The sequence below is a fragment of the Bradyrhizobium manausense genome, assembly GCF_018129685.1.
Taxonomy (GTDB): domain Bacteria; phylum Pseudomonadota; class Alphaproteobacteria; order Rhizobiales; family Xanthobacteraceae; genus Bradyrhizobium; species Bradyrhizobium manausense_D.
Window position 1 is genome coordinate 54,855 of the sequence record NZ_JAFCLG010000007.1, and the last position, 56,142, is coordinate 110,996.

The window sequence follows — 56,142 nt, forward strand, 5'->3', positions numbered from 1 at the left end:
CTTTGAAGATTCCCGCCGGAGTGTGAAAGTCGCTATTCAATCTGTATAGCCGATGGCAAGCGAGGGGATTATCGGAGCACAGTCGTAGCAAATCTGATCGCAAGTCGTGGTGTTGGGGCAGGAGCATGACGGATGCGAAGCGCGAATGGATATCAATCCCATCAATCGCTGTTTCTCGGAAAACGATATCCTTGAACTTACGTTTATACGACACCAAAAGCTCATCGCTTACTGCGGCAAACTGCAGGCGAATATGCCTAAGGCAGATGCAGGGCACCAGCAGCTTTGAGTAATGAACAATTCGAGGAACGCCAACCTCTGGCTCGCTTAGAAGCACCTCAACGGCGGACCAGAGAGATATGAGCTTATTCTCTACGCTCGGAGTCGTCCTAGCTTGCGCACTCGTGCTTATAGAGGCAAGCAATCGTTCGTTAGAGCGCCTATCGAAATTCTGAAGAATGCGCAGAGAATAGTTTTTGATACCCCTGATCTGCCTTGCAGAAGATCGGCCTCCGCTTGATGGACGCTCGAACGCTATATCAGCCTGTTCTTCCACCAAACCATGCGCATTACGGGCTCGTCGAACAAAGATTTTTGGACTCCATGTGCATGACAGTCCTTGCGGTGCGAGGAAGGTGAGAGCGCGTACATTGGTAAGAATCTGATTTTGCTTCACGGCGGCGCTGTAACTATCAAACGCCTCAAATTCGTCAGACACAATCGACGGAAATTCGTCACCAACAGGAAGATGCTGAACTATTGCTGCGGGAAATCCGACCTTCGAACGTACTTCAAAACCTAGACTCTTGAGAAACTCACCAAACTCTTTCGAAACAGCCGTGTGCACTTTGAACTTTGATGGCCGCTCTTTGAACGAACCGAAAAATTTCCTTAGCGAGGCGCGGCCGACCCGCCTCTGTTGGCTCGATAAAAATTGAGATTCAACCAGTTTGGCGATGTGACGCTTGGAATACCCTCTGTTCACTAGATGGCTACAGTAAAATCCGGCCAACACTCTCAGCTCATTCCGAGCCTTTGGCTTGGAAAACGCCTCCAACAGCGCCGCTTCCAGTGCGTCTTTGTATTTTTCGCCGATTAGTTTTTGCAGCAGAATTAGGTGAGCTAACAATCCAGGAAGCGAATATTGTCCGGAGTCGATGAGGCGATGAAATGAATCGATCTCGGAACTGGCGAGACTATTCGCGACTGGGTCCTTCTCTAACGACCACTTTAATTCATGCAGCACCGGCTCAAGCGCAAGCTTGTTGACACGATTGCGCTGCACGTCATCAACTACGGTACCGGCCTCATGCAACCTCGAGACCGTGCAAAGCGTGTATACGCGATAGCTTTCAAAGCTCTGAGGGCTCAACATCTCAGCCACCTGCTGGGCCAGCATGAGGACGCCTCGCGCCGCGTCGCTGGTGGGCCATGAGTATCGCGGGTGCCGCATTCTGCAGTGCCTCCTTGCAGTGGATCCCGGGGTGCGACCGCATCGGGAACACACAGCGAATCACGCGGCAATATGTTTAGCAATTCATGCGAAGTTTCGCGGCCGACAATCTGAGGTAAAGCGCTCTACCGTCCCGGCGTTCTAGGCTTGCCCGTCCGCCTCGCTCTCCTCAAGAGCGATCTTCATGAACTTATCGTGGTTGAACGCAACGTCTCCGACTGTCTTGGCCTCGAATAGCGGTGCGCGTGCTGCGGCCCGGAAAAGCGCTTCGTTGACCATATGGCCGCCTTCTTCCGTCATTGCCAAGGTCCAGGGCTTCCCTTGGCCCTCGCTGATGAGCTTGGCGAGCGCGCGGAGACGGTAATCGATAGCGAGAATAACGTCTGGCTTTTGCTCCTTATGGAGGGCCCGTATCAGCGACACGGTCGGGTCTCCGGGCCCCAACTTCTCCCTGTCCGCGATAATGCCCTCGTGGCCCTTAATGAGGGCATCGAAAGGGACGGCCGGGATCGGCTCGATCTTTTTCGGCATGGCAATCGGTGCTGGTAATGGGAGGAGCGGAGGCTCGTTTCCGGCCTCCGTTCCTATTTTGCTACGTCATCGCCTTAATGATCGCCGCGATGCCGAAGAGGCAGGCCGCAACGTTGACGCGAATGATGATGGTCGTAGTCCGAGTTAGCTTCATAGACCGCTTTCATGAAGCCCCGCGGTTTGTGAGTAGCGCTATTTTCGACTGAGTCGCTCTACGGACACAACCCGTGGTATCACGGGGATGGGATATCAGCGCTTCCAGGTCCAGTCGGTGCTCAGGCGGTACCGCTCCTGCTTGGGCAGCGCCAGCCTCGCTTCAAGCTCCTCGGGCTCGACTTTGCGCTTGGCCCAGTTGGCAAAGTTCTTGCGCTCGCAATCGCCCTTCTCCTGCGCGAGCCAGAAGTAGTTCAAGGTCTCCGGATCGGCGTCGCGCCACGTAACGGACCAGTCGCTCGCCGCAGTCACCTCTCGGATGCGCTGCGACTTCCCTCCGATGTAGAAGCCGCCCTTCACGATATTAGCCTGTCTCAAGCCTCAAGTTCCATTTGTGGGTCGTTCATGTGGCGGCCTTAGCACACCCCGTTCTGCTGAAGAAAGGCATGGGCCACAGCGAACGCGCGTAAGCATCTTCGGCCCCAATTCCCCGCTTCGCCGGTTCCTCAGCGATGCTCGACTGGAAACTGGAAGCCTGTGCTGTTGGCGCGACGACGTAAGCTGCTATGCGTTGTACGGGCTGCGCTGGCAAATCTCGGTCCGCGTAACCCTGCATGGCAGTGGTGATGCAGCCTGACAGCAGCATCGCGGCCAAGCAAAGCAATACGCACCCAAACCGCGCCATGTGATTTCCCCCTCGCGATCACGCTAGTACAGCGTTCAGAAGGGCGCCACCGAAAGTTGCGGCCTCAGGAAGGCGTGACCATTCATCCCCTCTGCGGCGAATGCCGTCAGTGGTCTGTTGATCTTGCAGGGGGAAGGTAGAAGCGCTTTCGCCCGCCCCGGAATGCCGGGGAGTCCGCCCCCATCCCCCTTGAGCCCCACCCCGATTCATGCGACCTCCGCCCCATCCAAACCCCTCATTTCTGAGCCTCTAATGCACATTCTCCTCCTCGGTTCCGGCGGCCGCGAACATGCCCTGGCGTGGAAAATCGCGGCCTCCCCCCTGGTGACCAAACTCTGGTGCGCGCCCGGCAATGCCGGCATTGCGCGGGAGGCGGAGTGCGTGGCGCTCGATGTGGCCGACCATGGCGCCGTGATCGACTTCTGCAAGACCAATGCGGTCGAGCTGGTGGTGGTCGGGCCGGAGACGCCGCTGGCGGCCGGCATCGTCGATGATCTCACCGCATCAGGCATCAAGGCGTTCGGGCCGAGCAAGATCCCGGCCCAGCTCGAAAGCTCCAAGGGTTTTACCAAGGCGCTCTGCACCGAGTTCGGCATCCCCACCGGCGCCTACAGGCGCTTCACCAACGCCGATGAGGCGCGCGCCTATGTGCAGAGCACGGGCGCGCCGATCGTGGTGAAGGCCGATGGCCTTGCCGCCGGCAAGGGCGTCGTCGTCGCAAAGACCGTGCGCGAGGCGGAGGACGCCATCGCCATGATGTTCGAGGGCGCCTTCGGCGAAGCCGGCACGGAAGTGGTGATCGAGGAGTTTCTGGCGGGCCGCGAGATCAGCTTCTTTGCGCTCTGCGACGGCGAAACCGCCATTCCGCTCGCCTCCGCGCAGGACCACAAGCGCGCGTTCGACCATGACATCGGCCCGAACACCGGCGGCATGGGCGCCTATTCGCCGACGCCGCTGGTGACGCCCGCGGTCCACGACGCGATCATGGCCAAAATCATCCTGCCGACGGTCGCGGGCATGAAGCAGCGCGGCACGCCGTTCCGCGGCATTCTTTACGCCGGGATCATGCTGACGACGCAGGGCCCAAAGCTGTTCGAGTTCAACGTCCGCTTCGGCGACCCTGAATGCCAGGTGCTGATGCTGCGCATGATGAGCGACATCGTGCCGGCGTTCCTGGCGTCGGTTGATGGCCAGCTGAAGAACTTTGACCTGCGCTGGTATCCGGAGTCCGCGCTCACAGTGGTGATGGCGGCGAAGGGCTATCCCGGCGACTACCAGAAGGGCACGCGGATCGAGGGGCTTGATGACGCCGCGAAGGTCGATACCGTCGAGATCTTCCACGCCGGCACCGTCGCCAAGGACGGCGCCATCCTCGCCAATGGCGGCCGCGTGCTCAATGTCTGCGCGCTGGGCGCTGATGTGACCGAGGCGCAGGCGCGCGCCTACCAGGCCGTCGACCGCATCCACTGGCCGGAGGGTTTCTGCCGCCGCGACATCGGCTGGCAGGCGGTGGAAGCCGAGAAAGCCAGGGGCTAGCGCGCGCCATCGCGCCGCTACATCGACATTTCAAGAATGCGCGATCGGTTTTGGGTGTAGCGAGCTCAGCCGAAATCGGCGTGACAACGGAGGTGCGCTCCCTCCCCCGCTTGCGGGGGAGGGTCGGGGAGAGGGTTTCGCCGCAACGGGACGCACCCCCAGAGGAGAGAGCCCTCACCCGGCGCGCGGGACGATGCTTCGCATCGCCCGGGACGCGCCGACCTCTCCCGCAGGCGGGAGAGGTGCACTGAGCGCGGCTGCCTGATCTAGTCCAAGTCCATTTCGTCTTACTGTGTATGATGTCGTTTTCGACGTCTGAGGATAAATCCATGTCCGATCTCGCCGACCTCTATCCCGGTTTCGCCTCCGAATGGATCAACACCTCCTTAGGCCGCATCTTCGCCCGCGTCGGCGGCAAGGGGCCGCCGCTGCTGCTGCTGCACGGCTTCTCCGAGACGCATGTGATGTGGCACCGCGTGGCGCCGCAGCTGGCCGACGCCTTCACGCTGATCATCGCCGACCTGCCGGGCTATGGCTGGTCCGACATGCCGGGCAGCGATGCGCAGCATAGGCCTTACAGCAAGCGCGCGATGGCCAAAGCCATGGTGGAGGCGATGGAGCAGCTCGGCCACGTCCACTTCGCGCTCGCCGGCCACGACCGCGGCGGCCGCGTGTCGTATCGGCTCGCGCTCGACCATCCCGGCCGGCTGTCGAAGCTGGCCGTGCTCGATATCCTGCCGACCTATGATTACTGGGAGCGGATGAACCGCGCCTATGCGCTGAAGATCTGGCACTGGACGTTCCTGGCCCAGCCCGCGCCGCTGCCGGAGACGCTGATCTCGAGCAATGGCGAATTCTTCCTGCGCTTCAAGATGGCGAGCCAGACCAAGTCGAAGACTCTGGACGCGATCGATCCGCGCGCGCTCGCGCACTACCTCGCCCCGTTCCGCGATCCCGCCCGCATCCACGCGATGTGCGAGGATTACCGCGCGGGTGCGACCATCGACTACGATCTGGACAAGGCCGATTTCGAGGCGGCCAGGAAGATCACCATTCCCATGCTGGCGCTGTGGGGCGGCGTCGGCATCGCCCAGGCCGCCGCGACGCCGCTCGATACCTGGAAGCAATGGGCGACCAACGTCGATGGCATGGCCGTGGACTCCGGCCACTTCCTCACCGAGGAGAACCCCGACGTCACCGCCAGGGCGCTGCGCGCGTTCTTTGCGGCAGTTTGAGTCGCGACGCTCGACGCCACACACGCAACTGTCATCGCCCGGCCAGTGCGCAATTGCGCACTAGGACCGGGCGATCCAGTACTCCGAGGCGGCCGTGATTGATCCGAGAAGCCGCGGCGTACTGGATGCCCCGGTCAAGCCGGGGCATGACAGCGCAGTGCGGCGCCGTCAGCGCCGCTCCCGAAAGAACGCCTTCAGCAGCCGCGATGCCTCGCTCTCGCCGACGCCGGAATAGACGTCCGGCGCGTGGTGGCAGGTGGGGGATGCAAAGAACCGCACGCCGGATTCGACCGCGCCGCCCTTAGGGTCGGCCGCGCCGTAATAGAGCCGGCGGACCCTTGCAAAGGAGATCGCGCCCGCACACATGGTGCAGGGCTCCAGCGTCACGTAGAGGTCGCAGTCGACCAGGCGCTCGCTGCCGATCCTCCTGGCCGCCTCGCGCAGCGCAATGATCTCGGCGTGCCCGGTGGGGTCGTAATCGGTCAGCGTCCGGTTACCGGCGGTGGCGATGACCTCGTCATCTCTGACGATGACGCAGCCGATCGGAACTTCGCCCGCCTTTCCGGCATTTTCGGCCGTTTTGAGCGCCAAATCCATGAAAGAGGGGGCTTTCAAGCCTCGTATCATCCGAAGAAACCTGCTAGTAGCTGCGCCTTCAGCAGAAGTGCTTATCGATTTTGCCCGAGCATGCGGTTCGCAATGAGCGCCCGCAATGTTTTCCGGCCATCCCCTGAGTGAGATCATTCATGCCTCGCGACAGCGACAAAGACAACGATTCCCGCGGCCGGCGAGGCCCCTCCAAGGGACCATCAAGGGGACCATCGAAGGGCCCGGCAAAGGGCGGCCGCAGCGGCAAGCCGCGCGGTCCCGACAAGAAATTCGCCAAGCGCGGCTTCGAGGGCAAGAGCGAGGGCGACAAGCGAGCCCCTCGCGGCGATCGCGATAGCCGCCCGCCGCGCGGCGACCGCGACAGCCGTCCGGCGTTCCGCCGCCGCGAAGAGGGCGATGCGCCGCGCCGCGATTTTTCCGATCGCCCCCGCTTCAAGCGCGATGATCGCGGCAGCGAGGGCCGCGGCGAGCGCAGCTTCAAGCCGCGCGGCGACCGCCCCTTCTCCGATCGCGGATCGCGCGATGGCGAGAAGCGCGCTTTCAAGCCGCGTGGCGAGCGTCCGTCCCATGGCCGCGACGACCGCCCGCCGCGCAGCCGGGATCGCGACGATGCGCGTCCGGCCGGTCGGACCAGTGACAGAAAGTTTGGCGACAAGAAGCCCTACGCGCCGCGTGGCGATCGCCCGGAGCGCAAGTTCGACGGCGAACGGAAATTTTCGCGGGGCGCGCCTGATCGCGAACGCGACCGGGGGGACCGTGGGCCGCGCGAGGATCGTGGCGAGCGCAGCTTCAAGCCGCGTGGAGATCGCCCGAATTTCGATCGCGGGGATCGCGCGCCGCGCGGCGACCGTCCGGAGCGCAAATTCGACGGCGAGCGCAAATTTTCGCGTGGCGCACCGGATCGCGAACGCGACCGGGGGGATCGCGGGCCACGCAAGGAATTTGGCAAGGATTTCGGCGGCCGCGATCGCGGCCAGGACAAGCCCTGGCAGAAGCGTGAAGGCAGCGGCGACGACCGTCCGCGCTTCTCGCGTTCGCGCGACGATCGTCCATCCGGCGATCGCCCGTTCCGCGATCGCCCTAAGTTCGATCGGCCGCGCGATGATCGCGCATCGGGCGACCGTCCGTTCCGTGAGCGTCCGAAATTCGATCGTCCGCGCGAGCGGCCCGAAGGCCGCACGGACTGGCAGGAACATCCGCGCAGCGAGAGCCGCTTCGGCGACCGCCCGCGCCGTGAAAACGAAGACGAGAGCCGGATCTTCGAGAAGCGTCCGGCCTTCGGCGGCCGTGGCGCCTATCGCGCGCGCGAGCGCGATGTCGAAGGACGTCCGCGACGGGAAGAGGCTCCGAAGCCGAAGAAGGAAGGCGAGCGCATCGCCAAGGCGCTGGCGCGCGCGGGGCTCGCCTCGCGCCGCGATGCCGAGGAGATGGTCACGCAGGGCCGCGTCACCGTCAACGGCCGCGTCATCAACTCACCGGCGCTCGACATCACCAAAAACGACGTCGTTCTGGTCGACGGCAAGCCGTTGCCGGAGCGTGAGCGGACGCGGCTGTTCCTCTATCACAAGCCGCGCGGGCTGATGACGACGCATGACGATCCCGAGGGGCGTCCGACCGTGTTCGACAATCTGCCCGAAGGCCTGCCGCGGCTGATCAGCGTCGGCCGGCTCGACTTCAACACCGAAGGCCTGCTGCTGCTCACCAATGATGGTGGCCTCGCCCGCACGCTCGAACTGCCGGACACCGGCTGGCTGCGGCGCTATCGCGTGCGCGCCCATGGCGACATCACGCAGGCGCAGCTCGATCAGCTCAAGGACGGCATCGAGGTCGACGGCGTGAAATACGGTCCGATCGAGGCGACGCTGGAGCGGGACCAGGGCGCCAATGTCTGGCTGGTTTTCGCGATCCGCGAAGGCAAGAACCGCGAGGTGCGCAACGTCTGCGCCCATCTCGGGCTCGAGGTGAACCGGCTGATCCGCGTGTCCTATGGACCGTTCCAGCTCGGCGAAGTCCCCGAGGGCGAGGTCGAAGAGGTCCGCGCGCGTGTGCTGCGCGATCAGCTCGGCGACAAGGTGATCGAGAAGTCGGGCGCGCAGTTCGACGTGCCGAAGAAATCCTCCGAGGGCGATGCATCTGGCGCCAAGACGTCCAAGCGCGAGGTCATCGCCGACCGCAAGGGCCGCCGCGTGGTGGTGCAACGCACCGGCAGCGAGGAGGCGCGCGAGCGCAACGAGGAAGAGGCGAGCGGCTACGGTCCGCCGCGCCGCCCCAAGCGCGGCTATCATGGCAAGCGCGATCTGACGCCGCGGGAGGACTAGCTTGCGTGTCGTCGGCGGTCGCTTGAAGGGGCGCAATCTCGCCTCGCCGTCCTCGCGCGACATCCGTCCCACGGCGGATCGTCTGCGCGAATCCGTGTTCAACATCCTCGTGCATGCCTATGACGATCCGATTTCGGATGCGCGCGTGCTCGATCTCTTTGCCGGCACCGGCGCGCTCGGCATCGAGGCGTCCTCGCGCGGCGCCAGGTTCACGCTCTTCGTCGACAATGGCGCCGAGGCCCGCGCGCTGCTGCGCAACAACGTCGAGTCGCTTGGCCTCGGCGGCGTCACGAAAGTCTATCGCCGCGATGCGACCGATCTCGGCCCCGCGCATCCGGTCGAGCCTTTCTCGCTGGTGTTCCTCGATCCGCCCTATGGCAAGGGCTTTGCGGAGAAGGCACTGGCGAGCTTGCGCGACGGCGGCTGGTTGTCGCCCGGTGCCCTGCTGGTGGTGGAAGAGGCGAAGGCCGCGCAGTTCGCGACGCCGGAAGGCTTCGAGGAATTGGAGCGGCGGGCGTACGACGACACGGAGTTCGTGTTTCTCAAGAGGCCGTAGCCCCGGTATCGTAGGGTGGGCAAAGCGAAAGCGTGCCCACCACCTGTCGCGATCATCGGCAGATGGTGGGCACGGCGCGTTGCGCCTTTGCCCACCCTACGGCACCGTCACCGCCGCCCGAACAGCTTCTCGACATCCGCGAGCTTCAGCTCGACATAGGTCGGCCGGCCGTGATTGCACTGGCCGGAGTTTGGCGTCTCCTCCATCTCGCGCAGCAGGGCGTTCATCTCCTCGGGCCGCAGCCGGCGGCCCGCGCGCACCGAGCCATGGCAGGCCATGGTGGCGGCGACATGCATCAGGCGTCGTTCCAGCGGCAGCGCCTCGTCCCATTCGGCCATGTGCTCGGAGAGATCGCGCAAGAGGCCGCCCGCATTGGTCTTGCCGAGCAGCGACGGCGTCTCGCGCACTGCGACCGCACCGGGGCCGAAGGACTCGATCGCAAGTCCGAATGAAGCGAGCTCCTCGCTGCGTTCGAGCAGGCGCTCCACCGTCGCCTCATCCATCTCGACGATCTCGGGGATCAGCAGGATCTGCCGCTGGACGCCGTTCTCGGCGAGCGAGGCCTTGAGCCGCTCATAGACGATGCGCTCATGCGCGGCGTGCTGATCGACGATGATCAGGCCGTCGCGGGTCTGCGACACGATGTAGGTCTCGTGCAGCTGCGTGCGTGCCGCACCGAGCGGGCGGTCGACGAGATCGGCCACGGGCTGCGTCTCGAACCTGATGTCGGCGCTCGGCGCGCCGACGTCGAACGCGGCCTGCGAACGCTCGGCGAAGGCAGGCGCCGCGGAGCCGTCAAATGACGGCATCGGCGCGACCGGCGCCGATGGCGAGGCCCGCCAGTCCCAGCCTGCCGGTCGTGGCGGCGTGAAAGCGGGCCGGAACGCGGACAATGCGCTCTCGCCGCTGTTGGCGGCGGTGCGGCGGCCCTCGCGCGCGAGGCCTTCCTTCAGCCCGTGCACGATCAGCGCGCGCACGAGGCCGGCGTTGCGGAAGCGCACCTCGGTCTTGGCCGGATGCACATTGGCATCGACCTCGCGTGGATCGAGCGTGACGAACAGCGCCAGCACCGGGTGCCGGTCGCGTGGCAGGTAATCGGCATAGGCGCCGCGCACCGCGCCCAGGATCAGCTTGTCGCGGACAGGGCGGCCGTTGACGAACAGATATTGTCCAAGCGCGTTGGCCTTGGTCAGCGCAGGTGCCGCCGCATAGCCGGCGACGACAACGCCGTCGCGCTCGGCATGGACTTCGAAGGCATGGCTGCGGAACTCCGCGCCGAGGATGTCGCCAAGCCGCGTCAGGCGCCCGGCCGCGCCGGGCAGCGCCGCCGCCCAGGTCACCGGCGCGCGCTCTTCGCCTGCGAGCGTGAAGGCCACATCGGGCCGCGCCATCGCGAGCCGCCTGACCACTTCGCGGATCGCTTCCGCCTCGGTGCGGTCGGTCTTGAGGAATTTCAGTCGTGCCGGCGTCGCGTAGAAGAGGTCATTGACCTCGACGCGGGTGCCGTGCGCGAGCGCGGCCGGCATGATCTCGGACTTTTCGCCGCCCTCGACATTGAGGGCCCAGGCGTGAGGCTCGCTTGCGTGCCGCGTGGTGATCGACAGACGTGCCACCGAGCCGATCGAAGGCAATGCCTCGCCGCGGAATCCGAGCGTGCGGATCTGCAGCAAATCCTCGTCGTCGAGCTTGGACGTGGCATGGCGCTCGACCGCGAGCGCGAGATCCGTCGCGGTCATGCCGCTGCCGTCATCGGTGATGCCGATCCGCCGCCGGCCGCCGCCATCGGTGAAGACGTCGATCCGGCTTGCGCCGGCATCGATTGCGTTCTCGACCAGTTCCTTGACCACGCTCGCCGGACGCTCGACCACCTCGCCGGCAGCGATGCGGTTGACGACCTGTTCTGGCAACTGGCGGACGGGCATGGCGCGACTCTTGAGGGGCGTTCAGGCGGCCAATTTAGTCCCGCTCGCGTCCAATTGCATGGGGCAAGTCCCGGATGCCCACATGCCTGACGTTCCGCAACGGGGCTCTCAATCGTCGAAGCGTCCGCCGCGTCCGGCCTTGACGTCGCTGCGACGCTTCTTGCCCTCGAGCCTGCGCTGCTTCGAGCCGAACGTCGGCTTTGTCGCGCGCCGCGGGACGGGACGTACCATGGCCTGGGTCAGAATCTCGACGAGCCGGTCGATGGCGTCCTGGCGGTTGCGCTCCTGGGTGCGGAAGCGCTGGGCGTGGATCACGATCACGCCGTCCTTGGTCATGCGCTGGCCGGCGATGCGGGCGAGCCGGATCGCCGCATCCTCCGGGATGGTCAGCTTGCGCGTGTCGAAGCGCAATTGCGCGGCGGTCGAGAGCTTGTTGACGTTCTGCCCGCCCGGGCCCGAGGCGCGGACAAAGCCGATCTCGATGTCGTCCTCGTCGATGACGAGATCGCGGGATATCCGCAGCATGATGGCACCGTCCGTGACATCAGGACATATCGCGGACATCTCATTTCGGCAATGGTGGATGGTGGAAAAGCAATGGCCTGGACCCGGCTTCGCTAAAGCTTTGCCGGGCCCTGAGTGCTGGGCCGGCGAAGCCTATAGGCGAAGACGGCGAGCCCGGCCATTGCAGGACGTGACAGGCGTCAGTTCGACTTGCTCGCCGGTGCCGCCGCCGGTTGCGCGGCAGCCTGCGGGGCACGGCCGACGACCACGGTCAGAAGTCCCTGGCCCCACAGCCGCTTGGCGGCGGCCTTGACGTCGTCCAGCGTCACCGCGTCGACAATGGCGTTGCGCTTCTCGATATAGTCGATCGGCAATTTGTCCTGCTGATATTGCAGCAGCGCCTGCGCGAGTTTGGACGAGGTGTCGAGCACCAGCATCTGCGAGCCCTTGAGGTAGGATTTCGCCTCGTCGAGCTCCTTCTGCGTCGGGCCTTCCTCGGCGATGCGGCTCACTTCCCGCTCGACGGCATCAAGCGTCTCGCCGGCACGGTCGGCGCGGGTGGCCGTGTTGCCGATGAAGACGGCCGAGTGCTCCAGCCACAACAGTCCTTCAGACACGGAATAGGCGAGCCCGCGCTTCTCACGAACCTCGTGATAGAGCCGCGAGGACAGCCCGCCGCCCCCGAGGATATGATTGACGACATAGGCCGCCATGAAGTTCGGATCGCCGCGCTTCACGCCGGGTCCGCCGAAGGCGATCACGGTCTGCGGCACATCGAGTGCCACGAAGGCACGCTCCGGCGGCTTTGCGGCCTCGACGTCGGGGACCGGATTGAGGGTAGCCTTGGCCGGCAGGCTGCCGAACGTGTGGTCGAGCAGCTTGCCGAGTGTCGTCGGATCGACATCGCCGACGACTGCGACCTTCAGCGTGTCCCTGGCGAGGATGCGCCCGACATAATCCTTCATGTCGGCGACCGTGATGGTCGGCACGCTCTCCAGCGTACCGGTGGTCTGCCGCCCGTAGGGATGATCGCCGAACGCCATTTCCAGGAATTTGCGGCTCGCAAGCGACGTCGGGTTGGTGCTCTCGCGGCGCAGGCCCGAGATGACCTGCGCGCGGATGCGCTCGACGTCAGCGGCTTCGAAATGCGGCGAGGTCAATGCGGACCTGAGCAGGTCGAAGGCCTCGTCCTTGTTGTCGCGCAGCATGCGCAGGCTGCCGCGGAAGGTATCGCGGGCGGCACTGAAGGAGAGCTCGATGGCGCGGCGGTCGAGCCGCTCATGGAACGTCTTCGAGTCGAGGTCGCCGGAGCCCTCATCGAGCAGGTCGCCGACCAGATTGGCGACGCCGGGCTTGTCCTTGGGGTCCTGCGCCGAGCCGCCGGCAAAGGAATACTCCATCGCGATCAAGGGCACAGTTGCGTCCTGGACGAACCAGGCCTCGATGCCACCAGGCGAAACCAGGTGCTGGATCTTTGCCGCCGCCTGCGACGGCGAGACCGAGGCCAGTGCAAGCGCGGCGCCAGTGACGAACGCGCGCGCGAGGTGGCGGGCGTGAAGGAAAGGATGGGTCACGAACGCTTCTCCTCGCGCTTGGCGGCGGTGCTGGTGTCCTTGATCAGGTAGCCGGTCACCGAGCGCTTCTTCTGGAGCCATTTCTGCGCAGCTTCACGGACCTGCTGGGCGGTCACGGCGCGGATGCGGTCGGGCCAGCTCCTGATGTCCTCGATCGACAGGCCCGTGGTCAGCGCGCTGCCATACCAGCGTGCCAGCACCGCCTGATTGTCCTGGGCGTAGATCGCTTCCGCAATGAGCTGGGTCTTGACCCGCTCGAGATCCTCGGCGCGGATCGGGTTCTGCGCGACGTCGGCGATCACGTCGTCGATCACCTGCTCGACCTCGGCAAAGCCGACGCCGGACTTCGGCGAGGCCGAGATCGCGAACTGGGTCGGATCAAGCGAGATACTGGAATAGCTGGCGCTGGCGGAGACCGCGAGCGGCTTGTCGACGACGAGCGCGCGGTAAAGATAGGAGTTGCTGCCGCTGCCCATCAACTGCGCAAGCACGTCGAGCGCGGCGCTCTCGCCGGCCGCGGCCGTCGTCGCCGAGGGCACCAGATAGTAGCGGCGCAGGCTCGGCTGCTCGACGCGCGGGTCGGACAGCGTGACGGTGCGCGGTGCCGCCGGTTCCGGCTCCTGCGGTCGGATGCGCTGCGCCGGGATCGCGGGCTGGGCCGGGATCGGGCCGAAATTGCGTTCGACCAGCGGGCGCACATCTGCGGCTTCGACGTCGCCGGCGATCACCAGGATCGCGTTGTTCGGCGCGTAGAAGCGGCGATAGAAGGCGAGGGCATCCTCGCGATTGAGCTTCTCGATCTCCTGGTGCCAGCCGATCACCGGTCGGCCGTAGGGATGGTTGAGATAGAGCGCGGCCATCACTTGTTCGTAGAGCCGCGCGTCGGGACTGTTGGCGACGCGCATGTTGTACTCTTCGAGCACGACGTCGCGTTCGGGCAGCACGTTCTCGTCCTTGAGGATGAGACCGGTCATGCGATCGGCCTCGAACTCCATCATGGTCGGCAGCTGCTCTTTCGGCACGCGTTGGTAGTAGTCGGTGTAGTCGACCGAGGTCGAGGCGTTCTCGTTGCCGCCGACGCGGAGCACGGTCTGGGAGAATTCGCCGACGGGATGGTTCGACGTGCCCTTGAACATCAGATGTTCGAGGAAGTGGGCAAGACCCGATTTGCCCGGCGTCTCGTCAGCCGAACCGACCTTGTACCAGATCATTTCCGTCACCACGGGCGTACGGTGATCGGGGATCACCACGACCTGGAGGCCGTTGCTGAGCGTGAAGCTCGCCGGCGGAGCGGACGTGACCGTTGTCTGGGCGAATGCGCTGCCGACGTCGAGGGCAGATGTCGAGAGCAGCGCGGCGAAGAGGCAGGCAATCGATCGGTGTGAGGACATCTCGATCCTTGTGAGAGCCCGGACCCTGATGTCCGGGCATGAACGCACGGCATGCTACACCGCGCGGCTTTGAGCTTCGGGTCACGAAGCAGAGAACGCCGTCGAGTTGTACTTAAGAATAGGTCATCTGCCGCATCCGGCCTACCCCGGAGGATTGCGGCGGGCGCACGCCTGGGTGCAACGGACAGGAGCTTATTGCTGCTTTTCCTTGCCTTCCCGGATGTCGAAATAGGTCCGGGTCGTCTTATCTTCCCCGGTGCCGTAGGCATAATTCGACGAAGGCGTTTGATATCCGGGCGGTGGCTCGACCAGCGACTGGCGCGGCGGCTCGCTCGTGAACGGCTTGGACTCGTTTTTGTTGTTCGAGAGCAGGTTCCACAGGCCGCCGGTGTAGCCCAGCTCAGCCGGGCTCATCGTCGGGTTGGTGGTGCTTCTGCCCGGCTGGGGCGGCTCGTTGGGATTTCCGGCGGCTGCCGTCTTGTGGTCCAACTCGGCGGGCGACAGCGGCCGGGCATTTTTCAAATACTCAGCCTGCTTGTTGCCGGCCTTCTTCCGCTCGGCGATGGCCTTCTGGCGGCGCTTTTCGTCGGGGTCCTTCGGCCAGTTCGGAGCGGTCTTGGCGTCGGCACTGGCGGGCGGCGGCAGGTCGAGGGTCGGCGGCACCACCAGCGGCGAACGCTCGCGGTACTCGATGCCCTTCTTCTCCATGCCCTTGGCGCCGAGGCCGGTCATCAGATTGTCGATGAGCTTCTCTTCGAAGGTCATGTCGTCGTCATCGTCGTCGTCACCGGCGCGAACCGGACCTGCCGACATGACGAGACCGATGCCGAGCGCGACGGCTGACAATTTCAGCGCCAGCCAAAATCCCCGCCGGGAGTCTCGACCCATCGAACCGCTGGTCTTCGAGCTGCGCATGCCTGTACCTGTTCCAATTTGTGGCAGTCTTGATTCTGCTAGCAGATTTGCCGCGTCTCGCGCGTCCACGCCTCGCCAAGCAAGGTTCCGCCTCCGTTCCGTATCGGCCGGGATCAGGGCGCTTTTGCGGCGGGTACCCCCAGGAAGGAGTCATACAACAGCGCTGCCACCCCAGCAACGATGGCCACGTCAGCCAGGTTGAAGATGTACCAATTATAGGTATTTCCGCCGATTTCGATGTGGAACAGGGCGAAATCGACCACGGCGCCGTAGGCAAGGCGATCGATGCCATTGCCGATGGCGCCGCCGATGATCAGCCCCAGCGCCAGGGTGGCCAGCCGGGTCTGTGATCGCGCCATCCAGATCGCCAGCGCAATCACCGCGAGGACCTTCACCGCCATCAGCGCGAACTGCGCGGCCTGACCGTCGTTCTGCAGCCAGCCGAAGCTGATCCCGATGTTCCAGGCCAGCACCAGATCGAAGAACGGCGTGACCTTGACCACGCCCTTGCGGGCGAGGTCGAATCCCTTCAGCAGCCAGAGCTTGGAGGCCTGGTCGGCCACGAGCGTGAGCAATGCCGAAAGGATGCCGGCGCGGAGCGGGGTCATGGCCGAGCCGCCACCACCGTCGTCGTCCTGGCGAAAGCCAGGACCCATACTCCGCGGCGGTCGTTGGTTGAAAGACTCGTGGTCATCTGCCTTCGCTGCAACTGGCGATGGTGGTAATGGGTCCTGGCTTTCGCCAGGACGACGGTGAGACTTAGATGCTGACCCCCAACGCCTTCCATTCGCGCAGTGCCTTGGCGTCGCGCGGGGTGACGTCGGGATATTCAGGATCCTCGCCGACATCAGGCGAGATCTTCCAGGAGCGGGCACATTTGGTGCCGACGGCCTTCTCGACGACGACCGCGACGCCGGGCACGGCATCGAGGCGGAATGCCGAGGCCGGCGCCTCGCCCTCGCGCACCTCGTAGTTCGAGGTGATGCAGACCTCGGCGAGATCCGTGTCGAACAATGTCGCCAGCATGTCGCGGTCGGCGACGTAGATCACCGGCGAGGCCTCCAGCGAGGAGCCGATGTTCTTGGCGGCGCGTTCGAGCTCGAGCGCGCCGGTGACGACGCGGCGGACGTTGCGGATGGTTTCCCATTTCGCAGCGAGCTTCTCGTCGCGAAACTTTTCGAGGCCCTCCGGGAACAGCGTCAAATGCACCGACGGCTCGGCATCCGGCTTGTACATCCGCCAGGCCTCTTCCGCGGTAAAGCTCAGGATCGGTGCCAGCCATTTCAGGATCGAATTGCACAGCAGGTCGATCGTGGTCAGCGCCGCCTTGCGCGTCAGCGAGGACGGCGGATCGCAATACAGCGTATCCTTGCGGATGTCGAAATAGAACGCCGAGAGCTCGCTGTTCAGGAAGGCGGAGAGGGTCGCGACCACGCTCTTGTAGTCGAACGTCTCATAGGCCTTGCGGACCAGCTCGGCGCGGAGCGCGAGCTCGTGCAGCATCAGCCGCTCCAGCTCGGGCATGTCGGCAGGCGCGACGGCGTCGGCCGGCTTGTAGTGATGCAGCGTGCCGAGCATCCAGCGCACGGTGTTGCGCAGCTTGCGATAGGTCTCGACCGTGTTCTTCAGGATTTCGGGGCCGATGCGCTGGTCGTCGGTGTAGTCGCAGGAGGCGACCCAGAGTCTCAGGATGTCGGCGCCGGATTCCTTGATGACGGCCTGCGGCTCGATGGTGTTGCCGAGCGACTTCGACATCTTGCGGCCGTCCTCGGCCTGGGTGAAGCCGTGGGTCAGCACGATGTCGTAAGGAGCCCGGCCGCGCGTGCCGCAGCTCTCCAGCAGCGAGGAGTGGAACCAGCCGCGATGCTGGTCCGAGCCTTCAAGATACATCACGGTGTCGGTGCCGCCGTCGACCTTGCGCTTGATGCCTGATAGCCCGGGGAATTGGACGGGGTCTTCGAGCACGAAGGCGTGCGTCGAGCCGGAATCGAACCAGACGTCGAGAATGTCGTCGACCTTCTGCCAATCCTCGCTCGCGCGCGCCCCCAGGAAGCGCTCGCGCGCGCCGGTTGCGTACCAGGCGTCAGCGCCTTCCTTTTCGAAGGCGTCGCCGATCCTGGTGTTGACGGCCTCGTCCTGCAGGATCTCGGCCGAGCCGTCGCCTTTCTCGCGGACGAACACGGCGATCGGCACGCCCCAGGCGCGCTGGCGCGAGATCACCCAGTCGGGGCGGGCCTCGATCATGCCATTGATGCGGTTCTCGCCCGAGGGCGGCACCCATTGCGTCACCGAGATCGCGTGCAGCGCGCGGGCGCGCAGCGTGTCGCCGGACTTGGTCTTGCCGTTTGCAGCAATATCCTTGTCCATCGCGATGAACCATTGCGGCGTGTTGCGGAAGATCACCGGCTTCTTCGAGCGCCAGGAATGCGGATATTGGTGCTTGAGGCGGCCGCGCGCGAGCAGCTTGCCGCCCTCGATCAACGCCTTGATCACGGCCTCGTTGGCGTCGCCCTTCTCGCCCTTGTCGTTGATCACACGCTTGCCGGTGAAGCCCGGCGCCTGTTCGGTATAGGCGCCATTCTCGTCGACCGTGTAGGGGATCGCGCTGTTGATGCCGCGGCCATCGAGCTCGCGGGTATTCGCCATCCAGACGTCGAAGTCCTCGCGGCCGTGGCTCGGGGCGGTGTGCACGAAGCCGGTACCGGTGTCGTCGGTGACGTGGTCCCCCGACAGCAGCGGCACGGTGAATTCATAGCCGCCTGCGAGGCCTTTCAGCGGATGGGCGCATTCGATCGCGTCCATCGTGTCGCCGGGAATGTCGCGCACCTTCTCGTAGGCCGTCACGCGCGCCTGCTTGAAGACGTCTTCAGCGAGTGCGTCCGCCAGGATCAGGAGATCGCCGGTCTTGGCCCAATTGTCCGCGGGCGCGTCCGTCACCTCAAAGAGGCCATAAGCGATCTTCGGCGAGAACGAGATGGCGCGATTGCCGGGCAGCGTCCAGGGCGTCGTGGTCCAGATCACGACACTGGCCGACGCCAGCGCGCCATGCGCGGGCGAGGTCACCGGGAATTTCACCCAGACCATGTCGGACGTATAATCCTCGTACTCGACCTCGGCCTCGGCGAGCGCGGTCTTCTCGACCACGCTCCACATCACCGGCTTGGAGCCGCGATAGAGCGTGCCGTTGGCGGCGAACTTCATCAGCTCGCGCGCGATCTGGGCTTCGGCCGGATAATTCATGGTGGCGTAGGGATGCGCCCAGTCGCCGATCACGCCCAGCCGCTTGAATTCCTCGCGCTGCACGTTGAGCCAGTGCGTGGCGTAGGCGCGGCACTCTTTGCGGAAATCGATCATCGCGGCGCTGTCGCGGAAGTCGGGCTTCTGCTTGCCCTTCTTGCGATAGTTCTCCTCCTCGACCTTCCATTCGATCGGCAGGCCGTGGCAGTCCCAGCCGGGCACGTAGTTGGAATCGAAGCCGAGCATCTGCTGGCTCTTGGTGACGAGATCCTTGAGGATCTTGTTCAGCGCCGTGCCGATATGGATGTTGCCGTTGGCATAGGGCGGCCCGTCATGCAGCACGAACTTGTCGCGGCCGCGGGCCGCCTCGCGCAGCTTCTCGTAGAGGCCGATCTCGTACCAGCGCTTGAGGATCTCCGGCTCGCGCTGCGGCAGGCCGGCGCGCATCGGGAATTCGGTCTGCGGCAGGAACAGGGTTTTCGAATAGTCTTTGGCTTTTTCGGACATGAGGCTGACTGGCTCGGAAATGGCGCGGGGGATGGCGATGCGGAATCGCGGGGTGAAACGATGAAATCCCGGTCTTGCGCCGAGCCTTGAGGCTCAGGCGGAAGCCGGGCCGCTAATCCCTATGATGCGCCGCGCAAACATGGGCTCTCCATAGCAGGGGGCCGGAGGAAGCGCAAAAGGTAGAAGCACAAAAGGTATTGGCGCAAAAGCTGGTCAGGCGGACTTTGCGGCCTCAATCGACGGTCCCGAGCCGCGGAAATGCGTCCGGGGCGGCGGCCAGCATGGCGCGGGCGCGGGCGGAATCATCGTCCATCTGGCGGATCAGGGCGTCGATCCCCTCGAATTTCAGCTCCTGGCGGATGAAGCCGACGAAGGCGCAGTCCAGCGTCTGCCCGTAAAGGTCGCCCTTGAAGTCGAACAGGAAGATCTCGAGCAGTGGGGCGCCATTGTCAAAGGTCGGGCGGCGGCCGAAGCTCGCCACCCCGTTCAGCCGCTCAGGTCCGCGGCCGACCCGCACCGCGTAGATGCCGTGCTTGAGGCCGCAATTGGCGTCGAGCCGGATGTTGGCGGTGGGATAGCCGAGGTCGCGGCCACGCTTCTCGCCGTGGATCACCTCGCCGGAAATGAACCAGGGCGCGCCAAGCATGGTGGTGGCCTCGTCGATGAGTCCCTCGGCCAGCGCGATCCGGATCGCGCTGGAGGAAACCGGCCGCTCGTCGATATCGATATGCGGCTGCACGTCCACTTCGATGCCGAGCCGGGGCGCCTCGTTGACCAGCAGGCTCGGCGAGCCGACGCGACCTTTGCCGAAATGGAAGTCGTAACCGACCGCGATCCCGCTGACGCCGAGGCGATCGATCAGCTCATGGTGAATGAAATCTTGTGCGCTGGTGCCGGCTCTCGCCTTGTCGAAGGTCATGACCACGGCGCCGGCAAGCCCGGTCCCGGCCAGAAGACGCAGCTTGGCCCGCTCGTCCGTCAGGCGGAATTGCGGGGTATTGGGGCTGAAAAACCGGCGCGGATGCGGCTCGAAGGTCAGCGCCAGCGCGGGGCGGTCATGCGCCCGGGCCATTTCCAGGGCTGCGGCAATGACGGCGCGGTGGCCGAGATGCACCCCGTCGAAATTGCCCATGGCGACCACCGCGCCCTTTGGGATCGCAGACTGCGGCGTGGTGTCGCGGATAACGGTAAATTGCGGGGCCATCAGGGGAATTCTCGAGCCGGCGGGACCGGCCGGGACCGTGGCGTGACCCGGCCGATGAAGTCAAGCGGGCGGATATGGCCGCAAGGGCCATGATTTCGGTCTCTCGCGGGCCGGGCCAATTAACGCGCTGTTTAACGCCTTGGTGCTAGTGCTTGGGAGATGGAACTGAGGGTCCCGGCCTGTCAGGTCCGATTTTGAATATTCCTGGGTATGCGTTGGGGGAGTCGAGATGGCGGTTGATTTGTCGATGCCGGTTCTGGTGGTGGATGACTACAGCACCATGATCCGTATCATCCGGAATCTGCTGAAGCAGCTTGGCTTCGAGAATATCGATGATGCCAGCGACGGTTCGGCGGCACTGAACAAGATGCGCGGCAAGAAGTACGGGCTCGTGATCTCCGATTGGAACATGGAGCCGATGACGGGTTACGACCTGCTGCGCGAAGTGCGCGCGGATCCCAACCTCGCCACCACGCCCTTCATCATGATCACGGCCGAATCCAAGACCGAGAACGTGATCGCGGCCAAGAAGGCCGGCGTGAACAACTACATCGTCAAGCCGTTCAACGCGGCGACGCTGAAGACCAAGATCGAGGCGGTCTTCCCGGACATGGCGAGCGCGTAAGCGCGTCGAGGCCATCGGCTGAATTTGGAAAGCCCGGGCTTGTCCCGGGCTTTCTGCGTTTGCTTCGTCATTCCGGGGCGGTGCGCTAGCACTGAACCCGGAATCTCGAGATCCCCCGATGCGCAATTGCGCATCTGAGGTCTGGTCCTTCGGACCATCCCGGGATGACGGCATAGCCGTCACCACTTCAATTCGCGCATCAGCGCGTAGGGCGGATTAGCGCCAGCGTAATCCGCCATTCACTCCGCGAGCATCACCTGCGTGATGGAAGGTCACCGCTTCCTTCTTTGCCGGCGGCCAGGTCGAACCAGCCGCCGCCGGGAACGAACGCGCGACGATGGTTGGGCATGTTGGGTACGATGGGGCAGGAGCCGGCGATGTCGTAGTTGTCATGGCGGATTACGCTGACGCTAATCCGCCCTACGGGCTAGATCCTATAGAATAAGCGAGTGGTCCCAACCTGACGGTTTTGAGAGGCAAAGATGGACGCTACTGCTAAACGGAAGTGGCTAGAGGCCCGCGGGCGAATGCGTCGGCGCGTGGATGCTGTCTTTTGGCAAGAGCTTGGCATATCGTCACCCGAACGAGACCGATACGTTGACTGGGTATTGGATCAGATATTCCGGCAAGAGTATTTGGCGGCGCTTGGTGATGACTGGACGGTTTGGCGTGAAGATGAAAATGGAGGATATGTTCCGGTAGAGGAGAATCTCTCCTATGTTAGAGCGCAATCTCTATTGGAAGAACTAAATAGCAGCGGAGCCAGCGCGCGATACTGGTACGCTCCTCCGCACAAGCCTAAGGCGGCAGATTAGTGGGGCTTAGCCAGTGGAGCATCTCGCTGTCAGAAACCATCTGGAATTACTAGTTACGAATTACGGTGACAGTGCTGGACTGAATTACGGTGACAGTGCTGGACTGCACCCCTGAAGTGAGACACGATAATTGCAGTGACGGTGCCAGACTGGTTCGTCGTGATCTGAGGATCGCGAAGACCAAGACGTCATGCGCCGCATATGGCGCCCAGCTCGTGCCCTACCCCATAAGAGCCAGCGTGGCATAGTACCCCTGTTTTGCCCGACGGGTCAAACGATATTCGCAAAAAGCGAAATTACCTCCATCGGATCGCCGCCGACTGGCGCTGCCGCTGGTTGCGAAAACGAACGCGCGGCGCGTTCAGGACGATCCCTGCCGGTTCGCTGCGGATTTGCTCGGCGCTGCAATGACTTGCCGGTTACATTGCCGATTAGACGCCGTGCCGGCGAGCAACCGCGCGTCTACTGTGCATGGGGTTGTTTTTCACGTTTGGCCGGCGTGCGAAGGGGCGAGGGGCGGTTCTTCCCCGCCTCGAGCCGAACAAAACAAAAGCCCGGTCACCATCGGCGATCGGGCCCTTCTGGATTTCCGCGTCGTTCCTCTGGATCGGCGGAGACCTACCACTTCAATTCGCGCATCAGCGCTTTCGGCGGGTGGCCGAACAATTCCATCACCGACTTCGGATCGAGCTGGTCGAGGCCCTCGAACTCCTCGGCATGGATGCCGCGGGTGACGAACAGGCAGTCGATGCCGAATTCGCGCGCGCCGGTCAGGTCGGTGCGGACGGAATCGCCGATCGCGAGCACTTTTTTCCGGTCGATGGGATGGCCCTGGCGCTCGCCGGCGAGCGCCATTGCGCGCTCGTAGATCGGCCGGTGCGGCTTGCCGTAGAAGATCACCTCGCCGCCGAGCTCGCGGTACAGCTCTGCGATCGCGCCGGCGCAATAGATCAGCCGGTCGCCGCGCTCGACCACGATATCGGGGTTGGCGCAGACCAGCGTCAGCTTGCGCTCGCGCGCCTTCAGCATCATGCCGCGATAGTCTTCGGCGGTTTCGGTCTCGTCGTCATAGAGGCCGGTGCAGACGATGTAATCGGCCTCTTCGAGCGGCGCGGTCGTCGCATCGAGGCCGCGATAGATCGAGTTGTCGCGCTCGGGGCCGAGCCAGAACATCTTGCGGCCGGGGTGCGCGGCGACATAGTGCCGCGTCAGATCGCCGGAGGAGACGATCGCGTCATAGGTCTCGTCGGCGACGCCAAGCTTGCGCAATTGCCGCTGCACGGAGTCGGCAGGGCGCGGCGCGTTGGTGATCAGGATCACCGTCCCGCCGTGGCTGCGATAGGTATGCAGCGCCTCGCAGGCCTCGGGGAACGATTCCAGTCCGTTATGGACCACGCCCCAGATGTCGCTGAGCACGACATCGACGCCGCCCACGAGCTCGCGCAGGCTTTGGGCAAAATGCAGCGTGGTCATGACCCAGGCGGCCGATCAGATGCGGCGCGCAAGGGCCGCGTTGCCGGTGATGCGCGATGACGGTGCGGCAGGCGTCGCAGCTGACGTCGCGCTCGGGCTTGGTGTACCGGAACCATTGGATCCCTGTATGTCTTGCGGCTGGTTTGGCGCGGTCCCGCCGGTAGCAGATGGCCCCTCGGGCCGCAATGGCCGGGGCGGGGCGAACAAAAAGCCCTGGCCGAACCGCACGTCATAGTCGAGCAGATCGACCACCGCGCGCTCGCCCTCGATCCGCTCGGCGATCAAATCGATGCCGAAACGGCCGAGCAGGTCGGACAGGTCGGAGGGGTGGATGTCCGAGGTCGAGGCCTGCCGCGGGTCGAGCAGCAGCGACGCCGGCACCTTGATGAAGCGCACGCCGCGGTCGGCGAGCTCGCGGGGCTCGATCCTGAGGTCGGTGACATGGTCGATCGAGAAGCGGAAGCCGCGCTGGGCAAGCGCGGCGAGATTCTCGGTCTCGGCGGGGCCGAGGCCGCGGAAGGTCGCCTGCTTGAACTCCAGCACCAGCGACGGCGCGAGCGCCCGGTTGGCCTCGAGGAAATCGAGGCATTGCGCGAAGGTCGTGGAATTGCCGAGCGTCGAGGCCGCGACGTTGCAGAACACGCCGACGTCCTTGTTGCGCACCATCAGCCGGCGCAGCACCTGCACACAGCGCAGCAGCACCATGTTGTCGATGCGGCCGATCAGGCCGGACGCCTCGGCGATGCTGATGAATTCCTCGGCGGCAATCAGCTGGTCACGCTCGTCGCGCACCCGGGTCACGGCTTCGTAGAACCGGACCTTGCGCTGCGGCAGCGTCACCATCGGCTGCAGGAAGATGTCGATGCGGTTCTCGTCGATCGCGTTGCGCAGCATCGCCAGCATCTGGGTCTGGTTGCGGCCGTTGACCGTCTGGACGGCGTTGGCGATCGGGGTCTTGACTGCGGGCGCCGCCTGCCGTGGCGGCGGCGCAGGAATCGGGGGAGGCGTGGCCGGCCGTTCCTCGAACGGCGTCATCAGATCGACCGGCGCGTCCGGCTCGAGCTTGGCGAGCGGAGCGGTGGCCGGCGCCGGTGCATTGCCGGCCAGCAAGTCCTCATGGGTCGACACCGTGGCGGCGAGCTGCCGGACCAGTCCGCCAAGCTCGTTGATCTCGCCGACCACGGACTGGACGCGGTCCGAATTGGCCGAATTGGACGAGGCGATGCGGCCCTCGATCGCAGCCAGCCGGCGGCCGAACTCAGCCACCTGGCGGGCGAGGTCGGCGGTGCCGCGCGAGAGGTCGGCGATCTGGCCGCCGACGTCGCTGCGGTCGCGTAGCCGCATCGAGACCGCGTTGTAGAGGATCAGGAAAGTCAGCGCGGTCAGCGCCACGATCGCGGATTCGGTTCCGCTGATGCCGGCGACCGAGTAGAGCACAAGCCCGAGCGAGGCCGCGACCAGAACCATGCAGAAGGCGATGAAGATCGTCGAAATGCGAATCATGCCGCGCGTTACGCCTCAAGAGCTGACTGCCTCACCCGGGAAAACACGGGCCGCTCTTCGCACCCGTCGCGCCTCATGCCCCCTGAGCGGGGCGAGCTTAACATCATTGTTGATTCGGAGGGATAGCGGGTGCGGCGGTCACGACGGCGCGGCGGCGCCCACCGTGTCGGCCGAGACGGCCTCGCGGCTGCCGAGCGGCCTGGGGCGTCCGGTGGTCGTGTCGCGCAGGGTCTGCCTTTCGATCTCGGAATTCAGCTCGGCGCCGAACATGATCACGATGGCGGACATCCACATCCACATCATCAAGCCGATCGCGGCGCCGAGCGAGCCGTAGGTCGCATTGTAGTTGGCAAAGGACGAGAGATACCAGGAGAGCAGCGCCGAGCCCGCGATCCAGAGGATGGAGGCCGTCACCGCGCCGAGGCTCAGCCACTGCCAGCGCGGCGCATCGCGGCTCGGGGCGAAACGGTAGAGGATGGCGAGCGCCACCAGCAGGATGAGGAACAGCAGGGGCCATCGTGCCAGCGCGACGATCAGCTTGCTCTCGGGCGCCATGCCGAGATGATCGAGTGCGAGCGGGAAAGCGACGACGGCGCCCACCATCAGCAGGAGCGCCGCGATGCCGCCGACCGTGAAGGCAAGTGACACCATGTTCAGCTTGATGAAGCTGCGTTTCTCGCGCTCCTCGTAGGCGACATTGAGGGCGTCGAAGATCGCCTTGACGCCCGCATTGGCGCTCCAGATTGCGAGCACGAGACCGAACAGGAAGGTGGCGCCGAGTGCCGTATTGCCCTTCGACACCACGCGTCCGACCTGCTCCTGGACGATCTGGAAGGTGCCTTCGGGAAGCATCATCGCCAGCTTCTGGAGGTTGTCGCTGATCGTCGCAGGATTGGCGAACAATCCGTAGGACGAGACAAGTGCGGTGACGGCGGGAAAGATCGCAAGCAGCCCGAAGAACACGACGCCGCCGGCGGTCGCGAGCAGGCGATCGTCGTCGATGCGTTGATAGGTACGCCAGAAAATATCCTTCCAGCCAGCCCAGGGAATCGTGAAGGGGCTTTTCGCGCGACGGCCGTGGTCCGGCTGCGTCGCCGCATGTGCCGGGTTTGTTTCAGGCGAATTTGCCTCGCCTTTGCGGTGGTCTTGCGGAGGCCCCGATGCGATCAAGCCGGACTCTTGGAAATAGCGCTCGGCGCTCAGCACGAAGACAGCCGTGGCTGCGACCAGCAGCCAGGAGTCGATTTGGCCGGAGCGCCGTACCGGCATTCAAGCGTCCAATCCCTGGTTGTGACGCCTTCGCCGCGCCGCTGTGAGCCCCGCCAGCCCAATTGCCGCGAGCATCAGGCCAAGCTGCACGGGCCGGTTGGCACGGGCCGGCCAGGCCTTGCGGCGATGGCCGCGTTCGCCCGGCGCAATCGGCACCAGGGGAATTGTCGCCGCGACCTCTTTCACAGCCTGTTTGACCGTTCCACGCGGGATCCGCGGCGTCGCGACCGCCACGCGCAAACGGCTGGCAAGCGGAACGACCGGCTTTGCCTTGCGCTTCATCTGCGCCATCGCCATCCCGGCGCAGGCTCCGGCGAGCACCAGCAGCACGGCCGCGGCGGCACCAAAACCCCAGAATTGTCCGTAAGTGATGGCCACCCAGCGGTAAAGGGCGATCAGTCCAACGAAAAATGCGCCGGTCAGGAACAGGCCGGCGACTGCGAATAGCGCGCCGGCTACCGCGTAAGATGTCACCTTTCCGGTGGCCAGGCTGGTCTGGTCGCGCAAATAGGATTGAGCGGCGCGTTTGAGATGGTTGAGCTTCAGCGCCATGCCGGCGCGCAGCAATTCGCCCGATGGCGCGAGCATGCGGACATCCTCCGAGAGCAGAGACATTGGTCGGGGGATGAACGTGGCGAAATCTGACTTGTTCCGCCGATAGGCTGCCGTGGCGGATCAGCCGAGATCGGCAGCGGCGATCCAGAACACCTCGCCCTCGGAGTCCTCGGTGTCGAGCCAAAGCAGCGGCAGTTCCGGAAAGGCCTCGTCGACCAGCTCGCGGCCGCGGCCGATCTCGCAGAGCAGGCCGCCGTCGGGCGTGAGATGGTTGGGCGCCTCGTGCAGGATGCGGCGCACCACGTCGAGACCATCGGGGCCGCCATCGAAGGCAAGCTTCGGTTCGGCCCGGCATTCCGGCGGCAGCGCAGCCATGCCTTCGGCGTCGACGTAAGGCGGATTGGTGATGATCAGATCATATCTGGCATCGCCGAGCGGCGCGAACAGATCGCCGCGATGGAGCGTGATCCGCTCCTCCAGCCCATGCTCCGCAACATTGCGCTTCGCGACTTCAAGCGCGCCCTTGGACAATTCGACGGCGTCGATCGTGGCGTTCGGGAAATGATGCGCGGCGAGAATGGCCAGGCATCCGGATCCCGTACAGAGATCAAGCACCCGCTCCACCGCCGTGGGGTCATCGATCAGCGAGCCCACCTCGCCGTCGCCGCCGAAATGGGAGTCCAGCAGCTCGCCGATGAAGGAGCGCGGAACGATGACGCGCTCGTCGACATAGAAGGGCAGGCCGCGCATGTAGATCTTGTTGACCAGATAGGCGGTCGGTTTGCGCGTGGTGATGCGCTTGTGGATGAGATCGAGCAGGGTCTTGCCTTCCGCCGCGGTGACGCACGCATGGCCAAAAATCTCGAACTGGTCGGGATGCAGATGCAGCGCCTCGCAGACCAGGAAGACGGCGTCCGCGACCGGATCGGTCGTGCCATGGGCGAATGCGAGCTTGGCCTCAGCGAAGCGGCTCACCGCATAGCGAACGAAATCGATCAGCGTGAGCAACTCGCCCCGGCCGACCTTCGCGAGTTTCGGTGCGGCGCGGCTGTGCGCAATCTTCTTGGATGCTTTGGCCATCAGGATCGGGTCCAGCGTGCGGCAGCCTCGTCGTCACGGGCGTGGGCTTCGACCCAGCCGGTGCCGGTGGCGCTTTCTTCCTTCTTCCAGAACGGGGCGCTGGTCTTGAGGTAGTCCATCAGGAACTCGGCCGCCTCGAACGCCGCCCGGCGGTGTTGCGAGGCCGTGAGCACCAGGACGATGTTCTGGCCGGGCCTGAATCGCCCGACGCGATGGATGACCGTGACGCCGTTGAGCGGCCAGCGCGACATGGCCTCGTCGACATGGCGCTTGATCTCTTCCTCGGCCATTCCGGGATAATGCTCGAGCGTCAGCGCTGCGATCTTGGAGCTGTCCTCGTCGGCGCGGCAGAGGCCGGAGAAGCTCACGACCGCGCCGATATCGGTGCGGCTCCTGGTCAGGACCGCGATCTCGCGCGCGATATCGAAATCGTCTTCCTGGATGCGGATGGCGACCGGACAGTTGGCGGCGGAAGAGGTCATGGCCTAACCGCCGGTCATTGGCGGGAAGAACGCGATCTCGCGGGCGCCCGCGATCGTGGCATCCGCCTTGACGTGAGCGTGATCGATCGCGGTGCGGATGATCTTCGGCTTCTCGAACGCGTAGGCATAGGCTTCGTTCTGGCCGGACAGCCAAGCGATCAGCTCCTCGACGGTACGTACCGTCGCGGGCGGCTCGATCATCTCTTCGGCCTTGCCGATGCGCTCGCGCACCCAGGCGAAGTACTTCACCTTCATCCCTCATCCTCCTTGATGAGGTGATGGATGCCGGCGCGGAAATAATCGTAGCCGGTGTACATGGTCAGGATCGCCGAGGCCCACAACAGGACGAGGCCGATCAGCGAGACCACGGAGACGACTTCGTCACCGGCGGGACCTGCGAGCAGGAAGCCGATGGCGACCAGCTGCACGGTGGTCTTCCACTTGGCGAGCTTGGTCACGGGAACGCTGACGCGCAGCGCGGCGAGATATTCGCGCAGGCCCGAGACCAGGATCTCGCGGCACAGGATCACGATGGCGGCCCACAGCGACCAGCCATGGATGATGCCGTCGGCGGCCAGCATGAGGAGGCAGGAGGCAACCAGCAGCTTGTCGGCGATCGGGTCGAGCATCCGGCCGAACGCCGATTGCTGATTCCAGATCCGGGCGTAATAGCCGTCGAGATAGTCGGTTACCGCAGCGCCAATGAAGATCGCGACAGCGACCCAGCGCAGCCAGAGCGGGTAGTCCATGATCGATTGCGCATAGATGCATCCGACCACGACCGGGATCGCGGCGATCCGGCCATAGGTCAGGATGTTCGGGAGGGACATCGCGCGGCTGGTCGTCCCTCGTGTCGTGGCGATGTTCATCGATCCTACCAATACCGCTCAAGCCTGAACGTCAACCGTCCCTCCCCAAATGTGGCACGGGATGCGACGACCATATGACTACAGCCCCTTTAGTTCACCCCGGCTGGGGATGGAAATAGTCGAATATCCTGCGGGCGCTCTCGGCGCTTACCCCGGGAACCTTGCCGAGATCGGCGATCGAGGCCCGTTCGATCTCCTTCAGGGTTCCGAAATGGTGCAGCAAGGCACGTTTGCGTGACGGGCCGATGCCGGGAATTTCCTGCAGACCGGCCTCGCGGATGTCCTTCTTGCGCAGCTTGCGGTGCGAGCCGATGACGAAACGGTGGGCCTCGTCCCGCAGGCGCTGAATGAAATAGAGCACGGGGTCGCGCGGCTCCAGCTTGATGGCCTCGCGCTCCGGCATGAAAAGGGTCTCGCGGCCGGCATCCCGGTCCGGGCCCTTGGCGACCGACATCAGCGACACCTGGGTCAGGCCGAGATTGGCAAAGATCTCGCGGACGGCGTTGAGCTGGCCGCGACCGCCGTCGATGATCACGAGATCGGGCCATTGCGGGAAATCGTCGTCCTTGGCTTTGGCCGCGCCCTCTTCGGGCGGGTTGATCAGGCGCTTGAAGCGGCGCTCCAGCACCTCGCGCATCATCGCGAAGTCGTCGCCCGGCGTGATCCCCTCCGACTTGATGTTGAACTTGCGGTACTGGTTTTTCACAAAGCCGTCGGGGCCGGCGACGATCATGGCGCCGACCGCATTGGTGCCCTGGATGTGGCTGTTGTCGTAGACCTCGATGCGCTTGGGCGGATGCGGCAGGCTGAGCGTCGTGGCGATGGCATCGAGCAGGCGGCTTTGGGTCGCGGTGTCCGCGAGCTTGCGGCCGAGCGCCTCGCGCGCATTGGTCAGCGCGTGGGTGACGAGTTCCTTCTTCTCGCCGCGCTTGGGCGCGATGACCTCGACCTTGCGGCCTGCCTTGATCGAGAGCGCGTTGGCAAGCAGCTCGCTCTCCTCGATCTCGTGCGAGAGCAGGATGGTCTTCGGCGGTGGCTTGTCGTCGTAGAACTGTGCGAGGAATGACCCGAGCACTTCCTCCGGCGTATAGGTCTTCTCCGCGCGGGGAAAATAAGCACGATTGCCCCAGTTCTGGCCGGTGCGGAAGAAGAACACCTCGACGCATGAGAAGCCGCCCTCCTGATGGATGGCAAACACGTCGGCCTCTTCCACGGTGCGCGGATTGATGCCCTGCTGCGACTGGATCGCCGACAGCGCGGCGAGACGGTCGCGGTAGAGGGCCGCGCTTTCGAATTCGAGCTCGCCGGCCGCCTTCTCCATTTCGCCCGCGAGCTCCTGCTTCACCGCCTGGCTTTTGCCGGAGAGGAAGTCGGTCGCTTCGCGCACCAGCGTCCCATAGCCCCCGAAGTCGATCTCGCGGGTGCAGGGGCCGGCGCAGCGGCGGATCTGGTAGAGCAGGCACGGCCTGGTACGGCTCTCGAAGAACGAGTCCGTGCAGGAGCGGATCAGGAACGCGCGCTGAAGCGCGGTGATGGTGCGGTTGACGGCGCCCGCCGAGGCGAACGGGCCGAAATAGCGTCCCGGCCGCGTCTGCGCCCCGCGATGCTTCAGGATCTGCGGCGCCCAATGGTCGCCGGTGATCAGGATATAGGGAAACGACTTGTCGTCGCGCAGCTGCACGTTGAAGCGCGGCCGCAGCTGCTTGATCAGGTTCGCTTCCAGCAGCAGCGCCTCGGTCTCGGTCGTGGTCGAGATGATCTCCACGGACACCGTGGCAGCGATCATGCGCAGGATGCGCGCCGGCAGCGGCGCGCTCTGGCGCGCATAATTGGAAAGGCGCTTTTTGACGTTCTTGGCCTTGCCGACATAGAGCACGTCGGCGTTCGCACTGAGCATGCGATAGACGCCGGGCGAGGTCGGCGCGAGCCGGACGGCGTGCTCGATGGCTTCGTGACCCGACGCCAGCGGCTCTTCGCCGATCGCGCCGCTTTCTTCCAGAATATCAGGCAGTCGCGCATCGTCCTCGTCGTCGCCACCGTTGGTGGCGGGATCGAGGTCGGGCGGTGTCAGCCCCTCGGGCCGGGCGTCGGCCTTCGCGGCCTGCGGCGATTTGCGCGCGCGTGCGTCGTCCGGGTTGTCGGAGGAATCGTGAACCATGGTGCGAATTTAGGCGCTGGGGAGACCGATTTGAAGTTCCGGCCGTGGCGCACGCACAGAATGGCGCGCGCAGTTCCCGGTAACGTTTCCTTAAGTCTGTTAACAGCGCGGTAACGGGTCTTAACAGCCCTTTAACTTAAAACTCTCGATAAATCTTACGCGAAAAAGTGGTGGTTCCGTAACCATGCGGTCTGGCCAGGCGCGGCGGCGCGGGCATCGCAGCAGGTCACGGCAGTTGCGTTGGAGTGTGGAATGAAGAGGCTCTTTGTGGGCGCAGCCGCGTTGGTTGCAGCCGGCTGGACAGCTTCGGCAGAGGCCGCCGATCTCAACTACGGGCAGCGTGCGCCCTATACGGTCAATCAGCCGCTCAATGCCTATAGCTGGGCCGGCCCGTATCTCGGCGCCAATCTCGGCTATGAGTGGGGCTCGGTGAGCAACACGGCCGTGAAGCCCTCCGGCTTTGTCGGCGGCGTGCAGGCCGGCTACAATTTCCAGAACGGCCCGTGGGTGTTCGGTGTCGAGGGCGATATCCAGGCCGCAGGTGCCGATGACACCTTCGCGCCGTGGAAGTTTTCCAATCCCTGGTTCGGCACGCTTCGCGGCCGCGCCGGCTATTCCTTCAGCAACGTGCTGGTCTATGGCACCGCCGGCCTCGCCTTCGGCGAGTTGCGCGCGCAGACCTTCGGTTGGACAGAGTCGCACACGACCGCTGGCTGGACCGCCGGTGTCGGCGCAGAAGTCGGCCTTGCGCCGAACTGGAGCGCAAAACTCGAATATCTCTACATCGATCTGTCGTCGAGCCAGTTCGCAATTACAGGCGTGTCAAACGGCTATAGCGCCAGCATTGTCCGTGCAGGCGTGAACTATCACTTCTGATAGCCAAATAAGAAAATACCGGACAACAGCCTCCCGGCCGCTCGCGGCCGGGACTTTTTTTGCGCCAGCTTTTTTGGGGTCAGGTCCGCTACGAAAGGATCACGAGATTGACCGCCTTCGGCCCCTTCCCCTTCTTGTCCGGTTCGACTTCGAATGTGATACGCTGTCCTTCGGCAAGGTCCTTCAGTCCCGCCCGCTCAACAGCGGTGATGTGAACGAAGACATCGCGACCGCCGTCATCCGGCTTGATAAAGCCGTAGCCGCGCTCGCCATTGAAGAACTTGACCGTTCCCGTATTGGCCATCGGGAAACTCCCCCTCATTGCTCCTCCGTCGCAGCGCAGACGCGCGCGGCGACATGACCGGGCGTTACGAAGCCCGGGAGAGCTGGCCATCCTTGGGCAGACCCTTCGGTCCGACCGGATCTTTCTTAGGCCTTCACTCCGCCGCAACCATTCGCGGAAGCGGAACGTAAAGCCAGTCACAGAAACAGCATAATACGGTTCTTTGCAGATTGACTACCGGTCCTGCATATTTTTCCCAAGAATGCCGGAGTGTTACGGTCGCGGTATCTCCAATCGGAATCTGGCAGCTCCACCTTGTCCGAGCGGCATTTCCAGCTCGGGAAGGATCGTCTTGAGCTCGCCTTGCAGCGTGTAGGGCGGATTGACGATCAGGAGCCCGGCCGAGGTGAGGGCACCGTCGGCTTGCGGAGCCACGCTGAATTCGAGGCGGAGACATTTTCCCGGAGTCTTGGCCGCGGCTGCGGCGCGTGCCACGTGCTGCGCCAGCGCGTCGGTCGCGCGCCTGGACTTGGCGGGGTACCAGATTACATAGATACCGGTCGGCCATTTCGCGAAGGCGGTGGAGAAGGCTTCGCCCAGTCTTTCGAACTCGTCTTTTGCCTCGAAGGGCGGGTCGATCAGCACGACGCCGCGCCGCTCCTTCGGCGGTACGAAAGCCGGCAGCGCCATCCAGCCGTCGAGATCGACCACGCGGGCCTGTTCGTCGCGCCGCAGCACGTCGATCAGTGCCTTGCGCGCCTTCGGCTCGAGCTCGCAGGCGACGAGCCGGTCCTGCGGCCGCATCAGGCCGCGCGCGATCAAGGGCGAGCCCGGATAGGCCTTGAGCTCGCCCTTCGGATTGAAGGCGCGAACGATGTCCATGTAGGGCTTGGTCAGCGCGACTGTCTCGTTCGAAAGGCGCGCCTGCATCAGCCGCGCGATTCCGGTCAGCCACTCGCCGCTGCGGCGTGCCTCGTCGCTGTCGAGATCATAGAGGCCAGCACCCGCATGGGTGTCGATCACGCGGAAAGCGGCCGGCTTGTCCTGCAAATAGGTGAGGATGCGTGCCAGCACGATGTGCTTGATGACATCGGCGAAGTTGCCGGCGTGAAAGGCGTGGCGGTAGTTCATGGCGGAGAGTTACGACATCGCGCGACGAAAGTAACTGATGTCATTCCGGGGCGGTGCGCCAGCACCGAACTCCGCAGCATCGGTGGCGAAATGGATTCCGGGTTCGCGCTCCCGCGCGCCCAGGAATGACGAGCTCTGGTTTCGGTCTAACCACCTCTGATCGGCGGCATCGTCACCTGGTCGCGGCGGCAGGAGCGCCGTTCGAGTTCCTCGCAGGCGCGGAATTGCAGGTCTTTGCTGAGACAGATGCGAACCTCGGAGAGCCGGGTCCGGTTGCAGGTGACCGAGACGGCTGCGTTGCTCAGGCCCGGATTGGCCTTGATGAAGGCTTCTTCCACCTCGCCGGGCGCCACGGTCTTGGCCTCAGAGAGATCGAGGTATTCGGCCGGGATTTTGATCGCGGCGCGCGCCTTGCGGATGGTCTCGAAATAATTGCGGCCGTCGAGGCCCGAGCAGGTGCCGTGCTTGTCCCACTCGTTGAAGATCAGGCCGGGTGCCGGCATCAGATCGAGCATCGAGGAGACGATGTTGCGATTCAGCCGCGGCGACGGCCGCTGGCAGTATTCCGGAAAGCCGTTCTCATATTGCGGCCACAGCCCGTGCACCACGAAGGAATAGGGTCGTCCCTCGCACTGGATATTGGAACGTCCGCCGCCGCGGCCGCGTTCGGCCGCTTCCTCGCAGAACGACGGCGACCAGGACAGCGACAGCACATAGAAGTCGAATTCGCCGGGCGCGTTCTGCCGCTTGTCCTGCGCCTTCGCGCCGCCGGCCAGCCCGGCGGCAAGAATAAGCGGCAGGGTCAGCGAGATGACGAGACGGGAGAATGACTGCAATCTTAAATGAAACATGGCAACGCCCCTCAACTAGAATGTGCAGTGAGCCTAGCAGCCAATAAGAACATTTCAAGAACAAAATTCACGCGGCCGACGTGCGGCCGCTTGATACGCCCGAATCGGGGCTTTGCAGTTTAAGGCTTGGCGGCGCGACAGGCTGGATTGTAGGCCCAGTTGCGGTCGAGCCCGACCACGCACCATTCGACACCCTGGCCGTAACCGGCGAACCCGCCATCCTCGACGATCGAGAAGTGCACCCGGCGCACTTTGCCGTCAGTGAGCATGGCCTCGCCGGTGCAGTAGCGCCGCGGAATGTTGTCGGACGCCCAGGGCCGGAAGGCGGTCTCGTGAACGTTCGCGAAGCCTGTGATTCGTAACGGCGAATTCCAGAACGAGCTTTCCTTCTCCCAGAACTGGGTCGAGATCGTCGGCAGCGCCTTGTCGCAGTCGGCGAGATTGCCATCATAACGTGGTCCGCTCAGCCAGAAGTTCAGCTCAAGGGGATTGGCCGCCTTGGCCTCACCGAGTGAGAGTGCTCCGAGCATGAGGCCGAGAACGGCGGCAAAACGGAGCGATTTCGGGGAGGTCGACGCGCGCATGGGCAATCCAGACAGCATGATCTGCGAAGCTCGGACGGTGCCGCGAAGGGCGGGAGAGGTCAAGTGCAGCGCGGCAACACTCGGCCAGGAGTTGATCAAAACATCGCAGCCAGCAGGCCTTCCGTTCTTTTCACCGTCGCGCCGGCACCGTAGACTGCCGCCAACCAATCGGAGTGACGGGAATGCGAATCATTGCGGCCGCGGGCCTTCTTGCCGGCCTGGTTGTTGTCTTGGGTATGATGGCGGGCCAGTCGGCGCGTGCCGATATCCTTCCGGTGCCGCCCTTCAAGGGCAACGACACCGGCGGCATCATCGCCTATTCCATGGCAACCCAGACCGATGCGCGCCAGGTCGCGGTCGATCACTGCGCGCGCTACGGCAAGGTGGTCAAATTCCTCGCGGTGCAGGCCTATGAGGGCGGCTACATCTCGTTCGCCTGCCGCTGGGTGCCCTATGGCGCCGCCGATCGGCCGATCCGCACGCTCTACTGAGGCGCTTTCGGAACGCTAGACACGACATCTCAGCCGGGAGTCTCTCCTATGACGCGCAAGCTTGCTTTGCTCGGTTCGGCCGTTTGTCTATTGGTGTCGGCCGGAAGCGCCATCGCCGACGATCTGCCGGTGCGCAAGGCCGGTCTCTGGGAAATGAAGATGGTCAGATCAGGCTCGGCGATGCCTGAGATGACGATGCAGCATTGCACCGACGAGACCGTCGACAAGGAGATGGCCAACAACGTCTCCCCGATGGCCAAGCAGATCTGCTCCAAGCAGGACATCAAGAAGACGGCGACCGGCTATGTCAGCGACTCCGAGTGCAGCGTCGCCGGCATGTCCACGACCTCACATGCCGAGATTACCGGCGATTTCAATTCGGCTTATACGGTGAAGACCTCGTCGCACGCACAAGGCGGCATGGCCGGCACCGCCGGCCGCGACACGACCATGACGCTGGAGGCGAAATGGCTCGGCGCCTGCAAGCCCGACCAGAAGCCCGGCGACATCGTGATGCCCGGCGGCTTCAAGATGAACGTGCGCGACGTCGACAAGCTGAAGGCGCTGCTGCCGAAATAGGTGGGTAGTAGCCCGGAAACCGCTGCGCCCCCTCGCCCCGTTCTTCCGGGGAGAGGGTTGGGGTGAGGGGCTCTATCCGCAACGGTGGTGAGAGTTACGCTCGTGGAGAGTCCCCCTCACCCGAATTCGATCTGCGGTCGAATTCGACCTCTCCCCGCAAGCGGGGCGAGGTGAAGAACGGCTATACCGGAATCCGCACGCTCGCCCTTAATCCACCCATCGGGCTGTCGCCGAGCGTGATGTCGCCGCCATGGGAGCGGGCGATGTCGCGGGCGATCGCGAGCCCGAGGCCCGTGCCGCCTTCGTCCTGGTTGCGGGCATTGTCCAGCCGCAGGAACGGCTTGAACACCTCTTCGCGCAAATGCGCTGGAATGCCGGGGCCGTCATCGTCGACCGTCACGGTCAGATAGCGGTGATCGCGCTGGCCGGAGATGGCGATGGCCTTGCCGTAGCGCGCCGCATTGGTGACGAGGTTGGCGAGGCAGCGCTTGAACGAGGCCGGCTTGACCGTCACCACCGGCAGGCCGCTGAATGTCACGGTCGCGGTGTGGCCGTGGCGCTCGGCGTCGCTGCGCAATTCCTCGAGCGCCTGCGCCATGTCGGTCGGCTGCGACTGCTCGCCGGAATCGCCGCGCGCAAAGGCGAGGTAGTCCTCCAGCATCATCGACATCTCGTCGACATCCTTGCGCATGCCTTCGAGCTCGGGACTGTCGCCGATCAGCTCCAGCTCGAGCTTGAAGCGGGTGAGGATCGTGCGCAGGTCGTGGCTGACGCCCGCCAGCATCGCGGTGCGTTGCTCCATCGTGCGCTCGATGCGCGATTTCATCTCGAGGAAGGCGACCGCGGCCCGCCGGACCTCGCGCGCGCCTCTGGGGCGGAAGTTCGGCGCCTCGCGGCCCTTGCCGAAGCTTTCGGCGGCGTCCGCGAGACGCAGGATCGGCTTGATCTGGTTGCGCAGGAACAGCACCGCGACGATCAGCAGGATCGAGGACGTGCCGACCATCCAGAACAGGAAGATCTCCGAGTTCGAGGCGTAGGCCGCGCTGCGCTGCGCGAACACCCGCATCACGGCATCGTCGAGCTGGATGCGGATCTCGACGAGATTGGAGCGGCCGACCGTGTCGATCCAGAACGAGCGTCCGATCTGGCGGCCGAGCTGCACCGACAATGTCTGGTCGAGCAGCGAGAAAAACGGCTTGGGGCCGGGCGGCGGCATGTCGCCGGGGGGCAGGAAATCGACCACCAGCTGCAAGCGCTGCCCGATGCTCTTGAGCTGGGCGCGGTCCTTGTCCTGCGGATAGTTCTTGTAGACGTCGATCAGCGCGGCGATGTCCTGCACCACGGCGGCCGACAGTCGTCGTGTCACCGTGTTCCAGTGCCGCTCCATGAACACGAAGGCGACCACGGTCTGCAGGATCACCATCGGCACGATCATGATCAGCAATGCGCGGGCATAGAGGCCGGTCGGCATCCAGCCCTTGAACGCGTTGCCCATCCAGCCATTGGCGGCAGAGACGCGGCCGGCGGCGCTTTTGAGTAGCGTCAGGCCGGTATCGATCGTGCTCATCGCGTGCGCTTCACTTCTTTATGGCGAGGCAACCAGCCGGTAGCCGATGCCGCGCACCGCCTGCAGGAACAGCGGATTGGCAGGATCGGTCTCGATCTTGCGCCTGAGGCGGTTGATCTGCACGTCGACGGCGCGCTCGTTGACGCTGCCGTTGCCGGTCAGCGCGCTGCGCGGCACGGTCTCGCCCGGCGTCTCCGAGAGAATGCGCAGCATCTCGCGCTCGCGGTCGGTAAGGTGGATGACATCTTCGCCCTGGCGCAGCTCGCCACGCTCCAGATGATAGACGTAGGGACCGAACGCGATCTTCTCCACCGCCGCGGCCTGGACCGGCGGCGCGGCGCGCTTGAGGATGTTGTTGATGCGCAGCGCCAGCTCGCGCGGCTCGAACGGCTTTGCCACGTAATCGTCGGCGCCGATCTGCAGGCCCTCGATGCGGGCCTCCGCCTCATGCCGCGCCGTCAGCATCACGATCGGCACCGAGGATGAGGTGCGGATGAAGCGGGCGAGATCGAAGCCGGATTCGCCGGGCATCATGACGTCGAGGATCAGCAGGTCGAAATGCAGGCCCATGAGCTTCGACCGCGCATCGCCGGCGCTCGCGGCGGTGGTGACGCGATAGCCTTCGGCCGCCAGAAAGCGGGAGAGCAGGTCGCGGATGCGGCGGTCATCGTCGACCAGCAGCAGATGCGGGGCGTCGTCGGCCGGTTGCGCCGGCGGGCGGGCGAGCGTGGCAGCGAACGGCACGGTCACTCCTTCGAGTCTTGATTGGTGGCGAAGATCGTCTCCAGCACCTTGTCCGGATCCTCGCGATCGATCATCGCGCGCAGGAAGCGCTTGACGGTCTCGGCATCATCAGGCGCCATCTCGGCAAGCGCCCTGGTGATCCGCGTCGTCTGCAGCCCGGCGAGCTTCTGCACCAATGCTTCGCCCTTCGGCGTTGCATAGAGCAGGCGCTGGCGACGATCATTGTCGCCGGTCTTCTGGACGATATACCCCTCGTCCAGCAGCTGCTTGAGCACCCGGCCGAGCGATTGTTTGGTGATGCGCAGGACGTCGAGCAAATCGGCGACCTTCAAGCCTGGATAGCGGTATACGAAGTGCATGACCCGGTGATGAGCCCGGCCGAAGCCGAAAGCCTCCAGCTCCTGGTCGGGATCGCCGACGAAATCGCGATAGGCGAAGAACAACAGCTCGATGATATCCCAGCGCAAATTGCCTCCATCGCCTGCCGCCGGCCGTGGCGCGGCAGCGTCTTGAGGGGGAGTCGCGAAATTTATGTCAGGCATATTGACGTATCTTGGGTTCAATGTTACAAAACCATCAGCCCGCACGAAATTTTAGATCGTTTCGCGTCGGGTGTCAGTTGTCAGAGCGGCCGGAGAGAGCCGGACAGGCGGCGACGGCCGGATCAGATCTACCGTGCGATTGTCGAGCGGCATTTCGGCAAAACATACTGGACTTCCGCCTTCCGCAAAAGCATGTCCTCGACGGACATGCTGGCCACGGAAACCGGCCGTAACAAGGCTGGCGGTGGTTCGGCCAGCAACCACATCAAGCCAGCCGGGCCCGGAAGCGGGCAGGCGGGCGCCAGAACGGCGCCGCCATCGGCAGCGGGAGGCAAGGACATGAGCATGAAATTCGACATCCAGCCCGCATCTCATCCAACGTCCGAAAAGGACCGGGTCGCCAAGCTGGTCGACCCCGGCTTCGGACGCGTCTTCACCGATCACATGGCTGTGGTCCGCTACAACCAGGCCAAGGGCGGCTGGTACGAGGCCAAGGTCGAGGCGCGCGCCAATTTCCAGATCGATCCGGCCGGCGCAGTCCTGCACTACGCCCAGGAAATCTTCGAAGGCCTCAAGGCCTACAAGCGTGACGACGGCGGCGTGAACCTGTTCCGCCCCGATGCGAACGCGCGGCGCTTCAAGGACTCGGCCGATCGCATGGCGATGGCGCAGTTGCCTGAAGACGTCTTCATCGAGGCGGTCGAGCAGGTCGTGCGCATCGATCGCGCCTGGATGCCGGGCGGCGAGGGCAGCCTTTATCTGCGGCCCTTCATGATCGCGAGCGAGACCTTCCTCGGCGTCAAGCCGTCGTCCGAATACATCTTCGCGGTGATCGCCTCGCCGGTCGGCTCCTACTTCAAGGGCGGTCCGGCGCCGGTCTCGATCTGGGTGTCGGAGAACTACACGCGCGCGGCCGTCGGCGGCACCGGCGCCGTCAAATGCGGCGGCAATTACGCGGCGAGCCTGCGCGCGCAGGCCGAAGCGATCCAGCATGGCTGCGATCAGGTCGTGTTCCTCGACGCACTCGAGCGCCGCTACATCGAGGAGCTCGGCGGCATGAACGTGTTCTTCGTGTTCGACGACGGCTCGCTCTCGACGCCGCCGCTTGGCACCATCCTGCCCGGCATCACCCGCGACTCCATCATCACGCTGGCCCGCGATGCCGGAAAGACCGTGCGTGAAGAGCCGTACTCGCTCGACCAGTGGCGCAAGGATGCGGCCTCCGGCCGGCTGAAGGAAGCCTTCGCCTGCGGCACTGCCGCCGTGATCTCGCCGATCGGCAAGGTGCGTTCGGTCAGCGGCGATTTCGAGATCAGCGGCGGCGCCGCCGGCCCCGTCGCCATGGGCCTGCGCAAGCAGCTCGTCGACATCCAGTACGGCCGCACCAACGATCCGCACAACTGGATCAAGAAGGTGTTTTGAGCTCGTCTTCCTCTCCCCGCTCGCGGGGAGAGGGCAAGAACGGTTGCCGCATCGCGCGTCGGCTGGTAAACGCCCGCATGGCCGAAAAACCCAAAAAACCCCAGAAACTGAAGGCGCGCCTGCCGCGCGGGCTCGAGGATCGCGATCCCGCCGCGATCCGGGCGACGCGCGAGATGGTCGAGAAGATCCGCGCCGTCTACGAGCTCTACGGGTTCGAGCCGGTGGAGACGCCGGCAATGGAATACACCGACGCGCTCGGCAAGTTCCTGCCTGACCAGGACCGTCCGAACGAGGGCGTGTTCTCGTTCCAGGACGACGACGAGCAGTGGATCAGCTTGCGCTACGACCTGACCGCGCCGCTGGCGCGCTATGTCGGCGAGCGCTACGGCACCGATGGTCTGGTCTTGCCTTACCGCAGCTACCGCGTCGGTTATGTCTTCCGTAACGAGAAGCCCGGCCCGGGCCGCTTCCGCCAGTTCATGCAGTTCGATGCCGATACCGTCGGCTCGGCGACGCCGGCGGCGGATGCCGAGATCTGCATGATGGCGGCGGACACGATGGAAGCGTTGGGCGTTGCGCGCGGCCAGTATGTCGTGAAGGTCAACAACCGCAAGGTGCTCGACGGCGTTCTCGAGGCCATCGGGCTCGCGGGTGAGGAGAACGCAAGCCGCCGACTGACTGTGCTGCGCGCAATCGACAAGCTCGACAAGTTTTCCGCCGACGAAGTCCGCAAGCTGCTCGGGCCAGGACGATGGGACGGCGGCGAAGAAGGCAAGGGAGACTTTACCAAGGGCGCCAACCTCAGCGCCGCGGAAGCTGACGTCGTTCTCGCCATCACCAAGCCGCGCGAGGATTGGAAAGAAGCCATTGCCGCTGCAGAGACTTATCTCGCCAAGAGCGAAGTCGGTCAGGCCGGCGTGAGCGAGCTGGAAGAGATTGCCAAGCTGGTCGCAGCGTCGGGTTATGGTGCTGACCGCATCAAGATCGACCCCTCCGTCGTGCGCGGCCTCGAATATTACACCGGTCCCGTCTACGAGGTCGAACTGTTGCTCGACACCAAGGACGAGAAGGGCCGCCCGATCCGCTTCGGCTCGGTCGGCGGCGGCGGACGTTACGACGGCCTCGTCTCGCGCTTCCGCGGCGAGCCGGTGCCGGCGACTGGTTTTTCGATTGGTGTGTCTCGCTTGCAAGCGGCGCTGACGCTGCTCGGCAAGCTGGACACGCGGCCGGAGGTCGGTCCCGTCGTCGTCACCGTGTTCGACCGCGACCGCGTCGCCGACTATCAGAAGATGGTGGCCAGCTTGCGCACCGCCGGCATCCGCGCCGAGCTCTATCTCGGCAATCCCAAGAATATGGGCAACCAGCTCAAATATGCCGACCGTCGCAACTCGCCTTGCGTGATCATCCAGGGGTCGGATGAAAAGGCGCGCGGCGAGGTGCAGGTCAAGGATCTGATCGAGGGTGCGAAGGCCGCGGCCGCGATCGCCTCCAACCAGGAATGGCGCGAGACACGGCCTGCGCAGTTCTCGTGCAGCGAAGCCGACCTCGTCACGAAGGTGCGCGAGGTCCTGGCGCGCCATGACGTGAGCTGGGGCTAGCCATTCGTTTCGATCGTCGTGCCCGGGCTTGTCCCGGGCACCCACGTCTTGTTTGATAGCGATGTCCGTGGATGGCCGGGACAAGCCCGGCCATGACGGAGAGGCGAGAGGGAGAAACAATATGCCTGAGATCACCGTCAGCATGGCCGAAGGCCGCACCGACGAGCAGAAGGCCGGCATGATGCGCGACATCACGCAGGCACTGGTGAAGAATCTCGGCGTCGACGCCGATGCCGTCGTCATCCAGATCAACGAGGCCCCGCTTCGCCACAAGATGAAGGGCGGCAAGACCTTCGTGGAGCGCGCGGCGGCTGCGAAGAAGTAAGCCGCGCTGGTTCGGCATCCACCGCCGTCGTCCCGGCGAAGGCCGTGACCATAGCCACAGGGAGTGGTTGCGGGTGCGAGCTGGTAACTCCGAATCTTCGCCAAACTTGATCCTGTGGTGATGGGTCCCGGATCTGCGCTTCGCTTGTCCGGGACGACACTGAGCAAGCCCCATGGACGCACGCGATTTCATCAAGGTCGGTATGAGCGCCGAGCGCATGCTTGTGGTGCCCACCGAGCGCACGGTCGGGCATTTCGTGCCCGGCATGCCGATGGTCTATGCGACGCCGATGATGATCCTGGAAATGGAGATGACGTCGGGAGACGCGATCCGCGCCGCGCTTCAACCGGGCTGGGTCACCGTCGGCACCGAAGTCGACATCCGTCATCTCGCCGCAGCCCTTGTTGGCGCGACGGTGCGGACCACGGCGAAAGTGGTCGCCGTCGAGCGCCGTGTCATCCGCTTCGAGGTCGAGGCATTCGAAGGCACGCGCAAACTCGGCGAGGGCCGCCATGCGCGCGGGCTTGTGAACGTCGAGATGTTCAACAAGCGCCTGGGCGCATAGCCGCTACTTCGCCAATTCCTTCGACCGCTTCGTCGCCGCCGCGATCGCGCGGACCATCAGGTCGCGCAGGCCCGGCTCGCCCATCAACACGCCGAGCGCCGCGGCGGTGGTGCCGCCGGGCGAGGTGACGTTCTGGCGTAGCGTGGCGGAAGGCTGATCCGACTGGTGCAGCAGTTCGCCGGAGCCGGCGACCGTTTCACGCGCGAGCTTCGTCGCCAGCGCTTCAGGCAAGCCGGCTTCGACGCCGGCGCGGGCGAGTTCTTCGGCGAGCAGGAACACATAGGCCGGCCCCGAACCGGAGACGGCGGTCACCGCGTCCATCAGGCCTTCGTCCTCGACCCACTCCACCGAACCGGTGGCGCGCAGCAAGGCATCGGCCACCGCGCGCTGTTGCGCACTGACATTCTTCGCCGCGACCGCGACCGTGATGCCGCGGCCGATCGCAGCCGGTGTGTTTGGCATGGCGCGCACCACGGCGCCGCCACAGACCTCCTCGAGCGAGAGAATCGTGGTTCCCGCCATGATCGACACCACGGAGGTCTTGTCCGAAACAAACGACTTCAGCTTCGCGCCAGCCTCGCGGAACATCTGCGGCTTCACCGCGACGACCATCGTCTCGACAGGGCCTGCCGCGTTCGCATCGGGATTGAGCGCGACGCCCTTGGCGGAGAGCGCGGCGATCTCAGGTGAAATGAAGGGGTCGACCACGGCGAGCCGGCGTGGATCGAGCCCGCCGGCCAGCCACCCCGTCAGCATCGCGCCGCCCATCTTGCCGGCCCCGGCGAGAAGGATGGTGCCGGAGATGTTTTGGAGAGTGTTGTTTGCCATCGCTGTCGCCACAAAATCCGCCGTCGTCCTGGCGAAAGCCAGGACCCATTACCCCGGCTGGTTCTAGTGGATGCGCAGCAGAGCAACAAGCATCGCGAGAGACGGAGAGACCTCGCGGTATGGGTCCTGGCCTTCGCCAGGACGACGTTGGGGTGGAAGTTGCGACTTCCTAACCTATCAAGAGGCGCTTACGCCTCGCCCACAGTATCGAACATCGCGGCGTCCATCGCCTGCGCCGTCGTCTTTCCCGCCCACACCACGAACTGGAATGCCGGGAAGTAGCGTTCGCAGGCGTGGATGGCGCCGGCGAGCATGGCTTCGCATTGCGCGGTCGAGGCGGTGAGCCCACCCGGCAGAACCAGCGCCTGACGGTGCATGATCAGGCCGGTGCTGATCCACAGATCGAAATGGCCGATCCACAACTGCTCGTTGACCGCGGCGACGAGCTTCTGCACCTCGCCCCGGCGCGCGACCGGAATCTTCATGTCGAATGCGCAGGCAAGATGCAGCGCCTCGATCTCACCCATCCAGGTGAACGAGATCTGGTAGTCGGTCCATTGTCCCTTCGAGACAATGGTGAGCTCGTCTTCGCCGGAGCGTTCGAACGGCCAGTTGTTGCTGGCAGCGATGTCCTCGACCACCGCGAGCGGGTGGCTTCGGGAATCGATATTGCCTTCGAGCAGGGACATGCCGTCTCGACCTCTTGCCTTCTTGTTGTCTTTAGATACGCACGCGGTTGGTCCGGCGCGCGCTTCCTTAACGTCGTTAAGGGCAATCTCTTCGGAGTCGCTTGCAGCGATCCTCGGACCAGCGCGGGCTTGTCGCGGATCAACTGATGTGATTTGCGGAATCTGCGCAACTGGGTCGCGAGTCCGTCCACAAGACAGGACTCCTTCGTCCACAGCTGATCTCGGACACAATTATTAATTTGAGAACAAATCGGAGTCGGATGGAACGGCCGGCGGCCCAATCGTTAATTCCGTCTCCCGAGCGCCGCACCCCCGTGGCGGCATGGGACCATGCGGTTTTTGGCGATGGAACAGGCTTGCTGCGGCCGCCGGCCGGCGTCATATTTCCGCCCAGGCCGTTCATTCCGGACGGCCGATGTTCTCAGGGCGGGGTGAAAGTCCCCACCGGCGGTAAGGGCCGAAAGGCCTAAGCCCGCGAGCGCCTTCCTCAAGGTCTTTGCCGAGGGGAAGGGTCAGCAGATTCGGTGCAACTCCGAGGCCGACGGTTAAAGTCCGGATGAAAGAGAACGGTCGGTGGCGGACGCATCGCAAGGTGCGGCTGCCTGTCGTTCCGTGTGCCCTGATTCTGGTCCTTTGAAGGAAAGCCATGAATCAGATGTTGCAAGATCCCCAAGTCCAAACTTCCCAAGCTGAAACTTCCGAAGTCGCCCAACCGCCGGTTCCCCCGGCGACTGAGCATCCGCGTTTCGCCAAGCCGCAGCGGGTGGCCTTCGTGCAGGCCTGCTGGCATCGCGACGTGGTCGAGGAAGCCCGCATCGCCTTCCTGAAGGAGGCCGAGGCGCGTCATCTCACCCATGTCGACGTGTTCGAGGTGCCGGGCTCGTTCGAGATCCCGCTGCATGCGCAGGTCCTCGCCAAGACGCGGCGCTACACGGCGATTGTCGCCGCCGGCCTGGTCGTCGATGGCGGCATCTATCGCCACGAGTTCGTCGCCGACACCGTGATCAAGGCGCTGATGGAGGTGCAGCTGCGCACCGAGGTGCCGGTGTTCTCCGCCGTGCTGACGCCGCAGCAATTCCACGAGACCGAGGTGCACTACGATTTCTTCCGCAGGCACTTTGCGATCAAGGGCGTCGAGGTCGCGTCCGCCTGTGCCGAGACGCTTCACGGTCTCGAGCGCCTGCGCGGCCAGGTCGCGGCGGGAATTGTGTGAGGAAGCAAAGACTCCAACTCCTCATCCTGAGGAGCGCGTAGCGCGTCTCGAAGGATGAAGGCCGCAGCTCGGCCTGCATGGTTCGAGACGGCGCTTGTGCGCCTCCTCACCATGAGGGTCTGGGCACTGTGCCAAGTCACATGCCGCTGATTGTCAATCCCGCCGCCGTCCCTATAAAGTCGGCGGCGGGAGGAGGCCGTTCCGTGGAGACGGGCGGCCGACAAGATCATGTTCGAAGGACACGATCCCTATCTCGTCGCGCTGTCTGTGGCGATCGCGAGTCTGGGTGGCTATACCGGCTTTGCGCTTGCTGCTCGCATTCGCAACACGCCCGGCGTCAGTAACCGCGTTCTGCTCGCGGGTGCGGCTGCGTTTCTGGCCGTCGGCATCTGGACAATGCATTTCGTCGGCATGCTGGCGGCACCGCTGCCGCCCGACACCGTCTATCTCGTTCTTCCCACCATCATCTCGTTTCTGATCTGCGCGCTGGTGGTCGGCATCTCGCTTTTCTTTGTCTCGATCGGCGAGCCCACGTTGAGGCGTGTGGCGTCGTCGGCCGTGCTGCTCGGTGTCGGCATCGCCAGCATGCATTATGTCGGGATCCACGGGCTCGCCGGGTCTTTCGGCATCGTGCACGATCCGACCATGGTGCTGCTCTCGGTCGTGGTTGCGATCGTCACGGCCTATGGCGGCTTGCGCGCCTTCCTGGCGCAGCCGGAAGGCGCCCGGCTGATCGTCAGCTCGATCGTGTTCGGCATTGCCGTCTCCGGCATGCATTACACCGCGATGCTCGGCATGCATTTCGAGCCGCTGACGGGCGCTGCGCATCACCACGGCGGCGGGGGCCTTGCCGCGTCGCAGCAAATCCTGTCCATCATCGTTGCAGTGCTCTGCTTCGTGATTGCGGCTGGCTTTCTGCTATCGCTGGTTCCGGACCAGCGGCGGCAGGCGCCCGTCGCTGCAGAGGCGGTTTCATCGCCAATCGCGACGGCAAACGCTGAGCCGCCTGTCGCCGCGAGCGCATCGCCGCGTCCAATGGCGCCACTCGGCGGTCTCGGCCAACCACCGCGCGCGCCGGTTCCGCGGCTGCCGGTTGAGAGCGCAGACGGCACGCACTTCATCGACACCGCCGATGTCCGCAGCGTCCGCGCCGACGCGCACTACACCCGCGTCCACGACGGCACCCGCGAGCGGATGTGCCCCTGGTCGATCTCCGAAGCCGAGGCACAGCTCGATCCCTCGCTGTTCCTCCGGGTGCACCGCAGTCATATCGTCGCCATCCCCCATGTTGCCCTGGTCCGGAAAGAGGGCGACGGTGCCGTGCTGGAGCTCGATGGCCCGTCGCCGCACCGCGTGCCGGTGAGCCGGGCGAAGATCGCTGAGGTGAAGGCGAGGCTCGGGCTCGCGCACCGGCGGCAAGCGTAGAATTCTAACCACACGGGATGTGCTCGCCGTCACCCTCCCCTGGAGGGGGAGGGTCGATCGCGCGCGCAGCGCGAGCGGGGTGGGGTGATCTCTCCACTCAGGCACTGTTGGATGTAGAGATACCGTCACCCCACCCCGTCTCACATTTCGCTGCGCTCAAAGTGAGCCGACCCTCCCCCTCCAGGGGAGGGTGGGGATCCCGGGCCATACGTCGCGACCCCTGACGCAATTCGTGCGTCTGCACCCGCAATTCGTGCAAAAAGCCCCCCTTTGTGCCCAAATGATTGCTCGCCGCTCCGCCGGGAGTGAGCCTCCCCTCCAACGTCCGCGCCGTCGCGCGCAAAAGGACGAGCAGGAGGAGATGATGATCCCAGGCTCATTCAGCTATCACAGGCCGGCGAGTGTCGCCGACGCCGTCAAACTCTTGTCAGACCTTGGCGAGGATGCGCGGCCGCTGGCCGGCGGGCACAGTCTGGTGCCGATGATGAAGCTTCGGCTCGCCACCCCCGCCCATCTGATCGACCTGCACGGCATCGCTGCCCTCAGGGGCATCAGTCGCTCAGGCAACAACCTCGTCATCGGCGCAATGACCACCCAGCATGAGCTGCTGGCGTCCGAGGACGTCGCCAAGGCGATGCCGATCCTGCATGAGGCGGCGCTCTTGATCGCCGACCCGCAGGTGCGCTACCGCGGCACCATCGGCGGCAACGTCGCCAACGGCGATCCCGGCAACGACATGCCGGCGCTGATGATGTCGCTGGGGGCGACCTATCGACTTGAAGGCTCGGGTGGCGCCCGCGATGTCGCTGCCGCCGACTTCTATCAGGGCGCCTATTTCACCGCGCTCGAGCCCGGCGAGATCCTGACCTCCGTGTCGGTCCCCGTGCCAGCCGCCGGTCACGGCTCCGCCTACGAAAAGCTCAAGCGGAAGGTCGGCGACTACGCCACCGCTGCGGCGGCCGTCGTGCTGACGATGGCGGGCGGCAAGGTCGCGACCTGTTCGATCGGCCTCACCAATGTGCACGAGACGCCGCTGCTCGCCACCGACGCCGCCAAGGCAGTGATCGGCACGAGCCTCGACGCCGCCACGCTGAAGAAGGCGGCAGCAGCCGCCGAGGCCATCATGGCGCCGGCCGCGGATGCCCGCGGCCCGGTCGAATACCGCAAACATGTCGGCGGCATCATGGTGACGCGCGCGCTGCAGCGCGCAGCCGCCAAAGCGAAGTAAGGGAGGGGATCGATGGCCAAAACACATGTGACCATGAAGGTGAACGGCGCCGAGGTCGAAGGCCTCGTCGAGCCGCGCACGCTGCTGGTGCACTTCATCCGCGAGAATCTGCAGATGACCGGCACCCATATCGGCTGCGAGACGACCCATTGCGGCGCCTGCACCGTCGATATCGACGGCATGTCCGTGAAGTCGTGCACCATGTTCGCCGTGCAGGCTGATGGTAGTGACATCACGACTATCGAAGGCATGGCCAATGCCGACGGCACGCTGTCGGCGCTGCAGGAAGGCTTCCGCATGATGCACGGTCTGCAATGCGGCTTCTGCACGCCCGGCATGATCGTCCGCGCGCATCGCCTGCTGAAGGAAAATGCCTCGCCGAGCGAGGCGGAGATCCGCATGGGCATCTCGGGCAACATCTGCCGCTGCACCGGCTACCAGAACATAGTCAAGGCAATCCAGTACGCGAGCGCCAAGATCAACGGCGTGGAATTCCAGGAGGCCGCAGAATGAACGACCTCACTCCCACGCGGGAACAACGCACCGCCGCACTCGAAGGCATGGGCTGCAAGCGCAAGCGCGTCGAGGACATCCGCTTCACGCAAGGAAGGGGCAGCTATGTCGATGACATCAAGCTGCCGGGCATGCTGCACGGCGACTTTGTCCGCTCGCCGCATCCCCATGCGCGCGTCAAGAAGATCGACGACAGCGAAGCGCTGAAGGTGCCGGGCGTGCTCGCGGTGATCACCGCGGAGACGCTGAAGACCGTCAACCTCGCCTGGATGCCGACCCTCGCGGGCGACGTGCAAATGGTGTTGGCGGACGGCAAGGTGCTGTTCCAGAACCAGGAAGTGGCCTTCGTGGTCGCGACCGACCGCTATGCGGCCGATGACGGCATCAACAAGGTCGTGGTCGAATACGAGCCGTTGCCGCCGCTGGTCGATCCGTTCAAGTCGATGGACAAGGATGCGCCGGTATTGCGCGAGGACCTCGTCGGCAAGATGTCCGGCGCGCACGGCCCGCGCAAGCACGACAACCACATCTTCGAGTGGACCGTCGGCGACAAGGAGCTGACCGACGCGGCCTTCAACAAGGCCGAAGTCAAGATCAAGGAGATGATCTCCTATCACCGCACCCATCCGTCGCCGCTGGAGACCTGCCAGTGCGTCTGCTCTTTCGACAAGATCAAGGGTGAGCTGACGATCTACGGCACGTTCCAGGCCCCGCATGTGATCCGCACCGTGGTGTCGCTGATCGCAAAGCTGCCGGAGCACAAGATTCACGTGATTGCGCCCGACATCGGCGGCGGCTTCGGCAACAAGGTCGGCGCCTATCCCGGCTATATCTGTGCGGCGGTGGCTTCCATCGTCACCGGCAAGCCGGTGAAATGGGTCGAGGACCGCATCGAGAACCTCACCGCGACCTCATTCGCGCGCGACTACCACATGACCACCGAGGTCGCGGCAACGAAGGACGGCAAGGTCACAGGCCTGCGCGTCCATGTGCTCGCCGACCATGGCGCGTTCGATGCCTGCGCCGATCCGTCGAAATGGCCGGCAGGCTTCTTCAACATCGTCACCGGCTCCTATGACTTCCCGACCGCACATCTGGCGGTCGACGGCGTCTACACCAATAAGGCGCCCGGGGGCGTCGCCTACCGTTGCTCGTTCCGGGTCACGGAGGCCGCCTACTGCATCGAGCGCGCCATGGATATCCTGGCGCAGAAGCTCAACATGGACCCGGCTGAGCTGAGGTTGAAGAACTTCATCAAGCCGGAGCAGTTTCCGTATCACTCGGCGCTGGGCTGGGAATACGATTCCGGCGACTACCACACCGCCATGCGCAAGATGATGGAGACCACCGGCTACGCCGCGCTCCGCAAGGAGCAGGCGGACAAACGTGCTGCCTTCAAGCGCGGTGAGACCCGCGAGATCATGGGTCTCGGCGTCTCCTTCTTCACCGAGATCGTTGGCGCCGGGCCGTCGAAGAACTGCGACATCCTCGGCATCGCGATGTTCGACTCCTGCGAGATCCGCATGCATCCGACCGGTGCGGGCATCGCGCGGGTCGGTTCCAAAAGTCAGGGCCAGGGCCACGAGACGACCTGGGCCCAGATCATCGCCACCGAAATTGGCATTCCGGCCGATAACATCATGGTGGAAGAGGGCAACACCGACACCGCGCCTTACGGGCTCGGCACCTACGGGTCGCGCTCGACGCCCGTTGCGGGCGCCGCGATCGCCATGGCCGCACGAAAGATCAAGGCCAAGGCGCAGATGATCGCGGCGTACAAGCTCGAGGTCCACGAGGACGATCTCGAATTCGATATCGACGGCTTCCGGGTGAAGGGCCTGCCGGAGAAATTCATGTCGATGAAGGATATCTGCTGGGCGGCGTACAATTCCGTGCCGCCGGGCATGGAGCCGGGGCTGGAGGCGGTGAGCTATTACGATCCGCCCAACATGACCTATCCCTTTGGTGCCTATCTCTGCGTGATGGACATCGACGTCGATACTGGCGTGTACAACGTCCGGCGCTTCTATGCGCTCGACGATTGCGGCACCCGCATCAACCCGATGATCATCGAGGGGCAGGTGCATGGCGGTCTCACCGAAGCCTTCGCGATCGCGATGGGTCAGGAAATCCGCTACGACGAGGTCGGCAACGTCGTCACCGGCTCGTTCATGGACTTCTTCATGCCGACCGCGGTGGAAACGCCGCATTGGGAGACCGACTTCACCGTCACCCCGTCGCCGCATCACCCCATCGGCGCCAAGGGGGTCGGCGAGAGCCCGAATGTCGGCGGCGTGCCGGCCTTCTCCAACGCCGTCAACGATGCGTTCTCGTTCCTGGGCTCCACGCATATCCAGATGCCGCATGATTTCTGGCGCAACTGGAAGGCGGCGAAGCAGCTCGGCGCGGTCGCGTAGTCGTCATTGCGAGGAGCGAAGCGACGAAGCAATCCAGACTTGTGCCCCCTGAGATATTTCTGGATTGCTTCGCTTCGCTCGCAATGACGGAGGGATACGGAGATGAAAAACCGTGACGAGATCGCACAGGCCTTGGCCGCATCGGGCTACATTGCCGATCCGGACCTCGCGACTGCGATCTCGCTGATGCAGATGCTGCGGCGCCCGCTGCTCCTTGAAGGGGAAGCGGGCGTCGGCAAGACCGAGGTGGCGAAGGCGCTGGCTAAAGTGCATGCGACCGAACTGATCCGGTTGCAATGCTATGAGGGGCTCGACCAGTCCTCCGCGCTCTATGAGTGGAATTACCAGCGCCAGTTGCTGGCGATCCAGGCGCATCGCGGCAGCGACAGCATCGAGGATCAGGTGTTCTCGGAGAAGTATCTGCTGGAGCGTCCCCTTCTTGCCGCGATCCGCCGGCCGAAGGCGCCGGTGCTGCTGATCGACGAAATCGACCGCGCCGATGATGAGTTCGAGGCGTTTTTGCTGGAGCTGCTCTCCGACTTCCAGGTCTCGATCCCCGAGCTCGGCACCATTCCAGCCGTCACCATCCCGCATGTCGTGCTGACCTCGAACGGTACGCGCGAGCTCTCCGACGCGTTGCGCCGTCGCTGCCTCTACCACTATGTCGACTATCCCGACGTCGATCGCGAGACCCGCATCATCCTGACGCGTGTCGCTGGCGCCAGCCCGTCGCTGTCGCTTCAGATCGCGCGCATGGTCGAGAACGTGCGCAAGGAGGAGCTGCGAAAGGTGCCGGGTGTGGCGGAGACGCTGGACTGGGCGGCTGCCCTCGTCGGTCTCGACGTGCGCGATCTCCACGACGCGCCCGAGACCGTGCATGAGACGCTGGTCTGCCTGTTGAAGACGCATGAGGACCGCGCCCGCGTCACCCCCGCGGTGACGCAGCGCCTACTGGGGAAAGTCGCATGAGCTGCTGCGGCTCCAGTCCCGAATACGACGATCTCAGCGAGGTCTCCCGCCTCGTCTCCGCACGGCTCGCGGCCTTCCTGCGGACACTGCGCGATGCCGGCTTTGGTGTCGGGCTGGCGGAGGGACAGGATGCGGCAACGCTGATGTCGGCGGGCTACGCGGAGCGACCTAGCCTGCTGCGCCCGGCGTTCAAGCATCTGTTCTCGGCGCGCAAATCCGATTGGGACAAGTTCGATGGATTGTTCGACGCGTTCTGGCTCGGCAAGCGTGTGCGCTCCCGTTCCCGAACCATTGGTTCAACGCCGGGCGCCGGCAATCCGTCGCTGAAGAGCCTGCAGGACAAATCGGCGGAGCAGGGCGGCGGCCAACCGGTGGCCGACCAGCTTCCGTCCTCCGATGACGCGCCGGAAGGCCGCTCCGGCGAGGGGCGCATGGAGGGCGCTTCGCGCGCGGACAATCTCGCCGAGGTCGATTTCCGAAAGCTCAGCGATCCCGACCAGGTCGCACAGGCCCATGAAGCCGCCGCGCAGCTCGCCAGGGCGATGCGCACGCGGCTGACCCGACGCGACCTGGCGCGCCGGCGTGGCTACCGGCTCGATCTTCGCCGCACCATCCACCGCAATATCAGCCATGGCGGCGTGCCGATCTCGCTCGTGAAGCGGCAGCGCAAGGACAAGCCGCTGCGGCTGATCGTGCTGCTCGATGCCTCGGGCTCGATGAGCATGTACACCGCGGTATTCCTTCGCTTCATCCACGGCGTGCTCGACCAGTTTCGCGAGGCCGAGGCGTTCCTTTTCCACACGCGCCTCGCCCACGTGTCCGACGCAATGAAGGAGAAGGATGCTGGCCGCGCGCTCGACCGGCTCTCGATCATGGCGCAGGGCGCGGGCGGCGGCACCAAGATCGGCGAGTCCTTGCAGACCTTCAATCGCTGGCATGCGTCGCGCGTCATCCATTCTCGCAGCTGCGTGATGATCGTTTCCGATGGATACGAGACCGGCGATGCCGTTTTGCTCGGCCGCGAGATGGCCGCGCTGCATCGCCGCTGCCGTCACGTCGTCTGGCTCAACCCCATGATGGGATGGGAGGGCTACACGCCGGAGGCGCGCGGTATCAAGGCCGCGCTGCCGCATGTCGATCTCTATGCTTCAGCGAATTCGCTGCAGAGCCTGCGCGCGCTCGAACCCTATCTGGCAAAACTCTGAGGACATGTCGATGACCGCTCATGTCGAAGTGCTTGAACTCGTTGCGCAGCTGAAGGCCGCCGAGCGCGCCTTCGTCCTCGCGACGGTGGTGCGAACGGTGTCGGTGACCGCGGCCAAGGCCGGCGCCAAGGCGATCATCGCGGCCGACGGCACCATCGTCGCGGGCTGGATCGGCGGCGGCTGCGCCAAAGGCGCGGTGCTGAAGGCGGCCCGCGAAGCGCTGGCCGACGGTGAGCCGCGCATGGTCTCGGTGCAGCCGGAAAACCTGCTGGCCGAACTCGGCGTCAGCCCGGGCGAGAGCCGCGATGGCATCCGCTTCGCCAGCAATATGTGCCCGAGCAAGGGCACGATGGATATTTTCGTCGAGCCGGTGTTGCCGCATCCCTCGCTTGTCATTCTTGGCGCAAGCCCCGTGGCGCTGTCGCTCGCGGCGCAAGCGCGCGTGCTCGGCTATCAGGTGACGCTCGCGGCGCCTGCTGCCGAGCTCGCGGCCCAACCGGACGCTGATACGATCATCGACGGTTACCAGCTCGGCGAGCTCAACGATGCCAAGCGCTTCGTCGTGGTTTCAACGCAGGGCAAGGGCGACGACGCCGCCTTGCGCGCGGCGATTGGGACCAAGGCCTGTTATCACGCCTTCGTCGGCAGCCGCCGCAAGATGGCGATGCTGCGCGCAAAGCTTCTTGCAGAAGGCGCGGATGCCGCGGCGATCGACGACTTCAAGGCGCCGGCCGGGCTCGATCTCGGCGCCATCACGCCGGAGGAGATCGCGATGTCGATCCTCGCCGAGATCACCAGGGAACGTCGGCGCGGCCAGCGCGCCGCCAATCAGTCAACCGGCAAAGAGTGAGATACCGATCATGCAGATGAACGACAGCCAGCGTATCCCTGCGTCACGCGAACAGGTGTGGGCGGCGCTGAACGATCCCGCCGTGCTGAGGCAGTGCATCTCCGGCTGTCAGTCGCTCGACGTGACCGCGCCGAACGAGATGACCGCGACGGTGGTGTTCAAGGTCGGCCCGGTGAAGGCGACGTTCAGCGGCAAGGTGACGCTGTCCGATCTCGATCCGCCCAACTCTTATCGCATATCTGGCGAGGGCTCCGGCGGCGTCGCCGGCTTCGCCAAGGGCGGCGCGATGGTGCGGCTGGAGTCGGAAAGCTCCGATGTCACGGTGCTGCACTATGACGTCGATGCCCAGATCGGCGGCAAGCTCGCCCAGCTCGGCGCGCGGCTGATCAACTCCACCGCGACGAAGCTTGCGGGAGAGTTCTTCAAGTCTTTCGCCGATGTGGTGAGCGCGAAGGCGGAGGCGAGCTGAACCTCACGCTTCGTTCCGCTCCGGCTTGAGCAGACGATAATGCAGGCGCGCGTAGTTGCCGAGCCATCGGACCGCGGCATTGAGTCCAAGCGCCAGCAAGGCCGCGAATCCCGCGCCCGTGGTCACCAGCGCGATGCCTGCGAGCCCGCGCAAGATCAGATTGACGACGTGTCCGTCGCCAAAATGCTTGTAGACGCTGATCAGCAATCCGATTCCGACGATCCCCAGCACGCACATCACGAAAGCGATCACGAGCAGGATCAGCAGCACGGCCAGCAGCAGAGGCAGCAGCAGGACGATGTCGACCACAGCGAGGCCGCTGAGCGCGAACAGCGCGGCGGTGGAGTTGCGGAAGGAGTGATGGTTCTCCCATCGCCGCAATCCCGTCTCGGCACGCAGCTCGCGCGCCAGCCGCCGGGGATCGCCGAGCGCGGACGCGACCTCTTGCTCGGTCCGCCCCGACGCGCGAGCCTCTTCGAAATGCGCGGCATAATCGGACAGGATGTCGTCGATCTCGGCCGAAGGCAGCGCCGTAAGCCCGTCCGCGAGGATGTGCAGGAAATCGTCGCGGGTCATCTGGCGTCTCCGAGGAGGCGATCGACTGCGTCGGTAAAGCTCCGCCATTCGCGCTTCTGCGCGGTGAAGGCGGCGCGGCCGGCGGTCGTCAGCCGGTAGTATTTGCGCGGCGGGCCGCTGCTAGATTCCTCGAGGCGGGTGTCGACCAGCCCGTCATCCTGCATGCGCCGCATCAGCGGATAGATCGTTCCTTCACCCATGCCGACGCCGGCCGACAGCGTACTCGCGATTTCATAGGCATAGCTCTCACTGCGCGCGAGCAGAGCGAGCACGCAGAGCTCGAGCGCGCCCTTCTTGAGCTGAACCTGATTCGACGAGTCGGCCATTTCCTCCTTGACTACACCGCTTTCGGAGGAGCTTATATAGCAAGGTACTATGTATTGCAAGGTACCTGTGAATACCTCATTCCGGAGGAAACGAGTTATGGCTTCTCTCAACCGTCGTCATCTGCTGGCTGGTCTTGGTGCGAGCGTGGCTCTGCCATGGGCCATGCCTGCCGTGGCTGCATCATCCGATACGGCCGAGCGCCTCGCTGCACTCGAGCGAGCCGGAAAGCTGCCGGGTCTGCACGCCTTCCTGGTGAGCCAGGGCGGCAAGCTGGTGTTCGAGCACTACGGGGAAGGCGAGGACCAGGGCTGGGACCGGCCGCTCGGTCATGTCGCGTTCGGCGCTGACGTGCTGCACGATCTGCGTTCGGTGTCCAAAAGCATCGTCGGTCTCGCCTATGGCATTGCGCTCGCCGAAGGCAAGGTGCCGCCGCCCGATGCGAAGCTCTACGCGCAGTTTCCGGAATATGCCGATCTCGCCGCGCAGCCAGGCCGCGGCAAGGTTACGATCCATCATGTGCTCTCGATGACGCTCGGCTTCGAATGGGATGAACTGATCATCCCCTACGGCGATCCACGCAACAACGAGATGGCGATGGAGGCCGCGTCTGATCGTTATCGGTACATCCTGGAGCGGCCGATCGTCGGCGAGCCTGGCGTGAAGTGGACCTATTGTGGCGGCGCCACCGCACTGCTCGGGCGGCTCATCGCCAAGGG

54 protein-coding genes and 1 riboswitch (2 of these 55 running past the window's edge) are annotated in these 56,142 nt (G+C 64.5%); of the genes, 22 read left to right on the forward strand and 32 right to left on the reverse strand.

Annotated elements, in window-relative coordinates:
* The 3 genes from JQ621_RS18435 to JQ621_RS18445 form a co-directional block, all read right to left on the reverse strand.
* Positions 1–1,399: the 5' portion of a hypothetical protein gene (locus JQ621_RS18435; protein WP_212236086.1), read on the reverse strand. It extends 320 nt beyond the left edge of the window; only the first 1,399 of its 1,719 coding nucleotides appear in the window; the start codon lies at positions 1,397–1,399; the stop codon falls past the left edge of the window.
* Positions 1,400–1,594: 195 nt separating this feature from the next.
* Positions 1,595–1,984 carry a hypothetical protein gene (locus tag JQ621_RS18440; protein WP_212236087.1) on the reverse strand — a complete coding sequence of 130 codons (390 nt, stop codon included), beginning with the start codon at positions 1,982–1,984 and terminating at the stop codon, positions 1,595–1,597.
* Positions 1,985–2,233: 249 nt separating this feature from the next.
* Positions 2,234–2,515 (reverse strand): hypothetical protein, encoded by a 282-nt coding sequence (locus tag JQ621_RS18445; RefSeq protein ID WP_212236088.1) that lies wholly within the window; start codon positions 2,513–2,515, stop codon positions 2,234–2,236.
* 559 nt (positions 2,516–3,074) lie between these two features.
* Here JQ621_RS18445 and purD point away from each other — a divergent pair.
* Positions 3,075–4,358, forward strand: coding sequence for a phosphoribosylamine--glycine ligase (gene purD / locus JQ621_RS18450; protein ID WP_212236089.1), 1,284 nt, complete (start codon positions 3,075–3,077; stop codon positions 4,356–4,358).
* Between the two features lie 329 nt (positions 4,359–4,687).
* On the forward strand, positions 4,688–5,593 hold the full coding sequence (locus JQ621_RS18455) for an alpha/beta fold hydrolase (protein ID WP_212236090.1): 906 nt from the start codon (positions 4,688–4,690) through the stop codon (positions 5,591–5,593).
* Positions 5,594–5,761: 168 nt separating this feature from the next.
* On the opposite strand, the gene JQ621_RS18460 is transcribed toward JQ621_RS18455, so the two are convergent.
* Positions 5,762–6,220: a nucleoside deaminase gene (locus tag JQ621_RS18460; protein WP_212236325.1), complete on the reverse strand. Its 459-nt coding sequence runs from the start codon at positions 6,218–6,220 to the stop codon at positions 5,762–5,764.
* 119 nt (positions 6,221–6,339) lie between these two features.
* Between JQ621_RS18460 and JQ621_RS18465 the strand changes: the two genes are divergently transcribed.
* Positions 6,340–8,520 (forward strand): pseudouridine synthase, encoded by a 2,181-nt coding sequence (locus JQ621_RS18465; RefSeq protein ID WP_212236091.1) that lies wholly within the window; start codon positions 6,340–6,342, stop codon positions 8,518–8,520.
* Position 8,521: 1 nt separating this feature from the next.
* Positions 8,522–9,076, forward strand: a complete 555-nt coding sequence (rsmD, locus tag JQ621_RS18470) for a 16S rRNA (guanine(966)-N(2))-methyltransferase RsmD (RefSeq protein WP_212236092.1) — start codon at positions 8,522–8,524, stop codon at positions 9,074–9,076.
* Positions 9,077–9,183: 107 nt separating this feature from the next.
* On the opposite strand, the gene mutL is transcribed toward rsmD, so the two are convergent.
* The 8 genes from mutL to JQ621_RS18510 all read right to left on the reverse strand — a co-directional run bounded on the left by mutL (position 9,184) and on the right by JQ621_RS18510 (position 20,330).
* A complete protein-coding gene (gene mutL / locus JQ621_RS18475) occupies positions 9,184–10,998 on the reverse strand; it encodes a DNA mismatch repair endonuclease MutL (protein WP_212236093.1) in 1,815 nt (604 codons plus the stop codon).
* A 108-nt stretch (positions 10,999–11,106) separates the two neighbouring features.
* Complete coding sequence (arfB, locus tag JQ621_RS18480; protein ID WP_212236094.1) at positions 11,107–11,523, reverse strand: alternative ribosome rescue aminoacyl-tRNA hydrolase ArfB; 417 nt, start codon at positions 11,521–11,523, stop codon at positions 11,107–11,109.
* 179 nt (positions 11,524–11,702) lie between these two features.
* Complete coding sequence (locus JQ621_RS18485) at positions 11,703–13,076, reverse strand: M16 family metallopeptidase (protein ID WP_212236095.1); 1,374 nt, start codon at positions 13,074–13,076, stop codon at positions 11,703–11,705.
* Entirely contained in the window at positions 13,073–14,467 is a 1,395-nt protein-coding gene (locus JQ621_RS18490) for a M16 family metallopeptidase (RefSeq protein ID WP_212236096.1), read from the reverse strand. The genes JQ621_RS18485 and JQ621_RS18490 overlap by 4 nt, the downstream gene beginning before the upstream one ends.
* A 192-nt stretch (positions 14,468–14,659) precedes the next feature.
* The gene (locus JQ621_RS18495; protein WP_212236326.1) at positions 14,660–15,382 is read right to left on the reverse strand and encodes a hypothetical protein; all 723 of its coding nucleotides are present in this window, start codon (positions 15,380–15,382) and stop codon (positions 14,660–14,662) included.
* Positions 15,383–15,495: 113 nt separating this feature from the next.
* The gene (lspA, locus tag JQ621_RS18500; protein WP_212236097.1) at positions 15,496–15,990 is read right to left on the reverse strand and encodes a signal peptidase II; all 495 of its coding nucleotides are present in this window, start codon (positions 15,988–15,990) and stop codon (positions 15,496–15,498) included.
* Positions 15,991–16,141: 151 nt separating this feature from the next.
* Entirely contained in the window at positions 16,142–19,126 is a 2,985-nt protein-coding gene (gene ileS / locus JQ621_RS18505) for an isoleucine--tRNA ligase (RefSeq protein ID WP_212236098.1), read from the reverse strand.
* Positions 19,127–19,358: 232 nt separating this feature from the next.
* Positions 19,359–20,330, reverse strand: coding sequence for a bifunctional riboflavin kinase/FAD synthetase (locus JQ621_RS18510; protein WP_212236099.1), 972 nt, complete (start codon positions 20,328–20,330; stop codon positions 19,359–19,361).
* Positions 20,331–20,559: 229 nt separating this feature from the next.
* Between JQ621_RS18510 and JQ621_RS18515 the strand changes: the two genes are divergently transcribed.
* On the forward strand, positions 20,560–20,955 hold the full coding sequence (locus JQ621_RS18515; RefSeq protein WP_008567674.1) for a response regulator: 396 nt from the start codon (positions 20,560–20,562) through the stop codon (positions 20,953–20,955).
* 1,433 nt (positions 20,956–22,388) lie between these two features.
* On the opposite strand, the gene JQ621_RS18520 is transcribed toward JQ621_RS18515, so the two are convergent.
* From JQ621_RS18520 to uvrC, 9 genes are all read right to left on the reverse strand, one after another.
* Positions 22,389–23,243, reverse strand: a complete 855-nt coding sequence (locus tag JQ621_RS18520) for a TIGR01459 family HAD-type hydrolase (protein WP_212236100.1) — start codon at positions 23,241–23,243, stop codon at positions 22,389–22,391.
* A 15-nt stretch (positions 23,244–23,258) separates the two neighbouring features.
* A complete protein-coding gene (locus JQ621_RS18525) occupies positions 23,259–24,746 on the reverse strand; it encodes an EAL domain-containing protein (protein ID WP_212236101.1) in 1,488 nt (495 codons plus the stop codon).
* Between the two features lie 138 nt (positions 24,747–24,884).
* Complete coding sequence (locus JQ621_RS18530) at positions 24,885–26,015, reverse strand: YihY/virulence factor BrkB family protein (protein WP_212236102.1); 1,131 nt, start codon at positions 26,013–26,015, stop codon at positions 24,885–24,887.
* The gene (locus JQ621_RS18535) at positions 26,016–26,603 is read right to left on the reverse strand and encodes a phage holin family protein (protein ID WP_212236103.1); all 588 of its coding nucleotides are present in this window, start codon (positions 26,601–26,603) and stop codon (positions 26,016–26,018) included.
* Between the two features lie 87 nt (positions 26,604–26,690).
* Positions 26,691–27,650 carry a 50S ribosomal protein L3 N(5)-glutamine methyltransferase gene (gene prmB / locus JQ621_RS18540; RefSeq protein WP_212236104.1) on the reverse strand — a complete coding sequence of 320 codons (960 nt, stop codon included), beginning with the start codon at positions 27,648–27,650 and terminating at the stop codon, positions 26,691–26,693.
* Positions 27,650–28,132 (reverse strand): molybdenum cofactor biosynthesis protein MoaE, encoded by a 483-nt coding sequence (locus JQ621_RS18545; protein ID WP_212236105.1) that lies wholly within the window; start codon positions 28,130–28,132, stop codon positions 27,650–27,652. The genes prmB and JQ621_RS18545 overlap by 1 nt, the downstream gene beginning before the upstream one ends.
* Before the next feature lie 3 nt (positions 28,133–28,135).
* Complete coding sequence (gene moaD, locus JQ621_RS18550) at positions 28,136–28,387, reverse strand: molybdopterin converting factor subunit 1 (protein WP_212236106.1); 252 nt, start codon at positions 28,385–28,387, stop codon at positions 28,136–28,138.
* Positions 28,384–29,001 carry a CDP-diacylglycerol--glycerol-3-phosphate 3-phosphatidyltransferase gene (pgsA, locus tag JQ621_RS18555; protein WP_212236107.1) on the reverse strand — a complete coding sequence of 206 codons (618 nt, stop codon included), beginning with the start codon at positions 28,999–29,001 and terminating at the stop codon, positions 28,384–28,386. Before pgsA ends, moaD begins: the two co-directional genes overlap by 4 nt.
* A 94-nt stretch (positions 29,002–29,095) precedes the next feature.
* Complete coding sequence (uvrC, locus tag JQ621_RS18560) at positions 29,096–31,159, reverse strand: excinuclease ABC subunit UvrC (RefSeq protein WP_212236108.1); 2,064 nt, start codon at positions 31,157–31,159, stop codon at positions 29,096–29,098.
* Between the two features lie 252 nt (positions 31,160–31,411).
* On the opposite strand from uvrC, the gene JQ621_RS18565 reads away from it, so the two are divergent.
* Complete coding sequence (locus JQ621_RS18565) at positions 31,412–32,035, forward strand: outer membrane protein (RefSeq protein WP_212236109.1); 624 nt, start codon at positions 31,412–31,414, stop codon at positions 32,033–32,035.
* Between the two features lie 88 nt (positions 32,036–32,123).
* On the opposite strand, the gene JQ621_RS18570 is transcribed toward JQ621_RS18565, so the two are convergent.
* From JQ621_RS18570 to JQ621_RS18585, 4 genes are all read right to left on the reverse strand, one after another.
* Positions 32,124–32,339: a cold-shock protein gene (locus tag JQ621_RS18570; RefSeq protein WP_027534220.1), complete on the reverse strand. Its 216-nt coding sequence runs from the start codon at positions 32,337–32,339 to the stop codon at positions 32,124–32,126.
* A 252-nt stretch (positions 32,340–32,591) separates the two neighbouring features.
* Entirely contained in the window at positions 32,592–33,449 is an 858-nt protein-coding gene (locus JQ621_RS18575; RefSeq protein ID WP_212236110.1) for a 23S rRNA (adenine(2030)-N(6))-methyltransferase RlmJ, read from the reverse strand.
* Between the two features lie 146 nt (positions 33,450–33,595).
* Entirely contained in the window at positions 33,596–34,300 is a 705-nt protein-coding gene (locus tag JQ621_RS18580) for a ribonuclease T2 family protein (RefSeq protein ID WP_212236111.1), read from the reverse strand.
* A 119-nt stretch (positions 34,301–34,419) separates the two neighbouring features.
* On the reverse strand, positions 34,420–34,884 hold the full coding sequence (locus tag JQ621_RS18585) for a hypothetical protein (protein WP_212236112.1): 465 nt from the start codon (positions 34,882–34,884) through the stop codon (positions 34,420–34,422).
* A gap of 182 nt (positions 34,885–35,066) precedes the next feature.
* Here JQ621_RS18585 and JQ621_RS18590 point away from each other — a divergent pair, with 182 nt between their 5' ends.
* Together JQ621_RS18590 and JQ621_RS18595 are read left to right on the forward strand one after the other, a co-directional pair.
* Positions 35,067–35,375: a hypothetical protein gene (locus JQ621_RS18590; RefSeq protein WP_212236113.1), complete on the forward strand. Its 309-nt coding sequence runs from the start codon at positions 35,067–35,069 to the stop codon at positions 35,373–35,375.
* A 48-nt stretch (positions 35,376–35,423) separates the two neighbouring features.
* A complete protein-coding gene (locus JQ621_RS18595; RefSeq protein ID WP_212236114.1) occupies positions 35,424–35,954 on the forward strand; it encodes a DUF3617 domain-containing protein in 531 nt (176 codons plus the stop codon).
* Between the two features lie 181 nt (positions 35,955–36,135).
* On the opposite strand, the gene JQ621_RS18600 is transcribed toward JQ621_RS18595, so the two are convergent.
* Genes JQ621_RS18600 through JQ621_RS18610 form a run of 3 tightly spaced genes read right to left on the reverse strand, consistent with a single transcriptional unit; the run spans position 36,136 to position 38,807 of the window.
* Entirely contained in the window at positions 36,136–37,521 is a 1,386-nt protein-coding gene (locus JQ621_RS18600) for an ATP-binding protein (protein WP_212236115.1), read from the reverse strand.
* A gap of 18 nt (positions 37,522–37,539) precedes the next feature.
* Positions 37,540–38,271, reverse strand: coding sequence for a response regulator (locus JQ621_RS18605; protein WP_212236116.1), 732 nt, complete (start codon positions 38,269–38,271; stop codon positions 37,540–37,542).
* Positions 38,268–38,807, reverse strand: coding sequence for a MarR family winged helix-turn-helix transcriptional regulator (locus tag JQ621_RS18610; RefSeq protein ID WP_212236117.1), 540 nt, complete (start codon positions 38,805–38,807; stop codon positions 38,268–38,270). The genes JQ621_RS18605 and JQ621_RS18610 overlap by 4 nt, the downstream gene beginning before the upstream one ends.
* 339 nt (positions 38,808–39,146) lie before the next feature.
* On the opposite strand from JQ621_RS18610, the gene JQ621_RS18615 reads away from it, so the two are divergent.
* The 4 genes from JQ621_RS18615 to JQ621_RS18630 all read left to right on the forward strand — a co-directional run bounded on the left by JQ621_RS18615 (position 39,147) and on the right by JQ621_RS18630 (position 42,717).
* Positions 39,147–40,229 (forward strand): branched-chain amino acid aminotransferase, encoded by a 1,083-nt coding sequence (locus JQ621_RS18615; protein WP_212236118.1) that lies wholly within the window; start codon positions 39,147–39,149, stop codon positions 40,227–40,229.
* A 77-nt stretch (positions 40,230–40,306) separates the two neighbouring features.
* Positions 40,307–41,827, forward strand: coding sequence for a histidine--tRNA ligase (hisS, locus tag JQ621_RS18620; RefSeq protein WP_212236119.1), 1,521 nt, complete (start codon positions 40,307–40,309; stop codon positions 41,825–41,827).
* A gap of 121 nt (positions 41,828–41,948) precedes the next feature.
* The gene (locus JQ621_RS18625) at positions 41,949–42,152 is read left to right on the forward strand and encodes a tautomerase family protein (protein ID WP_008144861.1); all 204 of its coding nucleotides are present in this window, start codon (positions 41,949–41,951) and stop codon (positions 42,150–42,152) included.
* Between the two features lie 172 nt (positions 42,153–42,324).
* A complete protein-coding gene (locus tag JQ621_RS18630; RefSeq protein ID WP_212236120.1) occupies positions 42,325–42,717 on the forward strand; it encodes a thioesterase family protein in 393 nt (130 codons plus the stop codon).
* A gap of 3 nt (positions 42,718–42,720) precedes the next feature.
* Here JQ621_RS18630 and proC read toward each other — a convergent pair whose 3' ends face one another.
* Together proC and JQ621_RS18640 are read right to left on the reverse strand one after the other, a co-directional pair.
* Positions 42,721–43,545 carry a pyrroline-5-carboxylate reductase gene (gene proC, locus JQ621_RS18635; RefSeq protein WP_212236121.1) on the reverse strand — a complete coding sequence of 275 codons (825 nt, stop codon included), beginning with the start codon at positions 43,543–43,545 and terminating at the stop codon, positions 42,721–42,723.
* A gap of 188 nt (positions 43,546–43,733) precedes the next feature.
* Positions 43,734–44,234, reverse strand: a complete 501-nt coding sequence (locus JQ621_RS18640) for a type III secretion system chaperone family protein (protein WP_212236122.1) — start codon at positions 44,232–44,234, stop codon at positions 43,734–43,736.
* Positions 44,235–44,647: 413 nt separating this feature from the next.
* Positions 44,648–44,806: riboswitch (FMN riboswitch) on the forward strand.
* Positions 44,807–44,880: 74 nt separating this feature from the next.
* Here JQ621_RS18640 and JQ621_RS18645 point away from each other — a divergent pair.
* The 9 genes from JQ621_RS18645 to JQ621_RS18685 all read left to right on the forward strand — a co-directional run bounded on the left by JQ621_RS18645 (position 44,881) and on the right by JQ621_RS18685 (position 54,523).
* Positions 44,881–45,447 (forward strand): 6,7-dimethyl-8-ribityllumazine synthase, encoded by a 567-nt coding sequence (locus JQ621_RS18645; protein ID WP_212236123.1) that lies wholly within the window; start codon positions 44,881–44,883, stop codon positions 45,445–45,447.
* Between the two features lie 228 nt (positions 45,448–45,675).
* Positions 45,676–46,872 (forward strand): MHYT domain-containing protein, encoded by a 1,197-nt coding sequence (locus JQ621_RS18650; RefSeq protein ID WP_212236124.1) that lies wholly within the window; start codon positions 45,676–45,678, stop codon positions 46,870–46,872.
* 364 nt (positions 46,873–47,236) lie between these two features.
* On the forward strand, positions 47,237–48,100 hold the full coding sequence (locus JQ621_RS18655) for an FAD binding domain-containing protein (protein WP_212236125.1): 864 nt from the start codon (positions 47,237–47,239) through the stop codon (positions 48,098–48,100).
* Positions 48,101–48,112: 12 nt separating this feature from the next.
* Positions 48,113–48,613 (forward strand): (2Fe-2S)-binding protein, encoded by a 501-nt coding sequence (locus JQ621_RS18660; RefSeq protein ID WP_212236126.1) that lies wholly within the window; start codon positions 48,113–48,115, stop codon positions 48,611–48,613.
* Positions 48,610–51,030, forward strand: a complete 2,421-nt coding sequence (locus JQ621_RS18665; protein WP_212236127.1) for an aerobic carbon-monoxide dehydrogenase large subunit — start codon at positions 48,610–48,612, stop codon at positions 51,028–51,030. The genes JQ621_RS18660 and JQ621_RS18665 overlap by 4 nt, the downstream gene beginning before the upstream one ends.
* Before the next feature lie 102 nt (positions 51,031–51,132).
* On the forward strand, positions 51,133–51,999 hold the full coding sequence (locus JQ621_RS18670) for an AAA family ATPase (RefSeq protein WP_212236128.1): 867 nt from the start codon (positions 51,133–51,135) through the stop codon (positions 51,997–51,999).
* A complete protein-coding gene (locus tag JQ621_RS18675) occupies positions 51,996–53,204 on the forward strand; it encodes a vWA domain-containing protein (protein ID WP_212236129.1) in 1,209 nt (402 codons plus the stop codon). Before JQ621_RS18670 ends, JQ621_RS18675 begins: the two co-directional genes overlap by 4 nt.
* Positions 53,205–53,214: 10 nt before the next feature.
* Positions 53,215–54,054, forward strand: a complete 840-nt coding sequence (locus tag JQ621_RS18680) for an XdhC family protein (RefSeq protein WP_212236130.1) — start codon at positions 53,215–53,217, stop codon at positions 54,052–54,054.
* A 10-nt stretch (positions 54,055–54,064) separates the two neighbouring features.
* Positions 54,065–54,523 carry an SRPBCC family protein gene (locus JQ621_RS18685; RefSeq protein WP_212236131.1) on the forward strand — a complete coding sequence of 153 codons (459 nt, stop codon included), beginning with the start codon at positions 54,065–54,067 and terminating at the stop codon, positions 54,521–54,523.
* A 3-nt stretch (positions 54,524–54,526) separates the two neighbouring features.
* Here the strand turns inward: JQ621_RS18685 and JQ621_RS18690 are convergent, their stop codons facing one another.
* Together JQ621_RS18690 and JQ621_RS18695 are read right to left on the reverse strand one after the other, a co-directional pair.
* Positions 54,527–55,099 carry a DUF1700 domain-containing protein gene (locus tag JQ621_RS18690; RefSeq protein ID WP_212236132.1) on the reverse strand — a complete coding sequence of 191 codons (573 nt, stop codon included), beginning with the start codon at positions 55,097–55,099 and terminating at the stop codon, positions 54,527–54,529.
* Complete coding sequence (locus tag JQ621_RS18695) at positions 55,096–55,425, reverse strand: PadR family transcriptional regulator (RefSeq protein ID WP_212236133.1); 330 nt, start codon at positions 55,423–55,425, stop codon at positions 55,096–55,098. Before JQ621_RS18695 ends, JQ621_RS18690 begins: the two co-directional genes overlap by 4 nt.
* A 97-nt stretch (positions 55,426–55,522) precedes the next feature.
* On the opposite strand from JQ621_RS18695, the gene JQ621_RS18700 reads away from it, so the two are divergent.
* Positions 55,523–56,142, forward strand: partial view of a serine hydrolase domain-containing protein gene (locus tag JQ621_RS18700; RefSeq protein WP_212236134.1) — the 5' portion only. 466 nt of this gene lie beyond the right edge of the window; only the first 620 of its 1,086 coding nucleotides appear in the window; its start codon is at positions 55,523–55,525; its stop codon lies off the right edge, out of view.

Bases quoted from the DNA above. Each gene is read 5' to 3' on its own strand.
- JQ621_RS18455 (WP_212236090.1), top strand. From the start codon at position 4,688: ATGTCCGATCTCGCCGACCTCTATCCCGGTTTCGCCTCCGAATGGATC.
- JQ621_RS18530 (WP_212236102.1), bottom strand. From the start codon at position 26,015: ATGCCGGTACGGCGCTCCGGCCAAATCGACTCCTGGCTGCTGGTCGCA.
- JQ621_RS18510 (WP_212236099.1), bottom strand. From the start codon at position 20,330: ATGGCCCCGCAATTTACCGTTATCCGCGACACCACGCCGCAGTCTGCG.
- JQ621_RS18565 (WP_212236109.1), top strand. From the start codon at position 31,412: ATGAAGAGGCTCTTTGTGGGCGCAGCCGCGTTGGTTGCAGCCGGCTGG.
- JQ621_RS18675 (WP_212236129.1), top strand. From the start codon at position 51,996: ATGAGCTGCTGCGGCTCCAGTCCCGAATACGACGATCTCAGCGAGGTC.
- JQ621_RS18660 (WP_212236126.1), top strand. From the start codon at position 48,113: ATGGCCAAAACACATGTGACCATGAAGGTGAACGGCGCCGAGGTCGAA.
- ileS (WP_212236098.1), bottom strand. From the start codon at position 19,126: ATGTCCGAAAAAGCCAAAGACTATTCGAAAACCCTGTTCCTGCCGCAG.
- JQ621_RS18685 (WP_212236131.1), top strand. From the start codon at position 54,065: ATGCAGATGAACGACAGCCAGCGTATCCCTGCGTCACGCGAACAGGTG.
- JQ621_RS18595 (WP_212236114.1), top strand. From the start codon at position 35,424: ATGACGCGCAAGCTTGCTTTGCTCGGTTCGGCCGTTTGTCTATTGGTG.
- hisS (WP_212236119.1), top strand. From the start codon at position 40,307: ATGGCCGAAAAACCCAAAAAACCCCAGAAACTGAAGGCGCGCCTGCCG.
- JQ621_RS18650 (WP_212236124.1), top strand. From the start codon at position 45,676: ATGTTCGAAGGACACGATCCCTATCTCGTCGCGCTGTCTGTGGCGATC.
- JQ621_RS18695 (WP_212236133.1), bottom strand. From the start codon at position 55,425: ATGGCCGACTCGTCGAATCAGGTTCAGCTCAAGAAGGGCGCGCTCGAG.
- JQ621_RS18575 (WP_212236110.1), bottom strand. From the start codon at position 33,449: ATGAACTACCGCCACGCCTTTCACGCCGGCAACTTCGCCGATGTCATC.
- JQ621_RS18600 (WP_212236115.1), bottom strand. From the start codon at position 37,521: ATGAGCACGATCGATACCGGCCTGACGCTACTCAAAAGCGCCGCCGGC.
- JQ621_RS18585 (WP_212236112.1), bottom strand. From the start codon at position 34,884: ATGCGCGCGTCGACCTCCCCGAAATCGCTCCGTTTTGCCGCCGTTCTC.
- proC (WP_212236121.1), bottom strand. From the start codon at position 43,545: ATGGCAAACAACACTCTCCAAAACATCTCCGGCACCATCCTTCTCGCC.
- uvrC (WP_212236108.1), bottom strand. From the start codon at position 31,159: ATGGTTCACGATTCCTCCGACAACCCGGACGACGCACGCGCGCGCAAA.
- JQ621_RS18610 (WP_212236117.1), bottom strand. From the start codon at position 38,807: ATGCCTGACATAAATTTCGCGACTCCCCCTCAAGACGCTGCCGCGCCA.
- JQ621_RS18465 (WP_212236091.1), top strand. From the start codon at position 6,340: ATGCCTCGCGACAGCGACAAAGACAACGATTCCCGCGGCCGGCGAGGC.
- JQ621_RS18515 (WP_008567674.1), top strand. From the start codon at position 20,560: ATGGCGGTTGATTTGTCGATGCCGGTTCTGGTGGTGGATGACTACAGC.
- pgsA (WP_212236107.1), bottom strand. From the start codon at position 29,001: ATGAACATCGCCACGACACGAGGGACGACCAGCCGCGCGATGTCCCTC.
- lspA (WP_212236097.1), bottom strand. From the start codon at position 15,990: ATGACCCCGCTCCGCGCCGGCATCCTTTCGGCATTGCTCACGCTCGTG.
- JQ621_RS18490 (WP_212236096.1), bottom strand. From the start codon at position 14,467: ATGTCCTCACACCGATCGATTGCCTGCCTCTTCGCCGCGCTGCTCTCG.
- JQ621_RS18590 (WP_212236113.1), top strand. From the start codon at position 35,067: ATGCGAATCATTGCGGCCGCGGGCCTTCTTGCCGGCCTGGTTGTTGTC.
- JQ621_RS18645 (WP_212236123.1), top strand. From the start codon at position 44,881: ATGAATCAGATGTTGCAAGATCCCCAAGTCCAAACTTCCCAAGCTGAA.
- JQ621_RS18525 (WP_212236101.1), bottom strand. From the start codon at position 24,746: ATGATTCGCATTTCGACGATCTTCATCGCCTTCTGCATGGTTCTGGTC.
- JQ621_RS18625 (WP_008144861.1), top strand. From the start codon at position 41,949: ATGCCTGAGATCACCGTCAGCATGGCCGAAGGCCGCACCGACGAGCAG.
- JQ621_RS18655 (WP_212236125.1), top strand. From the start codon at position 47,237: ATGATCCCAGGCTCATTCAGCTATCACAGGCCGGCGAGTGTCGCCGAC.
- JQ621_RS18495 (WP_212236326.1), bottom strand. From the start codon at position 15,382: ATGCGCAGCTCGAAGACCAGCGGTTCGATGGGTCGAGACTCCCGGCGG.
- mutL (WP_212236093.1), bottom strand. From the start codon at position 10,998: ATGCCCGTCCGCCAGTTGCCAGAACAGGTCGTCAACCGCATCGCTGCC.
- JQ621_RS18545 (WP_212236105.1), bottom strand. From the start codon at position 28,132: ATGACCTCTTCCGCCGCCAACTGTCCGGTCGCCATCCGCATCCAGGAA.
- prmB (WP_212236104.1), bottom strand. From the start codon at position 27,650: ATGGCCAAAGCATCCAAGAAGATTGCGCACAGCCGCGCCGCACCGAAA.
- JQ621_RS18690 (WP_212236132.1), bottom strand. From the start codon at position 55,099: ATGACCCGCGACGATTTCCTGCACATCCTCGCGGACGGGCTTACGGCG.
- JQ621_RS18520 (WP_212236100.1), bottom strand. From the start codon at position 23,243: ATGACCACGCTGCATTTTGCCCAAAGCCTGCGCGAGCTCGTGGGCGGC.
- JQ621_RS18440 (WP_212236087.1), bottom strand. From the start codon at position 1,984: ATGCCGAAAAAGATCGAGCCGATCCCGGCCGTCCCTTTCGATGCCCTC.
- JQ621_RS18580 (WP_212236111.1), bottom strand. From the start codon at position 34,300: ATGTTTCATTTAAGATTGCAGTCATTCTCCCGTCTCGTCATCTCGCTG.
- JQ621_RS18460 (WP_212236325.1), bottom strand. From the start codon at position 6,220: ATGATACGAGGCTTGAAAGCCCCCTCTTTCATGGATTTGGCGCTCAAA.
- JQ621_RS18640 (WP_212236122.1), bottom strand. From the start codon at position 44,234: ATGTCCCTGCTCGAAGGCAATATCGATTCCCGAAGCCACCCGCTCGCG.
- JQ621_RS18670 (WP_212236128.1), top strand. From the start codon at position 51,133: ATGAAAAACCGTGACGAGATCGCACAGGCCTTGGCCGCATCGGGCTAC.
- purD (WP_212236089.1), top strand. From the start codon at position 3,075: ATGCACATTCTCCTCCTCGGTTCCGGCGGCCGCGAACATGCCCTGGCG.
- JQ621_RS18665 (WP_212236127.1), top strand. From the start codon at position 48,610: ATGAACGACCTCACTCCCACGCGGGAACAACGCACCGCCGCACTCGAA.
- JQ621_RS18570 (WP_027534220.1), bottom strand. From the start codon at position 32,339: ATGGCCAATACGGGAACGGTCAAGTTCTTCAATGGCGAGCGCGGCTAC.
- JQ621_RS18630 (WP_212236120.1), top strand. From the start codon at position 42,325: ATGGACGCACGCGATTTCATCAAGGTCGGTATGAGCGCCGAGCGCATG.
- JQ621_RS18535 (WP_212236103.1), bottom strand. From the start codon at position 26,603: ATGCTCGCGCCATCGGGCGAATTGCTGCGCGCCGGCATGGCGCTGAAG.
- moaD (WP_212236106.1), bottom strand. From the start codon at position 28,387: ATGAAGGTGAAGTACTTCGCCTGGGTGCGCGAGCGCATCGGCAAGGCC.
- arfB (WP_212236094.1), bottom strand. From the start codon at position 11,523: ATGCTGCGGATATCCCGCGATCTCGTCATCGACGAGGACGACATCGAG.
- JQ621_RS18680 (WP_212236130.1), top strand. From the start codon at position 53,215: ATGACCGCTCATGTCGAAGTGCTTGAACTCGTTGCGCAGCTGAAGGCC.
- JQ621_RS18615 (WP_212236118.1), top strand. From the start codon at position 39,147: ATGAGCATGAAATTCGACATCCAGCCCGCATCTCATCCAACGTCCGAA.